Genomic DNA, 55,537 nt, shown 5'->3' on the forward strand with positions numbered 1-55,537 from the left:
GGCGTTTGACGACGCGACACGAGGTGCGTCCGCGCCGGGTGCGTCCGCGCCGGCCACCCGCGGACGATTCGTTCGCGGTGCCGGCTCCTGCGCTTCGTGGGACAACGCGCGCCCCGACAAGGCGGTGCTCGATGCGCTCACCCGGATGCGTATCTCGAGACGACCGCAGGTCGTCGCGGCCGAGGGACGACAGCCGTTCATCGCGGCGTTGCCGGTCGGAACGGGCTCGCGTTTGGTGGGCGCGCTGGTCATGGCGGGCGATGTGCGCAATCCGTTCACGGCGCTCGATGACGACTTCCTGCTCACGCTCGGCCAGCAGGTGGGCGCGGCGCTCGAGCAGTCGGCGCTCGACCGGCAGCTTGCCACGCGCACCAAGGCGCTCGAGCAGCTCTCCGCCCGCATGGTGCGCCAGCACGAGGATGAGCGCCGCCGTCTCGCGCGAGAATTGCACGATGAAACGGCCCAGGTGTTCTCCGCGGTGAAAATGCAGCTCGAGGCATTGCGCCCGCTGTTGGCCGACGGAACCGCGCCACGCCTTGATCGCCTGCTGTCGCTGGTGGATACCGGCATTGCGAGCATTCGACAGGTCACCAGCGATCTGCGTCCGACGTTGCTCGATGACCTGGGGCTGCGACCGGCGCTGCATTCGCTGGCCACCGATTTCACCGAGCGTAGCGGGATTCGCGCCACATTCGATGCGCCAATAACATTCCCGCCGCTGCATCCCGACGCCGATCTGGCGCTCTTCCGTGCGCTGCAGGAGGCGCTGTCGAATGTGGTACGGCACGCGCAGGCGACCCAGGTCGACGTGCTGGTGAGCGAGGATGGAAACGGGCTCATGTTGAGCGTGCGCGACGACGGCAAAGGATTTCCAATTGGACGTAACGGTCGGATTCGCGATGCCGAGAATCGCATGGGCCTCACCGGCATGCGCGAGCGGATCTTCGCGATCGGTGGCGAGGTTGTGATTGCCAATCATAGCAACGGCGCCGAGGTGCGGATCAGCGCGCCGCGCGTTGACGTCGACGAACCACCCCCTTCGACTCCTTCGTGACTCTTTCGTGAGCAGCTCGTGAAGCCACCCACCGAAGTCGAGCAAGAGTCCGCGCGCATTCGCGCTCGTATTCGCGTGCTCATTGCCGATGACCACGCGCTCGTTCGGGAGGGGCTGCGCTACGTGCTCGATGCCGATCCGGGCATCGAGGTCGTGGCCGAAGCGGCCAACGGACGTATCGCCGTGGAGCTCGCCCAAAAGTTCGAACCGGATGTCGTCGTGCTCGATATCACGATGCCCGAAGAGACGGGATTGCATGCGGCGGCTCGCATTCGCGTCGCGTTGCCATCGGCGCGTATTCTCATGCTGAGCATGCACGACCAGAGCGAGTACGTACGCGAAGGCATGCGCATCGGTACGCATGGCTATCTGCTGAAGGATTCTGCTGGCGAAGAGTTGCGAGCGGCTATTCACGCCGTCTATGCTGGCGGCACGTTCTTCAGTCCCGCGGTGGTGAAGCGGCTCACCGCCAGTGAGGCGGCGCCGGTGTCGGCGCCGCAGCTTCAGCTCGAGCAACTGACCCCTCGTGAGCGCGACGTGCTTGGTGGCGTCGCTCGAGGCCTCACCAACAAGGCCATCGCTGCCGAGCTGGGCATCAGTCGTCGCACCGTGGAAGCGCATCGCGAGAGTCTGATGCGAAAGCTCGAGATTCATAGTGTGGCTGGACTCACCCGATTGGCGCTCGAAGCCGGTCTGGTGTCGGACGCCTGACGCGTGGGATCGTGAGACGGCGGCGCGCACGGGTGCTCGTCGTGGTGCGAGGCGTTACGTCCCCGTGTCATAGTGGTGATGGTCTCGTCGGCGCTCCGTCACGCGCGATGACGACTCTGTTTGATCATGAGCCACTGGCTGACCGATCTCGATGCGCGTGATCGCGCCTTGTTCGCCCGTCTTGCCCTCACCTCCAGCGCGGCCCTCTCACTCCGTCGATTCTGGGTCATGCTCACGCACCTTGGCGGTGCGCGTGCTAGTCTCGGTCTCGCCATCGTGCAGGTCGTGATCCCCGGCGGGTCGCTGGCGATGGCGTGGCGCACGCTGTGTTTGCTGGGGCTGTCTCACCTCGTGGTTCAGCTCATCAAGCGATCGGTTGGGAGGCCGAGGCCATCGGCCGGCGAATCGTCGGCGGCACTGGTGCTGATCCCCGATCGCTTCTCGTTCCCGTCGGGACACGCCTGCGCGGCCATGGCGCTGGCGGTGGGCCTCGCTAGTGCGATTCCTGTGTTGACCATGCCACTGTTGTTCCTAGCGCTGCTGGTGGGATTCTCTCGCGTGATGTTGGGCGTGCACTATCCCGGCGACGTGCTCATGGGGCAAGCGATCGCCCTGATCTCGGCCTATCCGATCCTCGGCTAGCGGGCATCGGCAAACGATGGGTCCCAAGTGCGAGGTAGGTCACAGGACGCCGTGACAGCGGTTGCCGTGAGTCGTCACCCCTGTGACAACCCCCCATCCGCCCCGACCACTAGACATGTTCCTCCCCGAGCTGCTCGCCGGCAGCCTCACGACGTCGCCACCGAGCATCAGCGCGACCGCCCAACGCCTAAGGCTGTTGAGTTGCCGTCTTGAGCGTGGGCCGATTGCGACGTCGCGCGTGTCCGTGGAGGTCGAGGGACCCGGTGAGTCTCAACGGATCGTGTGTCGCCAAGAGGGCTCGGCCTGTCCCGGCGGCGATCTCCGTCTCGCGGCGCTCGCGACGCTGCACGCCATCACGCAGGCCACCGGTGGCGTGCTGACGTTTGAGTTGATCGGCGTGAAGCCCGTGCGCGCGTTTGATACCACCGTGATGATGGTGGCCGTTTTTGCGCAGCATGCCGGCAATGTGACGCGTATCGTTGGAGCAGCGATCGTCGAGGACGATCAATTGGTAGCGACGGCGCGCGCCGCGCTGCATGCCGCCAACCGGTTAGCTTCGCCTCTGCTCGAACAGTTGCCGTCCATCGCCTGAAGGTCACGGGCTGAAGGAACGTCACGAAGGGCGAGGGGTCCGACCGGCCACCCATTCGTTCCGGCTCTCGTCAGGTTGCCCGCGTGAAACTCGCTCTTCATTCCGCCCCGGTCCTGCTGTTGCTCGCGACCGCAGCGTGCGGCCGTGCAAGATCGGTCGCCCCGGTCACCGCGCCGACGCCCGTATCCGCGAAGGCTATGCCGGTTGCGGCGGCGGTCTCGGTGACGACGAGACCGGCCGACCGCGCCACACCTGATGAGGTAGTAAGCACCGTGGTCGCTGTGTTTGGTGACAGCGCGGTGCTTGATCGTGTCAACGCCGCTCGTGCGGCCGACGCTCCGATTTGGGACATCGACGTGCGGTCGTACGAAACGCACGATCGGGTTGAACACTACGTCGGGCTCTTCTCGATCAGCGCCAAGGAACGCTTCCTCGCTCGTCTCTCGAGAGGCACGCGCTACGAACCGATGATTCGGGCCAAGCTTCGGGCCAGCGGGATGCCGGAAGACCTCACGTATCTCGCGCTCATTGAAAGCGGCTACGATCCACACGCCTACTCACGAGCCGCGGCGGTGGGCATGTGGCAGTTCATGAGTAGTACAGCCCGCGATGTCGGAATGCGCGTGGACTGGTGGATGGACGAGCGCCGCGACCCAGCCCGATCGACCGACGGCGCCATCCGATTCCTGGGTTACCTCCAAAAGCAGTTTGGCTCGCTCTATCTGGCGGCAGCGGCGTACAATGGCGGCCCGGGTCGCGTGGCGCGAGGGCTCACGCGCTTCGCGAGTGAAATGGACGGTGCGGAAGGCGAAGACCGTTTCTTCGCGCTGGCTGAGCAGGACTATCTGCGCGCCGAAACCAAGAACTACGTGCCGCAAATCATCGCGGCGGCGCTCGTGGCCAAGATGCCGGCGCGTTATGGCCTGGTGATCGATTCGCTGCCGCTGTATGGCTACGATTCGGTGCTGGTGACCCCCGGCACCAGCCTCGCGCATATTGCCGCCGCCAGCGGCGCCACGAAGTCGGAGGTGCGCGATCTCAATCCGGCGGTGCTTCGTGGCATCACGCCGCCCGACGCCAGCATCTGGGCGCGCGTACCGGTGGGGTTGGCCGACCGCACGCGCATCGCTCTCGACAGTATCCCGGAAGCCAACCGACGCGGCTATCACACGGCAGCCGTCAGTGGGAACAGCGCTACGCTAGCCGGCTTCGCCGACAAGCAGGGCGTGACACTGAAACAGCTTCGCTGGTTCAACCCGACCATCAAGACGACCAAGAAGGGTCGGTTGGTGGCCGGCCAGTCGCTGAGAATTCCGAGCGACCTGGCCATCGACTTCGCCCGCGAGATCCCCGATCCCGGCCTTGAGCGATACGGGGGCTCGTCGCCCTCCACGCTGAGCTCTCGCGGCATCCACGTGGTGAAACGTGGTGAGTCGCTTGGCGCGATCGCCAAGCGTTACGGCACGACCGTGACACGTCTCAAGTCGTTGAACGGCATGAAGGGGTCACGCCTGATTGCCGGACAGACGCTGCGGCTCCGCAGCGGGAGTACGACGACGTCCAGCAAATCGTCGAGCGCGAAAAAGTCCACGGCCAAGAAGTCCACGGCCAAGAAGTCCACCGCCAAGAAGTCGCCCGTCGTCAAAAAGAAAACGGCGTCTCCGAACAAGAAGACGCCGCCCAGGACGTAGCTGGTTGTTGTCCGTACGCCTTACACCACACCAAGTACGGCGCAGCTATTCAAGATATCCCCGCCCGCGGTACCCCTTCGTGACGATGCTCTCGTAACCGTTCGCCGGGCTCATGCCCATGCTGAGCGACCGCTGCACCGCCACCGGACCGCGGTTGTAGACGAGGAGCGCCAGTTTGAGGTCGCCCTTGTAATCGCGAATGAGGCCGCGCAGATACTTGAAGCCGATCCGGAGATTGACGTCGGGATCGAGCAGCTGCTCCCGGGTGACGTTGGGCTCGTACTCGCGGGCGGTGCCGAGCATAAGCTGGGTGAGGCCTAACGCTCCAGCAGAACTCACGGCGCGCGTGTCAAAAACGCTTTCCACGCGTACTAAACGGAAGCCAAGCTCCGGCTCGATCCCCGCCGTCGTGGCCGCATCATAGATACGGCGGGAAAGTTCAGGCTTGATGCGATATTTCGAGCTGTATGTGTAGATGCGATGCCAGCGACTGAGCGACTCACGACGCTCGCGCTCCTTCGGATCGAGACCAAAGGGGAGCGTCGGGGCCGCAACCACCTTGGAGCGCTTGAGCACCGCACCGGCCGGCCGCCAGAGCGGCTGAATCGGCAGACTCGCGGCGTTAGACGCTGCCGCCACGGTCGGCGTCATTCCCGGGCTGGGCGTCGCCGGCACCACCGCTCGCGTGGAGGCCTCGGGGGTCACCATTACGGCGAGCGTAAACACGACAGCGGCCGCGACGAACACGTTCGTCAAACGACGCTTTGCATGACGACGATGCATCCGTCGTCTGCGAGCCACGGCGTCGCGGCTCGGTACTTTATCGGTCGAATCGGTCATGACACCTCTCGATCAGCAGGATACTCACGGACCTCTGGTGAAATCCCCCTTCGTGCCGCCGCGCTTTTCGCGCAGCACGATGTCGGAGATCACCATCGTCCGGTCGATTGCCTTCGCCATGTCGTAAATCGTCAACAACGACACGGAGACTGCAGTCAACGCTTCCATCTCCACCCCAGTCTGAGCGGTGGTTCTGACGAATCCTTCAACCCTAAGACCAGGTAGGGACTCATCAACGTTAACCCGGATATCGATTCCCGACAAAGGGAGCGGGTGGCACAACGGGATGAGCTCGGCAGTACGCTTCGCGGCTTGGATTCCAGCCAGTCGTGCAACTGGAATCACATCGCCTTTCTTTAATGTGTTGTCCCGTATGGCTTTAAGTGTCTCCACCTCCATTCGAATCGAGCCACTGGCCAGCGCCGAACGCACCGTAATCGGCTTCTCGGCGACATCCACCATGGTGAAATTTCCTGCCGCATCCAGGTGCGAAAACTCGCGCGCGGGCACGTCCGGCTTGTCTGGCGTCACGGGCGGAGTGTCCGATGAAGGGAGGAGAGGAGCGAAGCGCCAAGCAGTTGCGGGCTCACATTACCCTGCGCTTTGGCCTTCGCGAATTCAACCAACACCACCGCCGATGCCGTGCGTCGTGCGTCTGCATCACGTCCGACATCGACCATCTGCTTGGCGCGCGCGTGCAACAGATGCGTCAACGCCTCAAGAGTATCGGTAAAAGAACCGCGTGCCCCGGCAACACCTTGACGGGCGGCGGCCTTGATCCGTTCAGCGACACCGTCCGGCGTCGACGGCTGCAGTGCGGCGTCGAGAATGCGCTTGGCCGCGGTGAACGCCGCCGCCATCGATTCGCCAGCGAACAGCTCACCCGGCGCGCCGTTCATCCGCGCCACGGCTTCGTCGCGCGGCACGCGGGCGAGTTTGCGCGCTAGCACCGCGTCATCGAGGAATGCATCGATGTCGGCGCGGCCGAGTGTCGGGACGCGAATGGCGACCACACGCGACGTGATGGTAGGCAGGAGGTTGCCAGGTTCGCTGGTGGTCAAAATGATCGTCGTGCCCGGCGGTGGCTCCTCGAGGAGCTTGAGGAACGCATTGGCGGCCTGCTCGGCGCCCTCCTGCGAAACCATCCGTTCAGCGTCGCCCACCACAAACACGGCCCGTCGCGCCATCGCCGGCCTCAGCGACGCCTGATGCACCAGCGCGCGAACGGTGGACACGTACAGGCCCTCGGTGCCCAGCGACGGCGGCCAGAGGCCCTCGGCCTCCATGCGTTCCGCGATGGCCTCGCCGTAGTCGGCTTTCACGTCCTCGGCAGACGCGTCGCCATCCTTCAGGCGGGGGCGCGGAAAGAACCAGTGCAAGTCGGGGTGCATGCCCCGCACGGAATATCGGCAGTGCTGGCAATTGCCGCACGGCTCGTGTAGTCGCTCCGGCAGCGCCCGCTCACAAAGCAGGAACTGTCCAAGCCAAAGACCGAGGCGCTGCTTGCCGACACCGCGGCGGCCTTGCAGCATGATGCTGGCTGGCAGCCGGTCATCGGCGGCCGCCGTCGTGAGCCGATGCCGCAGGGCGGCATGTCCGTAGAGCGGGCGAAGCGACATGCGCGCAATATGCAGGGATCACGGTCGTCCCCGTCAGTCCGCCTCCATGACTCCGATGAAACAGCCTTCTGGTTTGTACGCTCGTATGCGCGGTCGTTGCATGACGCTTGGTCTAGCCACGCTGGCCGTGACCGTACCCGTCGGCGCGCAGGCGCTGCCACCGCTACGGGCCCGCGCCATGGGGTTGGCCCCGGGTATCTTCACACCGGGCGCGAACAACGCCATCACCGATGTGCCCGGCGTGCGTGTGGGGCACGAAACGGTCACGCTCGGCGACTCGGTCCGTACCGGGGTTACCGCGATCATCCCACACGGGGGCGACCTGTATCGCGATCGCGTACCGGCCGCGCTTCACGTGGGCAACGGCTTCGGCAAGCTGCTGGGCGTAACGCAGCTCCGAGAACTCGGCGAACTCGAAACGCCGGTGCTGCTTACCTGTACACTGTGCATCTGGCAGGCAGGCGACGCGCTCGCCCAGTACATGCTGGCGAAGCCGGAGAACGCGAACGTGCGGTCGATCAACCCGGTGGTGGGCGAAACCAATGATGGGCAGTTGAACGCGACCCGCTCGCGGCCGGGCATCGCCGCTGCCGTGAACCGCGCGCTGGCCACCGCCGACACGGGACCGGTGATCGAAGGTAGTGTGGGGGCGGGACACGGCACCGTGATGTTTGGCTGGAAGGGCGGCATCGGGACGTCGTCGCGGAAACTGCCGGCGTCGCTTGGCGGATACACCGTGGGCGTGATCGCGCAGGGTAATTACGGCGGGGTGCTGCAGATGGCCGGCGTGCCGATCGGACAGCTGTTGGGGCGTTACGCCTTTCAGCGCGACGTGGAGCGCGCGGCGGGCGGTTCGCCCGGCGACCTGGGCGCCGAGCGAGGCGACGGCTCGTGCATGATCGTGATCGCCACTGATGCGCCGATTCTGTCGCGCAACCTCGAGCGCCTGAGCGCCCGTGCGGTCATGGGACTCGCCCGCACGGGATCGAGCGCCTCGAACGGCTCCGGAGACTACGTGATTAGCTTCTCCACGTCGCCGCGCGTGCGCCGTTCGCCCGATGCGGCACTGTCGACGAACGATGAGATCGGGAACGATGCCATGTCGGCGCTGTTTCAAGCGGTAACGGAAGCGACGGAAGAAGCTTTGTACGACGCCTTGCTGATGGCCACACCGGTCTCCACTCGAGCCGGCCGGGTGAACCCACTGCCGCGTGATTCCGTGCGCGAGTTGCTGCAAGCGCGCGGTGTTCGCTCCCCTCGATAATGGATACGAACATGGATTCGGCTTCTCTCCTTATCTCGACGGACGATCACGTGAAGATCACCTCGCACGCGACGGCGTCCGCGATGCCATGGCAGCTGCCATGGCAGTTGGCGGCGGTGGTGTTCGCGGCGACCAGTGTCATCGTGGGTTTGATCTGGGACATCTCATGGCACATGACGATTGGCCGTGACACGTTTTGGACGCCGGCGCACCTGGCGATCTATACCGGCGGCGCGGTGGCCGGACTGGCCTGCGGGTTCGAGGTGTTACGCCGATCATTTTTCTCAAAGGCCACGCCTACCGACGGCGTAACCGTGTGGCGCCTGTTCAATGGTCCGCTGGGCGGATGGCTGTGCATCTGGGGGGCGGTCGCCATGCTGACTTCCGCGCCGTTCGATGACTGGTGGCATGCGGCGTACGGCCTCGATGTCAAGATCATCAGTCCGCCGCATGCGTTGCTGGCGCTCGGTTTCATCACGATTCTTGGTGGCGCGCTGGTCATGGCGGTGGCGGAGCAGGGGCGTGAAGCCGATCGCGCTGAAACGTCGGCCGCTGCCGACGCCGGGAGTGCGGGCGTGGCGCCGTACCTCGTGGCCTACGTCGGCGGCTTGGTGCTCGCCATGCTGTCGATCTTCACGACGGAATATCATGATCGTGAAACGATGCACCTTGGCAGCTTCTATCTGGTGTCCTCGCTCGTGTTCCCATTTGCGTTGGTCGCGGCGGCCAGAAGCACGCGCCTCCGCTATGGTGCCACCGCCACCGCGCTCGTGTACACGCTGGTGATGGGCGTGCAGGTGTGGGTGCTGCCGCTGTTCGAAGGATCGCCCAAGCTCGGACCGATCCGTACGGCGGTCACGCACATGGTGTCACTGGACTTCCCGTTGCTGCTGCTGATGCCCGCGATCTGTCTCGATCTGCTCATGCCGCGTATTCGGCAGCGCAATGCCTGGTTGCAGGCTGCGATGCTCGGTGTGCTGTTTCTTGCCGTCCATGCGGCAACGCAATGGCCGTTCGCCAACTTTCTGGTGAGCGACGCGTCGCGCAACTGGTTCTTCAACACGGACAACATTCCGTACATGATGCCGCCCGACTGGCTGCGCTCCATGCGCCAGTTTGCGGAAGAGCCAGCGGCGCAGACGGTGCGCGCCTTCGGTATTGCCGCGGTGCTGGCCGTATTCTCGGCGCGCACCGGGCTGGCCTGGGGCAACTGGCTGCGCTCGGTGCGTCGGTGATCGCCGCTCGGATGCCGCGAATCGGTGCGCTACTGTCGCGAATCGGTACGCGCCTTACGGTACTTGGCGGTGCCGTGCTGGCCTGCGTGCTGCTGTCGGCGCACATCGGGACTAGCCAAGTGGTGTTCGAAGGGCAGGCGGGGGGCTATCCGGTGCGGGTGTTGATCAATCCCCCCGGCGTCGTGCCGGCGCAGGTGCCGATCACGGTGCGCGTGCTGAGCGGAACAGCAACCCGGGTCACGGTACGTGCCGCACAGTGGAACGTGGGCACCAAGGGCGCGCCGCCAGCCGAAGATGCCGCGCTGGTTCCGGGCGACCCTGGAGTGTGGGCGCACGACCTGTGGATCATGACTGCCAGTGTCTACTCGGTTTACGTCACGGTGAACGGACCGTCGGGCGGTGGTACGGTGGTGGTGCCGATGCAAACGAGCGCGACCCGAACATTCGGGATGGCGCGCGGTATGGGCGCGGCGCTCGTGGCGCTCGGTACGCTACTGGTAGCGGGACTGCTCACGATTATTGGCGCTGCGGTGCGCGAAGGACCGGTGGCGCCCGGCCAATCGCCGACCCCGGCTCGCGTGCGCGGCGCACGTATTGCGACGGCATCTGGGGCGGCACTACTGGCCTTAGCGTTGTTCGGTGGATCGAAGTGGTGGGACGTAGAGGAACGCGCCTACCAGCGTCGTTTACTGAAACCGATTGCTATGCAGGCCGCGGTCCGATTGGTGGACGCCGAGCGCGTACTCACCATGGCGATCACGGATTCCCTGTGGCTGACGAATCGTTTCGCGCCACTGATGCCTGATCACGGCAAGTTGATGCATCTGTTCCTGATCCGTGCCGACGGCGCGGAGAGCTCGAGTACGCTCGCGCACCTGCATCCGCTGCGCGTGCATGCCGACACGTTCGTGACGCGTGTGCCGGCGGTACCCGCGGGGAGATACTACCTATTCGGTGACCTGCTATTTCAGAACGGCGCGCAGCGCACGCTGGTGGACACGGTCGACATTCCTGTGGCGCCCGTGGTGCCTGGTGAGGATGGCTCCGTGCCCGCCGCGGTCAGCTCGGCCGTCGTGCCGACTCTCGACACCGACGACGCTTGGAGCGTCGTGGCACCGGTCTCGCTCGGCGCGGCGTACCCATTGGCGAGCGGCGGGCAGATGGTGCTCACGGCCGATGCGCGAGCGGACGTCGGACGTGATCTTCGACTGATCGCGACCGTCACGAACGCCGACGGTTCACCATCGACGTTGGCGCCGTACATGGGGATGGGTGGACACGCGATGGTGATACGTCGCGACGCCGGCGTGTTCATGCATCTGCATCCCATGGGCACCGTGAGTATGACCGCGCAGGCGCAGCTGATGCGGCGCGAGCGCGGCGACACGGCACTGCTCGACAGTGCGCAGATCGCCCGCGCGATGGCGACCGCCGAAGCGGGATCACCGGCGATGGCAGCGAGTAGTGCGCACGCGATGCACGCCACGCAGAAAAGCAGGTTGTCGTTTCCCTTCGCGTTTCCCAGCATGGGCGCCTACCGCGTATTCGTGCAGGTACGACGCAACGGCGCGGTGGAGACGGCCGCTTTTGATGTGACGGTGGGGGAGCGAAGTCGTTGATCTGATCGAGAGAAGGGCGCTAGCGAGACACGATATCCGCCAAGACCGCGCCCGCCGTCGCGCGTTCACCGGCACCCGATCCCTGAAACACCAGTGAAAGCAGCGCGCTTCCTGCGCGCCGTGTGCCGGATCATCGGTGGCATCGAGATCGAGCACGGCTACGAGCGAAGCATGTGATGCGAAGCCGCCGCCATCCATTCCCCTCGTGCGAAATCGGTTCTACAGCCGCGCAAGTACAACCGTCACAAGAGCGGGAGCAAACTCACACGATTGTGCCAGTCGAACACGACGACTACGGTAGCCTTCCGACGTGACGAGCACGGTCATCTCAGCACGTCCCTTCAGCTCAGATCGATCCAAGAGCTGGAGGTCTTTCAGCGGCACCGCTGCAGAGATCGTTCCATCTGGATATTCGATCGCACCTTTGCCACTGAGTGATCTTCCCGCCGAGTTAGTAGCGGCGATCCGCACAACAGGGACGTCGGGAAAAAGAGCACCGTCGCACGGCCCCGTCGGACCACAAGCCGACAGTCCACACAACGATATCAGCGTAACGCACTTGGTTCACCACATGAGGTGCGTCTCGGTTGCGGAACCTGTCAAGGAAAATGAGACGGACGAGTGGAGAGTTGAGTGAGCAGTGCTAGCCGATGTCCGTCGGCCGCGCCACCACGCTGCGTCGGGCACTCCGTGCGGGGGTTCGCCGGGGGCGTGCTCGGGGCATCGAGCAAATGCATATAGGGCAGTGATAACGAACGCCTCGGCGTTTTCAGCCGCGCGATGGGCCGTCGGCACGGGCGCCATCGTGGCCGTGGTGAACTACATCATGTTCGAATTGGTAGTGGCCGCGTGTTTCCTGTTGGCCGGGTTGTTGGTGGGCCATGCGTGGGATGCGTTTCGACCGGTGCGGCAACGGGCGGCGGCGATCCCGGCCGCGGTGAAACTGTCCCTTGCATCAACTGCTTGACACCATGCGATAACTTCCTTACCCTTGGTAAGGATACATCTGTGAGGTAAGGATGAACAGCAAAATCACAAGCAAGGGGCAAATTACCATACCGAAAGCCGTGCGGGAGGCGCTTGCAGTCTACGCAGGCGACCGGGTTCGGTTTGTCATTCACGAGGACTCCACCATTACGGTCGAAGCGGACACGGTGGACTTGGCATCACTGCGGGAAAGTATCAGCAGTGGCGGACGACACGTCACCATTGAACAGATGGACGAGGCGATCGCAGGCGGCGCGGTTGGTTTGTGATCGCGCTCGACACCAACGTCCTTGTGCGCTATTTGGTCAAAGACGACGCCGCACAGACGGCCTTGGCGGCCGCGCTGATCGATCGCGTCATCGCCGCCGATGAGTCGCTGTTCGTCTCGGACATCGTGGTCTGCGAAACGGTGTGGGTGTTGCGTGGCAGCTACCGCGTAACACGGACAGCAGTTGCGGCGCTCCTGCGACAACTCTTTCGCGCGCGACATCTGCGCTTTCGAGCGGTCGATCAGCTCTCACGCGCCCTTGACGCGTACGCGGCGGGGAGGGGCGACTTCGCCGACTATCTCATCCGGGAGCACGCGCGCGCGGCCGACTGCGAGTCGGTGGCAACATTCGACACGGTGCTGGTGAAAGAGCGCGGGTTCGTCTCGGTGCGTTAGGAACTGTCTCGAAAGTCGAGCGGGAACGAGTGCGTGCGCGACGATGCGGCGACGGCGCGCATTGAGGACGACGCCACTGTGTCCGCTGGCGCGCCATCGCCAAGTCGCTGGACGAACCGGGAAAGCGGTTTGTGGCAGGTGCGCGTCGTTCGCCGAGCTTTATAACGCTTTGCCTTTTGCTGCCGCGCGCTCATAGAATTGCGCGCGCAGCGCGCATTCCAACAGGCGCTGTCAACAACACCGCTTCGGTAGCGAGCGGAGTGCAGCTGGCACTCCCAGAGTCTCCCGGTCGAAGTCGCGCTCGGGCTGCCACCCCTCGCACGGCAAGTTGACCTTCGGGAAGCTGTTCACCGCGCGACGGGCATGGTGGGCACCCCCGTCCGCGATTAGAGCGGCACCAGCGTCAGTTGCAGCCGCTGCGTCGTGACCGCGTCACATGCGCAGTCGCCGCCCGCCCGCACGGCCGTCACGGCCACACCGCGTTGCAGCGTCTGATACCCCGGAGCGCCGAAGCGCAGCGTATAGCTTCCCGCATTCCCGTTGACGACGCAGCGACCTGCGTTGGGATCGCACGGGATACGAACGGTGGGCGTTCCCACCTCGACGAACAGCCCGGTGAGCGGACTCCCGGTCGCACTCGTCACCACCGCGTCAATCGCGATCGAGAGGGGACACGGGATTTGGACACAATCCCCATTGCAACCCACCGTCGCGACGAGGAGACCGAGCAGGGCGCGCCGACGATATGGCGTGCGGCGGCAATCAGACGAGAACATCTCCATCGGTGCTCCAAGTATGACGTGGTGGCGTAATGGGGTTGGCCTCGAACTCGCTGCGAAGCCTAGCATGGGCGCGACGTTCGCAGCGGGCGTACCGACACTGTACGTCACGGGCCGGAGCGGAGAGAGAACTCACACGGCCGACCTTCCACCATTGCTCGTCCGCTCTCTAGCGCCTTACGTTAGATGACTTCGTTGCTGTACGAGCCGCTCACGGTCGGCGATCCAGCGGATTTGTGCAGCCACTCGGCTTCACAACGCCCAAGGGCGCGCCGGTGGAATCACCCGAGGCGACGGGCATGCGCAAGATGGTTTCTGGCGCACGTCGGGCCACTGGCATCGGACATTCGAGCGCCGACGGCGTGATCGAGTCCAACCGCAGTACGACTGGCACCGGCTGATCCGTCCGCTGTGAATCTTGAAGCCACCCGCGCAACGTGCCCACCGCTCGCCCTCGCGGCCCTACGCCAAGGGAGACGAGACGTGCCGACGAGGGGATGACGAAGCGGAGTGTATCGCCGACGACTACGCGAGGTACCTCCAGCGGTATCGCCTGCGCCGCGACCACGGACGGCAGGCCCCCGACCAGCACGAAGGACAACCATGAAAATGCTCGAAGTCGATTCATTGCTCCTCCCAAGTGTATCGGTGCTTTACAGATGCGACACACGTCGCCAAGCTCATCCAACGCCATTTCAATCGACCGACCTAGTGCCGGCAAAGCAATCTCTTCCCAGCACGCCCTGATGTTCCTACTCGGTTCGCCACTACGCATGTCGTCCGAAATGTGCAATCATTGCGCCTCATCCCCGCCCAACGAACGTATTGCGAGGTTCGCTTGACCGATCGAACGCGCGGCGCCGAGATCCTGCCACGACGAAGAATGGCGCCGCGAATCTCGAGCCGTCTCGTGCAGCCGTTTCCCTCGGGTTTCTTCGTGCACGAGTGGGAGGGCATGACGCGGTACTGCTCAAACGAAGTCGGCGCCTCCAACCTGCGCTCGGGCATCGCACGGTCCCTCCCGAGTCCGTCTCGCGCTCTCAGCGGCGCGATATGACAAGAGCGACGGACGTGCTGATCAGGTGGGCTTCAGTCACAAGGTGGATTGCTTCCGGGGCCCACCTGGTTGTACGGTGCCCGATTCGCCGACGGATGGTTGGACATCGTCTTCCACTGTTCCGCGTCGTCGCCCTTGGGTACGCCATGAGCGGTGGAGCGCCGTCGCTAGGCCGTGAAGCAAGTGCGGGAGCAACGTGAGATGGGCGGCCGATCCGTGAGCGGTGGTGAGAGAAGGCTCGAGGCCGGCCGATCCGTGCTCACGTATCACGTACTCCGGGCTCGGGCGCCCAAGGGCGACTCAGTCGCGCCAATATTCCGGGGAGCAGGAAAATGCACGACTGGTTCAGAGTCTGCCTAGCGCGCCACGATATCCGCCAGCACCGCGCCTGCCGTGGCACGTCCGCCTGCACCCGGTCCCTGAAATACGAGCGACCCCGCGGTTTCACTCTCCACCACGATGCGATTGAGGGGACCCGAGACCCGGGCCCACGGGTCGTCGCTCGTGACGCGCGTGGGGAGAATACGCGCCACGAACTCATCGCGTTCTTTCGTGCAACTGGCGATGAGTTTGACACGATCGCCTTCGATGGCCACACGGGTGGCCCACGCCGCCGTCTCCGCATCGATCCCTCGGCGCGTCACCTTGAGCGTGGCCGGATCCACGCCGAAACACATCCACGCCAGAATGCGCAGCTTGTCTTCGGCGTCCTGCCCAGAGAGATCGCGCGTAGGATCCGCCTCCGCGTAGCCCAGCCGCTGTGCGGTGGCGACGGCCTCAGCCAGCGAGGCGCCTTCGGCCACCTTCTCGAGCACGTAGTTACTCGTGCCGTTCAGAATACCGCTCACCTTCGTGATGCCAACGCCCGCCGCGCCGCTGCGTATGCAGCGGACGATCGGGATTGCACCGCACACCGCACCTTCAAAATCGAGCCGCGTGTCGGTGATTCGCGCGAGTGCCGCCAGCGCCGAGCCGCGCTCACCAAGTAAGGCCTTATTCGCGGTCACCACGCGGATACCACGTCGCAGCGCCGTTTCCACCAGGGTGCGCGCCGTGGTCGTGCCCCCGATCGCTTCCACCAGCACGTCGATGTCATCACTCAGCAGCAGCGTCGGGTCGGTGATACAAGCGTCAGGTGCCGCGATGCCACGCGCGATCGCCTGCGCGAGAGCGGGGCGCGCACGCGCGGCGTCACGCACCAACACGCGGTCCACGCGAATCGGTTGCGCATCGCCAGGCTGCTGTTCGCCAATTCCCTGTGCTCCACACTGCAGTTCGCGCTCACCGAATAGTTCGAGCAGACTGCCGCCCACGTGTCCGCAACCGGCGAGTGCGATGCGCAGTGGCCGCACGCGCGGTGCGACCGACCTCACGCCCGGCTTCGCGGTAATGACGGCGATCGGCGCCACCGACGCGGCGCGCAACTCCGACTCGTTGATCGCCTGTTCGATCACCGCCGACACGCGGTCTATTTCCAACAAGAAAGCATCGTGGCCATGCACCGACGGTAGCTCCACAAACGTAGCTTTCGCCGCCGTTGTCCATTCGCGCACACTTTCGGCGGGATACAGCAAGTCACCGGGAATGCCGACGCCGATCAGTCGGTCTCCGACGACCGCGAGCGCGGCTGACAGTCCGCCGCGATCGCGTCCGACATCATGCTCGTCCATCGCATCGATGAGCGCGCCGTAGCTCGTGGCATCGAAGCGCGCAACCAGCTTGTCTCCGTGCACATCGAGCCAGTCGCGTATCTGAAATGTGTCATGCTCGCTGCGCGCCCGTCCGAAGCGACGCTCGAGGCTTTCGGGCGTGCGGTAGCTGAGCATGCCGACCATGCGCGCCAACGCCAGTCCTTCGCGCACGCCGCCGAGCGCGATTGCGCGCCGCATGATCGCATTCCAGGCGATACCCTGGGCGGTTTGCGCGGCGGGAGCTGCCAGCACCACCGCCGACCGCACGCGCGCGGGGAAGCTCGCCGCGAACTCGAGCGTCACCATGCCGCCCAGCGATCCGCCACACACCAGTAATGGCGCGCCAACGCCAAGCGCATCGAGCAGTCTCGCCAGCAGCGCCGCCTGATCGCGGGTGCTGAATGGCGGGAGCGCGTCGGGGGTGTCGTCGCTCGGTCCCGTCGTGCCGTCGCAACCGCCGAGCAGGTTGGCGCAGAGGACGGCATGCCGCGTGGGGTCGATCGCCGCATTGGCGCCGACGACGCCATGCCACCACTCGCTGGCGTGCGTCGTGCCCGTGAGCGCATGAACAACGAGCACCACGTTGTCGCGCGCCGCGTTGAGCGTGCCCTCGAGTCGGTAGCGCACATCGACGCGCTCGAGACGGTCGCCGCGCTCCAGCACGACGTCGTGGAAGGTGATCGTTTCGTCGCGAACCGGCCACGTTGCGGTGGAGCCGCTGTTGGCGACACCGTTCGCGGCGCGGGCGGGAATGGACGACCGCGGAACGCGCACCGATGCACGTCCGACCCGAAGACTCGAGGGCAGGGTGCTCATGCTGCGTGTTCGCTTTGCGGCGTGCCGGCGGCGGGGGTACGACCGGAGTCGGTAGCGACCGCGGCGGCCAGCGCACGATCGAGATCGGCAATCAAATCGTCGGCATCTTCGAGGCCGATGGACAGGCGCACGAGGTCGGGCGTGACGCCGGCCGCGCGCCGTTCGGTCTCGCCGAGTTGCTCATGGGTGGTTGTCCACGGATGAATCACCAAGCTCTTGGCGTCACCCACGTTGGCGAGCAATGAGAAGAGTTTCGCTTCCACGATGAAGCGTCGTGCCGCCGCTTCGCCGCCGTGCACACCAAAGGTGAGCACACCGCCGAAACCGCCCTTGAGATGCGCGACGGCCTGGCGGTGTGTCGGATGCGAGGCGAGGCCGGGGTAGCGCACCCACGACACCGACGGGTGCGACTGCAGGAACTGCGCGACCTTGAGCGCATTGGCGCTGTGCTGACGGATCCGCAACGGCAACGTTTCGAGTCCCTGCAGGAACAGAAACGCGTTGAACGGCGACAGTGCGGCGCCGATGTCGCGGAGCAGCAGCACACGCAAGCGTACCGCGAACGCGATATTCACGCCGTTCACGTTGCCGAACGCGTCCGAGAACCGGAGACCGTGATACGCGGGCTCCGGGTCGTTGAAGAACTTCTGGAAGCGCGCGGTGGCTCCCCAGTCGAAGCGTCCGCTGTCGATGATCACACCACCGATTGACGTGCCGTGGCCGCCGATCCACTTGGTCGCGCTGTGCAGCACGATATCGGCCCCGTGGTCGATCGGGCGCGTGATGATAGGCGCGAAGGTGTTGTCCACCACCAGGGGCACGTTGAAGGCGTGCACCAACGTGGCCAGGGCGGTGAGGTCCGGCACGTCGAGCGCCGGGTTTCCGACGGTCTCCACGTACACGGCCTTCGTGTTTTCATCGATAGCGGCGGCAACAGCCTTGTGATCGTGGATATCCACGAAGCGCGTGCGGATACCGAGACGGGGCAGGGTGTGCGAGAGCAGACTCACGGTGCCGCCGTATAGCGACCGCGACGCCACGATGTTGTCGCCGGCCTCGGCCAAGTTCAACAGCGCGAGCGTGAGTGCAGCCTGTCCGCTGGCCACGGCCACCGCCGCAACGCCCCCCTCGAGCGCGGCAATGCGCTGCTCGAACACGTCGGTGGTCGGGTTGTTGATGCGAGTGTAGATGTTGCCGAAGGCGCGCAGGCCGAACAGATCGGCGGCGTGCTCGGGACTGTCGAACACGAAGGAGCTCGTCTGGTAGATCGGTACGGCGCGAGCGCCGGTGGCACCGTCCGGCTTCTCCTGCCCCACGTGCAGGGCGAGGGTGTCGACGGCGAGGGGACGAGCTGCAGCAGTGGCAAAATCTGACATCGTGGCACTCTCCAAGAAGGGTGAGTGCCGCCCAACAACACGAACGCGCCCGGGCGGATAGATGGCCGCCGGGCGCTATCGCAGTTTAGCTCATTATTTTACGTGGCGGCAATCGGCGGCAAATCACCACGGAAGAGTCACCGGCGGACGCCGATGGCACTTCACCTTCAGTTTTTCTGTTCGATATAGGCAGACCATCAGCCACGAATGACTGACGTGAAACGACTAACAGCCCGCGCCGATTTCTCGTCGCAGGCCGTTAGGACCTCGACTTAGACGGATAGTCAGTGCCACCGGCACTGAGTGCGCGGCCCGTCAAATCGGGGAAACCGCCGCGCACACGTGAGTATCGTCTGGTTCGACGAAATCTGCAACCCCACGTGGATGGGAAGCGCTCAAGTCGGCTCCACTCCAGCGATCACGCGGAACGTATCGCGGGCAATCAGCAGCTCCTCATCCGTGGGCACCACCCAGGCGGCCAGCGTCGAGCTGTCGGTTGAGAAGCGGCCTTCTTTGCCGCCGACGAGCGACGCGTTGACGCTCGAGTCCACGGACAGGCCAGCCCACTGCAGATCCTCGCAAATCCGCCGGCGAATCTCGGCTGAATTTTCGCCGATACCGCCGGCGAAGACGATCGCGTCGGCGCCACCGAGTGCGGCGAGATAGGAACCTACGTATTTGCGCGTACGGTAGCAGAAGATGTCGATGGCTAGTTTGGCGCGACGATCCTGATGTTCATCCGCCTCCGCCAGCAGATCGCGCATGTCGTTCGTGAGTCCGGAAATGCCGAGCAGTCCCGACTGGTTGTTCAAGAGTGCCTCGACTTGGGGCAACGTCAAACCTTCCTTTGCCCCGATATAGTCCAGCAGCGCGGCGTCGATGTCGCCTGACCGCGTACCCATCACGAGTCCTTCGAGCGGCGTGAAGCCCATGCTGGTGTCGATTGACTCACCGCCCTTGATCGCGCATGCCGAGCAGCCGTTGCCGAGATGCAGCGTCACGATGCGCACGTCGGCGCGGTCGAGACCGGTCAGCATGCGCCAACGGTACGCGATAGAGCGATGCGACGTACCATGAAAGCCGTAGCGACGCACTTTGTGTCGGCGGTACAACGGATACGGAATCGCGTACAGATACGCGTGCTCCGGCAGCGTGTGATGGAACGCGGTGTCGAACACCGCCACCTGCGGCACGCCGGTGCCGAGCGCCGCCCGCGCCGCTTCGATCCCCCGCAGGTTGTGCGGATTGTGCAACGGCGCGAGTTCGACGTTGTCTTCGATGCCGCGGAGCACGATGTCGTCGATCGCCATGCTGCTTCGGAACTGCTCGCCGCCATGCACCACGCGATGTCCTACCGCATGCAACTCGCCGCGTGAGTTGAGACCGGTGCCGCTCTCGGGCGAGGTCACGAACTCCACCAGCCAGTCCACCGCCGCTCGCAGATCGCGCAGCGGTGCCGTGCGCGTGCGTGACACGCCATCGGAGCCGCGGAGAGTGATGATGGATTCTCCACCAATCCGCTCGATCTGTCCACGGATGAGCCGCTCGTCGCGGTCCTCGGCAATGCGTTCGGCGTCGGTTACCACGACCTGAAACTTGAGCGTCGCCGAACCCACGTTGAGCACGAGAATGTTCACGGATGCACGCGCCTGGTCAACGAAGGAAACACGACGTCGGGGCGAATCAGAATGGCTTGTAGAGTGCCATGTATACAGCGACGCCAGCGAGCAACGGCAGCAGGAGCAGGAACGGTTTGGCGAGCCCTGGGCGACGATATGGCATGAGCACGATGGCACTGAGGATCACCCATACGATGATCTTGACCCACAGCCAGCCAGGGAAGTTGCCGCCATGCATGAAGCCGAGTCGTGCCAGCATGCCAAATCCGCCCACGAGGATCAGCAGCGAACCGAGGCCATGAATGGAACCGATCACCGGGCGCGTGGTACTGGTCGCTTTGTTGCCGCCGTTGGCGGCATGCGTGGCGACGCCGCCGATGGTCAGGAACAACATGGCGATGCCGATGATGTGTAGAATTTCGTAGAAGTCGCGTGGAAACATTCGTGTGGTCAGTTAGTGGAACGAGCGAGTACGGGCTCGTGCACATCGAAGCTCGCGATCGTTTCCGGCGAGAGACGCCGGTAGCTCTCGAGCACCCGCCCGAGCGCCTGCTGCGCACTCTCGCCCACGGCTGAGAGGTGTCCCATCTTGCGGCCGCCACGCGCACCGGCCTTGCCGTACAAATGCAAGCGCGTTCCCGGCACTTCGAGTGCATGGGTCGTGTGCGGGGGATCGTGTTGCAGCCAGACCTCACCAAGCAGATTCACGATCGCCGACGGCGCGTGCACGTCGGTGCTACCCAGCGGCAGATCGCACACGGCGCGCACCAACTGCTCGAACTGGCTGGTGACAAGTCCGCGTTCACTGTGGTGATACGTGTTGTGCGGACGCGGCGCGAGTTCGTTTACCAGCAGCTCGCCATCGGTGGTCACGAAGCATTCGACAGCCAGCAGTCCCACGATGCCGATACGCTCGGCGATCGATGCCGCGAGGGCCTGTGCCTTCGCGGTCATGGCGTCGCTGATCATGGCGGGGATCACGGCCCAGGTGAGAATGCCGCTCGTGTGATGATTGCGCGACGGTGGATACACGGCCATCTCGCCACCGGGACGACGCGCCACCAGCACCGAGATCTCGTAGTCGATCGACACCAGCTTTTCGACGAGACAAGTGCGGCTGCCGAGCGCGTCCCACGCATCGGCCGCTTGCTCCGGCTCGCGCAAACGCACCTGACCGCGTCCGTCGTAGCCCCCGTGGGTGGACTTCGCGATGCACGCACCGTGAGCGCGGACCGCCGCTTCTACGCTGGCGGCAGACGTGGCCGCTACGAACGCCCCGAGCGGAAACCCCTGCGCCAAAAGCCACTGTTTCTGCCGGATGCGGTCCTGAATGATGTACACCGGCGCACGTCCCGGCCGGAGCTCGGTGTGCGCCGCGACCGCATCGAGCACGTCCGGGTGGATCTGCTCGATTTCCAGCGTGACCACGTCGCATCCTTTCGCGAGTTCAACCGCGGCGGCGATGTCGTCGAACGGCGCGGTTATCGTGCGCGACGCCACCGCGCGCGACGCGCAGGTGGCATCGGGATCGAGCACCTGAATGTCGTAGCCCATGGACCGCGCCGCGAAGGCGGTCATGCGCCCCAACTGTCCCCCACCGAGAAATCCGATGGTGGCTCCCGGAAGAATCGGCGTCACGTGGCAGACGGAATGAAGTCAGTCGGCGCAATCGTATTCGGAACAATGGCGTTCGGTGCGGCCAGCGGTCGGGAGAGTGCTTCGCTGGCCTTGGTCGTGCGACGGGCGGCCAGCTTCTCGCGCAACGATGTGTCGCTGGCGGCGAGCAGCTGGGCCGCGAACAGGGCGGCATTCGCGGCGCCCGGCTTGCCGATGGCGAAGGTGGCAACCGGCACGCCGGCGGGCATCTGTACGATGCTGAGCAGCGCGTCCATGCCGTTGAGCGGCGTGGCGACCACAGGTACGCCGAGCACGGGGACGAGTGTCTTGGCAGCCAGCATGCCAGGCAGGTGGGCCGCACCACCGGCACCGGCGATGATGGCCCGCAGCCCGCGCGGAAACGCCGTTTCGGCGTACTCGAACAACCAGTCGGGGGTGCGATGCGCCGACACCACGCGCGCTTCGTAGGGGATCCCGAGCTCGGCGAGAATCTCGCAGGCCGGGGCGAGCGTGTCGAAATCGCTCGCGCTACCCATGACCACACCGATCAGTGGCGTGGTCGCGGCAGCGATCGTGCTGTCGGCAGCAGCGGTCACGTGCACTCCGTAAAAGGGATCGGCAGCCCCACTCGTTGGTTCCAGGGCCACTCGGACGCCCAAAGTTACGCGAGCGCGTGACCGCTTCCAACCCGGCGGCCTCTAAGCGAGCTCGCCGTTAACGAGTTCGCCGCTTAGGCACGGCCTGTGTTCGTGGCGCATCGGACTTCTCCAACACCGCCAGCCGCTCCTTTGCCTCCTCTACCATGGCGCGGTGCGCCGGCGGTGGCTGATCGTAGAGCTCCACGAACCGCCGGTATTGTATAATGGCGGCCTCGCGATTACCTGCGGCATCGAACGCGGAGCCACGCTCGAACTGCACGATCGGCAGCACGGTGCGCAAGGTAGTCCACTCTGCCGGCGTGTTCATGCCACCGTCCGTCCACATCAGGTAACGCTCCACCGCGGCGGCGTCACCACGCTTCCTGAGCGCCCGCGTTATGACGAACCGGCCGACTGCCTCGGCCGCCATGATGTACGCGCCACGCTGCATGACATCTTCGGTCACAGCGCGCAGGCTGTCTGCCGCAACGTCCGGGGCAATGCGCGCCAGCCAGAGTCCCGAGAGTGTTCGCCCAGTATGCTGACTCAAAAGGGCACTGTCCGCGAACAACAGGCGGATCGCGCTGCGTACGCGCGGCTCATCGCCGAATATCGTTCCCACGAGACCGTCGAGAAAGCGCAACTCCACGCGACTTCGCGTGTCCGTGCCGGCCAATCCCCCTGCCATTGCCCTTCGCACCACGGTGTCCGCCACCGCCGGCTCGATAGCCTCCAGCCAGGCGCCGAGCGTCGCCACGCGCGCTGCCGAGAGCCGCAGGGCGGCGGGCAGCGTCGACGCTTCCATCCGACGCGCCGCGGTGAGCGCGCCTGCCCAGTCACCGCGAGCAATTCGAAAGTCGCTTTCGGCAACGTTGGTGGCCTTCTCGATATCTCCGGATAGAAATCCGGCCTCACGCGCGCGCGACAGCATCTCGAGCTGCCGTTCTGGTGCGACGGGCTTGAACGTGGAATAGCCGGTGATCAGAAGCCACGCCGGTTCACTTGCCGCTTCCTTCGAGGACAGGCGCGCCAAGTCCACCGCGCGATCAGCCGTGGGCATCGGCGACCCGATCTCTCGAGCACGCATCATGTCGGCCGATAGGCTGAGCAACTCTCCCCAGGCGCCGGTGCTCATGGCCCCCGCCTTGGCCATGGCGTCGGCGGCCTGCAGTGGCGTTCCACCACTCAACCGTTCGACGGCCTGATGCATCTTGGTGTCGGCGTGATCGGGCACCAACTGATCGAGCCGGTCCAGCAGCGGACGCGCCTCGCTTATCGGGATGCCGTACACCGGACCGAAGTGGATAATCGGATCGGCCGCCTCCATCAGGAACGGTGGATAGTCCGAATACTGTTGCGCGAGGGCCTTCCACTCGGCCACAGCCTGCGGGACGGGCAGGCGGTGTTCGCGTGTTTCCACCCACAGTCGCTCGCGCTCAGGCAATCGCGACTTGAGCGCCAGCAGGCGCTGATGTACCAGCGCATCCGCGCCACGGAGGTTCCACTCATTGACGTAGTCGAATCGCAGGTACGCCTGCACAAAATTCGAATCCAGCTCGAAGGCGCGACGATACTCCAGTAGCGCCCCATCGACATTGAGCCGTTGGAACTTCCGTTCGCCATCGAGGAAGGCGCGGAGTGCATCGAATGACGCCGTGGTGAGCCCGGCGAGCACCGGTGATGGTGGCGTGCCGCGGCGCCACACTTGGCGTAATACCGCCCATGTGAGCGAGTCGGTCAGCGCTGCAATGTTGTTGGACGGTGCGAGCACCGACGCCTTGGCCAACACGGAGTCGGTGCCAACGCGATACAGCACGACCGACGCGCGCACCTGATTGTTCTCGCGGATCAGCGTCCCCGTCATCACGCTGCCCGCGCCGAGTTCGCGGGCCAGCGACTGCGCGTCGGCCAGTGGCATCGGCGACGCGCTGTGGCGCGACTTCATGAGCAGCGTGGCGGCGTCGATGGAGCGCACAGAGCCCACGCCGTCGATGTTGGCGCTGAGCGTCACCACCAGGTCCTGCCCCAGTCGTGTGAGCGACGTGTCCGAGACTGCGCCAAGTGGCGTTACGGCAATCAGCTCCGCCCCGGCCGCGACACGCGGCGCCGCGGATCGTCCTCGCAGCGCGAACACCGCGCCCGCCACGATGACAACGCCGGCGAGCGCCGCTACCAACGGCCAGCGTCGTCGCCCCGTCGCGAGTCCGGCGCCGGCCACAGCTGTTGCTGCCGCCGTGCGGGTACCCGACGGCGTGAGGACGGTGTCGAGCGCGGTCAACATCTCGCGCGCGCTCTGTGGTCTCGCCGAGGGCTCCTTGGTCAGTGCCCGGGCGATGAGCTGCGCCAACGCGTCGGGGACATCGTCGCGCCGCAGCTGCACCGATGGCGCGGGCTTCGTGATGTGCGCGGTGATCACTTGCTGCGTGCTGCCGACGAACGGTGGTGTGCCGACCAGCAGCTCGTACGCCAACACGCCCACAGCGTAGAGATCCGCGCGGTGATCAACCGTCGGGTCGGCGGTTGCCTGTTCCGGCGCCATATACGCCGGCGTCCCAATGGCAATGCCCACCGAGGTCATGTTTCCCGACTCCCGCAGCGCTTTCGCGATGCCGAAATCTGCGACGACCACATGGCCGGCCTCGAGCAGCACGTTCTCCGGCTTGATATCGCGATGCACCACCCCGTGATCGTGCGCAAACGCGAGGGCATCGAGCAGTTCCCGCAGCAGCTTCACCGTATCCGGCACCGTCAACGACCCTTCGCGCGACAAGCGGGCGCGCAACGTCTCGCCGCGCACGTATGGCATCACGTAGTACAGCGCGCCGTCCGCACCACCGGCCGAGAGAATCGATACGATGTGCGGATGCTGCAAGCGGGCAATGACCTGGATTTCGCGACGGAAGCGGTCACTGCTGAGGCCACCGGTGTGCTCATCCGAGAGCACCTTCACGACCACGTCACGATCGAGGGCCATGTCATGCGCGACGAACACCCGTGACATGCCACCGCCACCGAGCTCGCGGTCGATGCGATAGGCGGTGCCGAGGGATTGCTGGAGTGTGTCGCGAAGCGCGTCGGTCATGCTACCGTGGTTGGAAAGTCCGAAATCGGTGCAGTCCGCGGGGAATTCACGGCGCCTTCCTTGCGGTCAACTCGGTGAGCCAGTTCTCCACCACGACAACGTGACCGTTCGTGGCGCCGTTGGCGCGCTGTACCATCAGAAACCGCTGGCCGTCTGGCGTGACATCATAATTGCGACGCGACACGGAGATCTGCACGAAATCTGAGGCGTTGAAGAGCGTGCGAGTCCCCTGCAAGGCGAAGCTGGGCGCCGTGGTCACCTGAACCGCAACCATGCGCGACTGCAAATCGAGATAAAACAGTTCGTCACCGCGAGGCGACCAGCGCGGCGCGCTACCACCGGCACTCGAAATGGGCCAGCGCGCCTGCTGCGGATTCGGAAAGGGGACCACGTATACCTCCAGCCGGCCCGACATATTCGATACGTACGCCATCCATCGACCATCCGGTGAGAGAGTGGGCGAGTACTCCAGGTTTGGCGTCGCGATGACCGGTTGTGTTGCACCGCCCCTGAGTGGTTGCGCGGCGAGAATATCCCCAGAGCCTAGAGACGGGGTGGTGGTGCGCACCACCAGCCAATTGTCCGCGTGAGACCAGAACTGTTCGGAGATCGGACGATCGGCGTGCAAGAGCAGCGTGCCCAAGGCACTGCCGTCAGCGGGCTGGCGCCATACATCCCCCACGGCGGCCGTTCCTGACGACCCGGAGATGTACGTTATGAAGCGGCCGTCGGGGGTCCAGGCGGGCGCATCGTTGCTTTTGTTCTGCTGCGAGAGGCGGATTGGAGCGCCTGAGGTAGCTCCCTTCACCCAGATATCCGCGTCGGTGCCACGGCGAATGGCCACGGCGAGTCGCCTTCCATCCGGCGACAGTGCTGGACTGGCAAATTCGCCTCGCCAAGTGGAATCGAAGGGTGTGCGAACGCCGGTACGCGACACCCAGACCAGTTCGCGTTGGGTACTGGCATCACCAACGGCGTACACGAGTGTGCCGTCGTTGGAAACCGCAAAATCCACCGGCCCCACCATGGTGGAGGGAATTCGGTCGGCAACCGGACTCGCGGTGCCCGAGAGGGTGAGGGCGCTCACGTTGAAGGGGACGACCCAGAGTTTGCCGTCCGGCGTTGTGTACAGGAGATGGCCGTTGGACACGTACCGGACCCGCACGCCGGGCATCAGGATGCGATGGCGTCCGGTCTTCACATCCGCGACCGCGATGGCACGCCGGCCGTCGCGGAACGCAACCTGAAAGAGCAACGACTTCTTGTCCGGCAACAACTCAGGCAAGAGATGCGAGGTCTCGCCGGCGGCGGTATCCACCGTCGTGACGCGCTCGAGCGGAGCGTCGGGTCGCGCTTCCATTCGGGCCAACGCAAACAGTCCGGTATGCCTGATGAACCGATAGATGTAGCCATCACTGCCCCATGACATCGCTTCAGGACTGGTCACGGAGTCGTCGAGTACGATGGGCGGACCGCCGGCCGTGGGGGTGGCCTGCAGCCGTCCTGCTGAGAAATACCCGATGCTCGCACCGTCGGGCGAAAAGAATGGCCCAGCCGCTCCCTCCGTGCCGGGTATCGGCGAGAACTGCAACGCATTGCGCCGACGTCCGAGGAGCGTACTGCCTTCGCCGCCGCTGTGCACGATCAACGAGCCATCCGGCGAGATAGCCACCTCGCCAGCCCAGTCGCGCGCGGCCGGCACGGAGTCGAGTGTGATGGCGTAACGCACCACGCTTGCCGTTGGTATCTTGCGGAACCAGCCCCAGAGCGCGGCGACCATGGCGGCTGCGGCAATACCGCTCGCGATCAGGCTCCCACGAGGAGTACGCCGCGACACGGGCATGGCACGGCTACTGCGCGTGGCGCCGGTGGAGCTCTCAGCCAACGCCGCGGCAAATTCGGTTGCCGTACCGAAGCGATCGGCCGGCAACTTTTCCAGCGCCCGCAGCACCGCGTTTTCTACGTGCGGCGCAATGGCCTTCCGCTGCTTGGTCAGTCCGCGCGGTTCCTCGTTCATCACGCGGGCTACGATCGCCTGAACACTCGGTCCGGTGAACGGCGGCTCACCGACGAGCATCTCGTACGTCACCGCACCTAGCGCATAGATGTCGCTGCGCGCGTCTATGGTGCGCTCTCCCATGGCCTGCTCTGGACTCATGTACTGCGGGGTGCCGAGCGAGAGTCCGGTCTGTGTCATACGCTGTCCGCCGGCGCTTTGCACGGCGAGCGCGATACCGAAATCGGCGACCACCGCGTGCCCGTTCTGCAGCAGGATGTTTTCGGGCTTGATGTCGCGGTGGATGATTCCCAACCCGTGCGCGTACGCCAGCGCATCGGCCACCTCCCGCGCGATCAGCAGCGCATCATCGACCGGTAACTGCTTTTCTCGCTCCAGCCGCGCGCGCAAGGTTTCCCCAGTGACCAGCGGCATCACGTAGTACAGTTGTCCGCCCGCTTCGCCACTGTCGAGCAACGGGAGAATGTGCGGATGCTGCAACCGCGCCGTGGTCCGGATCTCACTCAGGAAGCGCTCGCCGCCGAGCGCCGCGCCAAGATCCGGGTGCAGGACCTTGATGGCCACGTCGCGACCATGTTTGAGATCGTGCGCCAGATGCACCGTGGCCATACCGCCGGCGCCGAGCTCACGTTCCATGCGATAGCGGTCGGCGAGCGCGGTGCGGAGTGACCCGAGGGGTTCGTTCATGCATCAAAGCTACGGCCTGCGCGGCGATCACTCCATACAAACGGCCGACAATGTCGTTCCGGCCACGCTCCCGCGACGCTGACGCTACGGGAGGAAGATTCCATACTGACGAAGCGACGTCGGCTCCGGCGCAGCAGGGGTCGTGGAAAATCGGTCAGCGCACCTGCACGCTATCGCGCGAGCACTGTGTACCGAGTTCGCGGGGACCACTGCGCTGAGGCCAGCGGACTTGAGGTAGAGGCCACAGCGGGACCCCGCACCGAGTAGCGGTGCATCCGCATGCAACATAGAATCACCGCATGAGTTTGCCCGATTCGCCCGAGCGTTGGCGTCGCATTGAGGCGATCTTTTCCGCCGCCTTGAATCGAGATCCAGAGGCGCGCGCGTCGTTCGTTGCGATGGCGTGCGACGGTGATCAGTCGCTCGCGGAAGAAATTCATTCGCTGCTGGATGCACATGAACGGTCGGGGCTCTTCGATCGACTGGCGGCCGGCTTGGCACCGATCGTCGCCGATTGGCGCGCCGGTGGGCCGGTGCTCGAGGGGCGCACCATTGGACGGTACGAGGTGCGAGGGCGAGTTGGAGGTGGCGGCATGGGTGTGGTGCACGAAGCCTACGATATCGGCCTCGAACGTACCGTGGCGCTCAAGTTCCTGCAGGCGCAGTTTGGTGCCGATGCGGTGGCGGCCGAGCGTTTCCGCCAAGAAGCGCGCACGGTCGCCGCGTTGGAGCATCCGAACATCTGTACCGTGCATGAGATCGGGGAGACCGACGACGGGCTGCTGTACCTCGTTATGCCACTGTACGACGGGGACACCGTGCAGCAGCGCATCGCGCGCGGTCCGCTGCCGATCGAACTGGCACTCTCGATCACGGTGTACGTCCTGCGCGCGCTTGCCAAAGCCCACGCCCGCGGGATTATTCATCGCGATATCAAGCCGTCAAACGTGCTTTTCACGGCGGATGGCGTGGTCAAGTTGCTCGACTTTGGCATTGCCAAGCTGGCCGACGTGACGCTCACCGGTACGGCGGCCGGCCCGATCGGGACCCTAGCCTACATGAGCCCCGAGCAGGCATTGGGGAGTCCGCTGGACCATCGGACCGATCTCTGGTCGGTTGGCGTGATGCTGTATGAAATGCTTACCGGCCAGCGCCCGTATGCGAATGGGGTGGCGGCTGCGATGACCGGTCCGCTTCGACAGCCGCTGCCGGTGACAGCGCGGAGCGCACGTCCCGAGGTGACGCCGGAACTCGACGCGGTGGTCACGATGGCGCTGGCCCGTCAGGCGGGAGCACGCTATCAGTCGGCGTCGGCGTTCGAGACGGCCATCACGGGGCTGGGGTTGGCGTCGGTGCGGAGTGCCGGCGGCACCGAGCCTTCGGTACCGTCGGCGACCACCGGCTCAGGCCGAAAGGCAGGGCGCTGGAGACGATTGGCGCTCGTCGCGATGGTCGTTGCAATGAGCGCGGCCACTGTGTGGAGGATGGTCATTCGCCCGGTCGCCAGTGCCGAGATGGCAACGGTGCGTCCATCCATCGCCGTGCTCCCGTTCGCCGACCGGAGCGACACGCGCGATCAGGAGTATTTCGCGGACGGCATTACGGAGGAACTCATCTCCACGCTGTCGCATGTTGACGGGCTCGATGTCGCATCGAGCACGTCCGTGTTTGCGCTCAAGCGCAATACCGACGATGTCCGTACGATCGGTCGAAAGCTTGGCGTGTCCCAGGTGGTCGAGGGAAGCCTTCGACGCTCGGGGGATCAGTTGCGCGTGACGGCCACGCTCGTCAACGTGGCCGACGGAATTCGGATTTGGTCGCAGCAGTACGATCGGGCGGCCGGCGACGCGTTTCTGATTCAACAGCAGATTGCCCACGAGGTGGCGCGCACGCTGCAGATGCGGCTTGTCAGTGGTGAAAACGGCGCGACCGCCAGGAGGCCGGCCGGCGACGCGTACGAGTGGTATTTGAAAGGTCGCATGGCATGGGGGGCGCGGACCGAAGAGGGCATGAAGACGGCATTGCAATTCTTCGAGCAAGCCGCTCAGGCAGATTCCACGTACGCCCCGACTTTCTCCGGAATGGCGGATGCGTATGCCGTGCTCGGGTTCTATGACTATCTCCGGCCGACGGAGGCCTTTCCAAAGGCGGAAGCCGCGGCACGACGGGCGGTCGCCCTGAACCCGACGCTGGCGGCCCCGCACGCCACACTGGCGTACGCCGCGTTCTACTTTCGCTGGGACTTCGCTCGTGGTGAGCAGGAGTTCAAGCGCGCGATCGAACTCGACGACAAGTATGTCACCGGGCACCAATGGTACGGTAATCTGCTGGTGGCCAGCGGGCGGTACTCCGAAGCCGTGCTGCAGATGCGTCGGGCGGAACAGCTCGATCCATTGTCCCTGATAGCCAAGGCGGCGCACGGGTGGGCCCTCTACTATGCCGGCGAGTATGGCCGCGCGCTCGACCGACTTCAGCAGACGCTGGTCCTCAGCCCCGAGTATCAGATCGCCCTACAGTGGGCGGGTCAAACGCTGATCGAGATGGATTCGCTCCCACAAGCGGTCGCAGTCCACCGGCGCCTAGTGACCCTGGCCGACAGCAGTAGTCTCAGCGTTGCAACCCTAGCCTACACGCTGGCTACTGCGGGCCAGCGTGACGAGGCTGAGCGATGCGTGAACATTCTGCTGTCGCGGGAGGCGTCAGGTACGTATGTGCCGTCCTTCGAAGTGGCCAAAGTGTACGCGGCTCTCGGACGCCCATCCGACGCGTTCTCGTGGCTGGAGAAAGCGAGGCAGCAGCGCTCGCACTCGATGGTCTTCCTGCGAGTCGATCCCCAGCTACGGCGCCTGCGAACCGATGCACGGTTCGCCGAGTTCGTGCGGATGGTGCTCTCCAACTGATCGCGGGGCGTCTTGTCGTATGCGGCGTGCGCTCACCCGTCGCCAGAAATACCACTCACGCTGCCTCGTCCATCCTTCCGCGGCCGCGCGATCATCTCCGTACGCGCACGTCAGCGATTCGGCGGTCACCGCGCGGAACGCATCATCGAATTCATGTAGCAAGTCCCGTGTTTCCGCGCTCGCCGGTCGGATGCGTAACCGCTGGGCGATCTCGTGCCGCACGGCCACGCGCTCCCGCATGTCAGCTCCGTCGGGATCAATCCGGTCGATCTCGCGCGCCAGATCATCCACCTGGCGCGCCCACAGCGCCACCAGCGCCGGCAAATTCACCCGCGCGAAGCTCACCGCACATCCATCAGGCGCATGATCTACTTGGACGGCGGACCGACCACGGGCAGGCGCGCCGTGCCGCTCCACTCCTGGAACGAGCCGTCGAACATGCGCGCGTCGTGCCCCAGCATCGTCGCGACAAACCACAGCAGCGTTGCCTGCTGCCCGATGTGACAGTACGTGATGACGGGTCTACTCTGGTCCACCCCGGCGTCGGCGAACAACGTCTTGAGTTCGCTGATCGGTTTGAGGTACCCGTTGCTACTCACGCTCGATAGCGGGACATTCACCGCCGTCGGAATGTGTCCAGGGCGCGGATAGCCGCCGCCATCGCCATTGTAGAAACGCGTCAGTCGCGCATCCACAATGTGTCGTGTGCTGTCCGTCGTGGCCGCCTCCACCTGGGCGATGGTGGCGATGATGTCCAGGCGCAGCTTCGGCGTGAATATCACCACCGGAGCCGCCGTCGGCGCACTTTTGCTCACCGCGCGCGACTCGCTCTTCCACGCCTGGTAACTGCCGTTCAATAGCGAAATCCTCTCCATCGCTCCGAGATATGCCAGCGTGATGAACACGCGCGTGGCCGATTGCAGCGCCCCATCGTGCGGTACCACGATCACGCGCGTACGGTTACCGATCCCGTTGCGCACGGCCCACGCGGTAAGCTGCTCCACGCCGGCCATCTGCAAGCTCAACCCGCCCGGTACCATGGGGAGGGAGACTTCGTCGAGCGCTGTGTGCCGGCTGCCGGCGATATGCCCGCTATCGTACTGCGCCCTGCTGCCTACATGCAGCACGACGAGATCGCGATCGTTCTGGTGCGCGGCCAACCAGGCCGTGGTCACGAGCATGTTCGCCGCATTCGGCGCCGGCATGGCGCGTGGTGGCGCACGATGGCAGGCACCGGCCGCGAGTACACTCGCGGCCAAGAGCGTGGAGGTCATGAGACGGTGTATCATGGAGTGATTACCGGACGGCCACGTGAGTCGCGCACTTCAACCGGCGCGATGCCGGTGGCCTTGAGCGCGGGTTCGATTGTGGCGCGGTCGCCAGCAATTACAATCGTGAGCTTCGACGGATCGAGATACTTGTTGGCCGCGCGCTGCGCGGATTGCACGGTGACCGCGCCGATGCCGGCGTTGAACGCGCCGAGTGTGGTGAGCGGGAGGCCGTAGGGAATCAGCTGCGACAGCTGCGCCGCGATGTCGCCGGTGGACTCGAAGTTCTCGGCGTATCCGAGCTGCAGATAGCGCTTCGCCTTGGCCAATTCATCGGCGGGCAAAGGCTCACGAATCGCCTTCAGCTCGCGCACGAACTCGATGAGCGCCGAGTCCGACTTGGCCGAAACCACTTCGGCATTGGCGCGGAACGGACCAGCGTCTTTCCGCATGGTAAAGCTTGAGCCGGCACCGTAGGTGTAGCCCTTCTTCTCGCGCAGTGTGTTGTTGAGACGCGAGGTGAACGACCCGCCCAGCGCCGTATTCACAACCATGAGCGGGTAGTAATCCGGTGTGCTGCGCGCCACACCGAGTCCCCCCAGACGGAAGCTGGACTGCGCGGCGTTGGGCTTGTCCACGATGTAGATCGTGGTGGCCTTGCCGCCGGCGCTCGCCGGCGCGGGCTTGGCGGCGAGCGCCGGCAAGGCCCCCCGCGTCCACGCACCGAAGGCGCGGCGGGCTAGTGCTTCCGCGTCGGCCACCGAGAGATCTCCGACGATCACCAGCGTTGCATTATTGGGGCGATACCATGTGTTCCAGAATGCCAGCACGTCGGTGCGCGTGAGGCTCGCCGTGCTTTCTTTCGTGCCGATGGGGCTCCGGCCGTACGGATGCGCTTCGCCGTATACCAGCGCCGCAAACGCGCGGTCGGCCATCGCGGGTCCACGATCCTGCTCCTGCAGCAGTCCGGTGGTGCGCTCACTTTTGAGACGCAGGAACTCCTTCTCGGCGAACGTAGGCCGGAGCACAACGTCGGCCATCAGCCCCATGGCGCCATCAAGCGTAGCCTTCGTGGAGTGCGTCGCGATCGTACTCTGCTCGAATCCGGCGCCCGTGCGCAGGCCGATCGCCAAGAATCCGATCTGCTCAGCGAGACCGAGCGCATCACGAGTGCCGGCGCCTTCATCGAGCAGGTTAGCTGTAATCGTCGCCAGTCCAGCCTTCCCCGCGGGATCTGCTTCCGCGCCAGTTCGAATCACCAGCGACGCGTCCACGAGCGGAAGTTCGTGCTGCTCCACGATCACGAGCTTGAGCCCGTTGGGCAGCACGCGCTCGGTGATCTTGGGCAGTATAAGGGGCTTCGGCGCGGTCAGCGCAGGCGGCGTGTTGGACGCCGGTTGCGCCCCCGCGGCTTGCGCACGAAGGAGCGTTGGCGCGGAGGCCAGCGACGCGAGTACCATTAGTGTGTGGCGCATCAGCGGATGTCTCCTGCGGTCAACGCGAGGTCCGTCTTGCCTTCCGGCACAACGGTCAGCACGATCTTGGGCTGGCCTGCCAGGTACCGCTTCGCCACCCGCTGAATGTCGGCGAGTGTGAGCGATTCGTACCGTTCGAGATCCTTCGCCATGTAGTCGGGCGTGCCCGTGAAATAATTGTAGTAACTCAGTTGTGTGGCCTTGCCGAGTACACTCGACAGGCGATCAATCGTGCTGGCGCGCATTCCGTTTTTCACGCGCGTCAACTCGCGTTCGGTCACGCCACGGTCGGCCACATCGGCGATCACCTTGGCGATCTCGGCGTTCAGCTGGCGCGGATGGACGCCCGGTTTGGCCGTCGCGGTGAGCATGAGCATGCCATCGAGCTTGCTCGAGCTGTTGCCCATGCTCACATCCTGGGCGATCTGCTTCTCGTACACGAGCGTGCGATACAGACGCGAACTCTTGCCGCCGGCAATGATGTCCGTGAGCGCATCGAGTGCCGCGTCGTCGGGGCTGAAGGTCGCTACGCTGTGCCACACGTAGTACGTGCGCGGTAGCTGCACGCGGTCTTCCATCAGGAGCACGGTGTCTTTCGTAAGCGCCACCGCGGGCACGGTGGGACGTGCGATCTCGGCGTTGCGCGGGATGTTGCCGAAGTACTTGCGCACCCACATCTTCGCCGAGTCGGCATTGAAGTCGCCGGCAATGGTGATGGTGGCGTTGTTCGGCGCGTAGTACTGACGGAAGAAGTCGCTCACGTCGGGTACCGACGCCGCGCTCAGGTCAGCCAGCGACCCGATCACCGGCCACGAATAGGGGTGATTCGACGGGAACAGTACCGGCAGAATCGTCTCGTAGGCGCGACCGTACGGGACGTTGTCGTAGCTCTGCCGGCGCTCGTTCTTCACCACGTCGCGCTGCAGGTCGAGCTTTTCCTTGTCCATCGTTGGCAGCAGCCAACCCATGCGATCGGCGTCGAGCCAGAGCATGAGCGGCAGGGCGTTCGAGGGGCCGGTTTCGTAGTAGTTGGTACGGTCGAAGTTGGTGGAGCCGTTATTGTTGGCGCCGGCCGCTTCGAGCCATTGGTCGAACTTCCCCACGGGGACGCTCTGCGACCCCATGAACATCACGTGTTCGAACAGGTGCGCGAAGCCAGTGCGGCCACGCTTCTCGTCGCCCGAGCCGACCTTGTAGAAGTTCTCCACGGCAACGATCGGTACCGAACGATCCACGTGCAGGATCACCTCGAGACCGTTAGGGAGTGTGAACTTCTCGTAGGGAATCGTCGGCGCCTTTTGTCCGGAAGCAAGGCCAACGGAAGTCCCGAGTGCCAGCAGACAGGCTGCCGAGAGGGAACCGACGCGATACCGCAGAGTCATGGTTCGGAAAGTCGAAGAGAGGTCACAGGTAGCGCTGGAAATGTACACAGGCCACTTTGGCGCCATGGATATCCATGCGCCTCAGCCGGTCGGTTACGCGGCCCGCCTCGGCCTCTTCTCCGGCACCATGTTGGTCGTTGGCGGCATCATCGGCTCGGGCATCTTCCTGTCCCCATCGGTGGTCGCACAGCGGGTCGGGACCGCGCCGCTTACCCTCGCTGCCTGGAGTATCGGTGCCGTCGTGGCGATCATCGGTGGCTTCGTATACGCCGAGCTGGGCGCCCGGCGTCCGCAGGCGGGGGGCACCTACGTGTATCTGCGCGAGGCATTCGGCACGTTGCCCGCCTTCCTCTACGGCTGGGCGCTGTTCCTGATCATGGCAACCGGGGCCATCGCCGCCGTGGCCATGACCGGCGCCAGTTATCTCGCCACCCTGCTCGGATGGGCGCCAGAGAGCGCGCGGGCCCTTGCCGTCGCGCTCATTGTGATCCTGACGCTGCTGAACGTGCTTGGTGTCAACATCGGTGCGACCACTGGCAACGTGCTGACGGTGCTCAAGCTTTCAGCCATCACGATTCTGGTGGTGGCGGCCCTCGTCATGTCGCCGGCGAACGCGTTGCCCGTGCCGGCGGTTGCCGCGGCACCACTGGTCCCGCCGCAGGGAATGGCGGCCACGGTCGTCGCCATGGGCGCGGCGTTGGTGCCCGTGCTCTTCTCGTTCGGCGGATGGCAACAGACCAACGCGGTAGCCGAAGAGTTACGTGATCCTGCCCGCACGCTGCCGCGGGCGCTCATATTCGGTGTGCTGCTCGTGGCGGCGACCTATCTACTGGTAAACCTCGCCTACCTGCGCGCCCTCGGTGTGGAGGGACTCGCCGCCAGCAGCGCGCCAGCCGCCGACACGATGTTCGTGTTTTTGGGCCCCGCCGGTCGGACGCTGATCACCTGCGGCATCGTGGCGTCCACCGTCGGCTTTCTCGGCATGGTGATTCTCATGTCCGCGCGCGTGTATCAGGCCATGGCCGCCGATGGGTTGTTCTTCCAGAGCATGGCCGCACTGCATCCAAGAACGCGAACGCCGGTGGTGGCACTGGTGGCGCAAGGTGCTGTCGCGCTCGTGCTGCTGCTCACGGGTACCTACGGCCAGTTACTCGATTACGTCGTGTTCGCCGACTGGATATTTTTTGGCTCCACGGCCGCCACGTTGTTCGTGCTGCGACGGCGCGATGTGCAACGTGTATCGCAGAGCGATGCGCCGTCGATGGTGAAGACACCGGGCCATCCGTTTACGACGCTGATCTTCATGGCGGCGGCCATCTACGTCGTGATTGGGTCGATTATCTCGAACCCGGGCAATGCCGCACGCGGAGCAGGGCTGATCGCGCTCGGGGTGCCGGTGTATCTGTACTGGAACGCCCGCCGTCGATCGTCGCCACCACCGAGTACGAATTGATCAAGACCATGACCGTGGCCGCAACAGGTACCGCGTGCGTCGCCGCCTTGTACGTGCATCCGCTCAAGTCCGCGGCCGGCATTGGCGTATCGGAGATTACGCTCGACGAGCGCGGTGCCGTGGGCGACCGTCGATGGGTGCTCGCCGATGCGCACGGCGAGATGATCACCGCGCGCGAAACGCACCGCCTCGTGTTGCTTCGCCCGTCGTTCCTGTCGGATGATCGGAACGGCGGTATTCGGCTTACGGCCCCCGGACGCTCACCACTGGATGTGCCGATCGAGGCAGTCGATCGTGCCGCGCCGACGCACCTCGTACGCGTATGGGACGATGCGGTGGTCGCGCACGACGCGGGTGATATCGCCGCAGCATGGTGTACCGCCGCTGTCGGACGCGCCTGCCGTCTTCTGCGCCTCGCCGACGCGGACCGCCGACCGCTTGCCTCGCGCTTCGCCGGCTCAATCGATCCACGATCGCGCTATGTCGCGATGTCCGACGGCGCCCCTCTTCTGCTACTCGGCATGGCGAGCATCGACGCGCTCAATGCTCGCCTGCTGGATAGCGGCCACGCCGAGGTGATGGACCCGCGGCGGTTTCGCGCGAACGTGCTGGTGACCAGTTCGTCCGCGCACGATGAGGACACGTGGCGCGATATCCGGATCGGCCGCGTGGCATTCAGCGTGGGCTCGGCGTGCACACGGTGCGTGCTGACCACCGTCGATCCTGACTCCGCCGAACGTGGACACGAGCCACTGCGCACGTTCGCGCAGTACCGACGCGCGGATGGCGGCGTGATCTTCGGCATGAACACCACGCATCGGGACGTGGGTGTAATACGCGTGGGTGACGAGGTACAGGTCGTCAGCTTTCGCTAGCGCCCTGTCTCGTGACCGGCCGAGAGAAAATCGGCGATGGCCGTAATCGTGACCGGGTCGCGCAAGATCCGTCGATGGCCGACGTCCTCCACCGGCAGCAGTACGGCGCCCGGCCAGAAGCCCGCGATCCGCTCCGCATCGGCAAAGGGCACTTCTTGGTCGTCGAGCGCATGGACCACCAGCGCCGGGACCTGCACCGAGCGCAGCGCGCCCTCGAGGTCGTCGGTACGATAGCCGCGCGCTTCGATACGACGTCGCGCGTCGCGGACGAAATGATCGGCCGCCTTGGGCGGCAGGTGCATCGCGGCCGAGAATCGGTGCAACACGTCGTGCAACGACGATGGGCTGGCAATGAGGGCCGCACGCCCGAGGGGAAGTCCCGACGACAGGGCCAGCGCGATACTCCCGCCACCCATGGAGTGCCCAACCGCCGCGTAGAGCGGACCAACTTGTGTGCTGGTTTCGATCAACGCTTCGGCGAAGCGGTAGGGATCGGATTGCTTCCCACGCGAATGGCCGTGCCCCGGCGCATCGATGGCAACCACACTGAAGCCGCGAGCGAGTAGGGCAGGGGCAAGGGTGGCAAATTGCGTCGCTCGTCCTTCCCAGCCGTGTATGAGGGCCACCAGTGGGCCGTCTCCCGCGCAGAGCACGGACAGGCCGCTCGCCAACCGCTGGCGTGTGGCCATCGCTTCGAATGACAGCTCCCACTCCCGCGGCGTGAACTTGCGCGGCGTTGAGAAAATCCGGCGGCTGAGTCGTGACGCGAGCGACGGCGCGACACGACCGAGGGTGCGGTTTGCCCCGCGAATGATGCGGATGCTGGCGGGGATGTCATTGGCCATGAGGAAATATCGCTGACAGGCGCGACGGGCGGCCACCTCTCGGCGACCGCCCGTCGCGTTCTGCTCCCCCTCCTGAGGGCCCTGCAATCACCTCAATACAACTGCACCCAGCTGCGTTCCTTCGTTCGCGTCAAAATCGCCGAGCCGCGCAGGGCGGACTCGACGGCACATTTCGACCAGTTGAACGACGAGTTACCTACGATCGAGTTGTCGTCGGTTACGTCGGCATTTCGCGACATGATGCTCCCCCACATGTCGAACGTCCCGTTGCCCTTGGTGATGTCATCACGGGCAATGATGAGTCCGAACCACTGGAAATTGCCGGCCAGTCGAATGTCGCCATTTACCAGCAGAATTCCCTGACCGCGACCCTTGGTGAGCTGAAGCGATCCACTTACGTAGATGATCGGGAAGTAGTCCGTGCAGCCGCCCACGTAGCCGGTGCCGCTGCGGAGCGGCTCACCCCAGTTCGACGTGCTCGAGATGTCGCATGTCGTTGCTGTGCCGACCGGCTCAGGTCCAAGATTGCCGGCCGGGAGCGTGATGTCGGCGTTGGCCACGAGCGTGTTCCAGCTCTCCGTGCCGTAGCGGACGTATGTATTCGAGTCGGCCGCCGCAGCGCTCTGATTGATGCCGCCGATGACCATCTCGGGCTTCTGAATCGTGGCCGTCTTTCCCGTCGCGTAGTTGATGGCAAACGTGTCGCGTCCCGCAATGTTGGCGCACTGCGTCCAGCCCGCCGGGTTGGTGTTCATGCCGGTGATCTGCGCCGAACCCTTTACGCTGATGTTGCCTGCGGTCACAATCGCGCCACCCGGATTGATCGTGGGATAGGCGATACGCACCACCATGTGCGTCTGGCGCTGCGACTCCAGGGCCCCGTTGCCGATGTTGGCACGCCCCACCGAGACGACCCAGAAGGTGGTCTCCGTCAATCGCTGCACCCGCACGCGGGCGGTATCGCCCTGCGCCACGAACACATTGGTCGAATCGATCGCGCCGATGGCCATGCCCTTCGGCGCCGGCAGATTCCGCGCGCGATCCCACCGGGAGATCTCCTGATTCAACCCGAACTCGGCCACCGCAAAGGCGCGCTGCTCGACCAGCGTGTTGCGTCCGGCACGAAAGTCCTGCATCGCGCCCAACACGGCCCCGGTCGAGAGAATGGCCAGCACCACTACCACCACCAGCGTAATCAGCAACGCCGTCCCGCGACGGGCCCGCGATGGGCGCATCGTCTCGGTCGCCTGCTCCTCGTGCGAACTTGCAGAATTGGTCATTGACGGTTCCTCAGGGCGATGCGAAAGGCGAGTGAATCAGTGTTGCGGGTGCTACTGCTGCCCACGCCACCGGAACTGTTTGCTCCTTTGGCGCGCAGGATCATATCAATACGGGCCACGTTGCGTCCCAGCGCGGGGTTGGTGACGGCGAGACCGAGACTGTCGAAATACGTGAAGCGGATGCCTCCGTTCGGGCCGCTCGGCGCCTCATACGGACCGCTCACCGGCGTGTTCCCCTGCCAGGCGCCTCCCAGGTATTCGGATCGCGTGAGGTAGTAGCGTCCGCTGCTCTGGGCCGTGAGCTGATAGCGCGCACTGCGTGTGAAGCGCAACGCCGAGCCCACCTTGATCGAATCGGGAAGGCTCGACGACAGCGTGACGCGGAAACGCGGTTTCGCGAGATCGAGGACCGCATCGGTGAACGGCGAGAGCGGGCAGAGACCTACGCTTTGCGACACGCCGGTGATGCGCAGCGGCACCCACACGTCGTCTTCCGCACCGCGCGACAAGCTGTCGTTGAAGGCCCACACCGTGTCGCCGGCCTGCGGCGTCGCGTACCAACTGGTGACCGTATTGCGCGCCATGTTCAGCGGCGGCAGGTCGAGCGTCGTGTTGCTTGGACGGGCGCACGCGATCGACGCGCCGAGCACCGCGCGGAACGTGAGTGATGACGCATCGAAGTTGGTGAGGTCGCCGCCCGATGAGGAGATCGAGCGCAGGTCGGCCGGCACCAGACTCATCGCCGATCGGAGCTCGCGACGCATGCCCATCTGCTCGTTCGTACGCTGGTAGAAGCGCTGTTGCCCCAGCATGAGGCGTGACACGATAATGCCGATCACCGAGAGAATGGTCATCGTGACGAGCATCTCGATAATGGTGAAGCCTCGGCGGCGCACGGGGGTCAATCGCGGCATGGAATCACCATCGAGTAAACGAGCGTCTTGGTGCGGCGGGGAATGTTGATCAGCACGGCGATCGTCTTGATGTTGCGGCCGTCGGTAACCGTCCACGATTCCCTCACGCCGCGCGTGGTGCTGTTTCCGGTCGCGGCGCCGGCCGCGAGCTGGGCGCAGGAGAGGCTGGTGAGCGAGTCGAGACGTGCTTGGGCGACACCGGCCGCGACGGTCTGTCGCACGCCGCCGCCCATCTGGTTGGCCACCGCCGCCGAGCTGCCGAGCAGGCCGCCCACGGCGACGGTCAGCATGACCACGGCGACTAGAATCTCGACGAGTGAGATACCATCACGTCGGCGCAGCCCGTTGGCGGCGTCGGTGCGGTTATTCATGGATTGCTGCTTCATAGCTGACACCCCTTGGGCATGATGATGCCGGCCGGACTGATGCACAGCGTGTCCGAAGCGGACGCGATGCTGAGCTTGTACTTGTAGACGAGCGCTGCCGCGGGTGTTGGCGTGAGCTGGCCGCGCGCATCGAAGTTGAGCGTGACGGGGGAGCTGGAGAGCGCCGTCAGCGTGACGCCGAACTCGGTATCGAGCTTGATCGGCCCGAAGACACTCACCACGGTGCCATTGAGTCCGCTGAGCACGGTGACGCGGGCCGAGGAGCCGCTAATCGTGAGCGTGGAGGTCTTGCCCTTTTGCAGAGCGGCGGCGCGGGCCGCGGCAAAGGCCGCCGATAGCTGCTGGCGGGCGGCGCGCAACGAGGACGAGGTTGTGAGCGTCGTCATGCGGGGGACAACCATCGCGAACATGATGGCGGCCACTCCCACCACCAGCAGGACCTCGATCATGGTGAAGCCCAGCCGATGGCGTGGCAGCCGTTGGCGGAGCATTGCGCGAAGGGTCATGACGGCACGGAGGACGAAGGGCGATGTCTCATCAGGGGTCAGCCGCCGATTGCGGGCAACCCCCTGATCTGATGCGACATAGACAACGTCACGGTAGCCGGCGTCACAGAACATTCCTGTCTGGGCACTCGCCCTCACACGGCGCGTCACTTTCGGGCCAACGTGAAGGAAACCACATTAAACCAATCGCTTTTAACACAAAAAAGGCCACCGCTGTGGGCGGTAGCCTTTCTCGTTTCACTACTCGAATTCAGCTCCCGGGGAGGGACTCGAACCCCCGACAGGGTGATTAACAGTCACCTGCTCTACCTGGCTGAGCTACCCGGGAATATCGACGGCCGTCGCCGCCGTCTCACACAACCGCGAACGGCGATGCAAGAGCCCAATAGTATCGTCATCCCACCCGACTGAGTCAAGCGGGCAGCACCGTCTTGAGCCATCGCCCGGTGTGCGACGCCGCCTGCTTCACGATCTCCTCCGGCCGGCCCATCGCGACCAGGTGGCCGCCGCCGTCGCCGCCGTCAGGGCCCATATCCACGATCCAGTCGGCGAGCTTGATCACCTCCAGGTTGTGTTCGATCAGCAGCAAAGTGTGACCCTGGTCCAGTAGCCGCTCGAACACCTGCGCGAGTTTCCGGATATCCTCGAGGTGCAGGCCGGTGGTCGGCTCATCGAGCACGTACAGCTTCCGGGCACCGCCGCGGGCCGTCAACGCCAGTTCGCGGGCAATCTTCAAGCGCTGCGCCTCGCCGCCGGATAACGTGGTCGCCGGCTGCCCCAAGCGCAGGTATCCCAACCCGACCTGCTGCACGTGCCAGAGTGCCTGGGCCAGCTTGTCTTCGCGCGGGAAAAACTTGATGGCTTCGTCTACCGTGAGCTCGAGAACGTCGGCGATATTGCGACCGCGCACCCGCACCTCCAGCACGTCCGGCTTGAAGCGCTTCCCGCCGCAGGCGTCACAGGGTACGAACACGTCGGCCATGAAGACCATCTCAACTTCGATCGCCCCCGCGCCTTCGCACTGATCGCAGCGACCGCCGGCGACATTGAACGAGAAGTGTCCCGGCCCATAGCCACGCGTCTTCGACAGTGGCATCTCGGCGAACAGCTTTCGCACTTCGTCGTAGGCTTTCACATAAGTCACCGGGTTCGAGCGCGGCGACTTGCCGATCGGGCTCTGATCCACGAGCACCACGTCGTCGAGAAACTCTTCGCCCGAGAGCGACGTGAACGTGCCCACGGTTTCTCCCAGATGTTCCTTGGCCGAATGCTCGCCGTGTAGCCGTGCCTCGACAGCGTGGAACAGAATGTCGTGCACCAGCGTGCTCTTCCCGGACCCTGACACGCCGGTTACCACGGTCATGGCACCGATTGGAAATCGCACGTCCACCATGTTCACATTGTTCGCGCTGGCCCCCTTCAGGTCGAGCCAGCGCGGCCCGACCGCCCGTCGCTTGGTCGGCAACGGAATGGTGCGTGCCCCCGTGAGGTACTGGCCGGTGAGCGGACTGTTCGCGATGTCGGCGATCGGTCCGGCGAACACCACCTCGCCACCACGTTCACCAGCGTGCGGGCCCAGCTCCACCATGTAGTCGGCGATCCGCATCGCCTCGAGATCGTGTTCCACCATGATCACCGTGTTGCCGTGATCGCGCAGGCGTACCAGGAGCGCCAGCAGCTTGTCGAGGTCACGCGGGTGCAACCCGATGCTGGGTTCGTCCAACACATACGTGGCATCCACCAACGCCGCGCCCAGCGCATTCGATAGCGTGATACGCTGCGCTTCTCCTCCCGACAGCGTGCGCGTGGCGCGATCGAGCGTGAGATACGTCAGTCCGACATCGGCCAGAAAGCGCGTTCGGCTGCGCGCCTCGCGAAGGACCGCCTCGGCGATGTGCGTTTCGCTTGGCGAGAGTGCGAGCGTATCCAGCCACGTGCGCAGATCGCGCACCGGCATCTGCGTGACGTCGGCAATCGTACGATCCTGAATGCGCACCGCCATGGCATCGGGCTGCAACTTGGCGCCGCCGCAGTCGCGACAGGCGCGCGCACTCTGATACTTGCGAAGAAATATGCGGATGTACTGCTTGTAACGCTTCTCTTCGAGCGCTTCGAGAAACGGGAACATGCCGGTGTACGTACGTGACTTCGAGCGCAGCAGCTGTTCACGCGTCTTCGCGGGCAGCGTCTTCCACGCGGCATCCGGTGACACGCCGAGCGACCGCGCGAACTCTACAACGGTGCGCCGCTGCTTTTCGTAGCGTGGTGCCGTCCACGGATCGATCGCGCCGTCACGCACCGAGCGATCGTGGTTCGGGACGATCAACGCCTCGTCGTAGTCGAGCGTGGCGCCGAATCCGTTGCAGGTGGGGCAGGCGCCGCGCGGATTGTTGAACGAGAACAGCTGTGGCGATGGCGTCGGCGCGCGGGTGCCGTCGTTGGGACACTCGAACCGCTCCGTGAAGGCCAAGCGCGACACCGGTTTGTTGCCCGTGCTCGCCCGTAGTGACTCGGGAGGCAGCACCGGATCTGGGAAGAGCAGCACCGTATCCCCGTCGCCTTCAGTGAACGACGTCTGCACGGCGTCGGCAATGCGACCGCGGGCCGATGCCTCCACCCGCAGTCGGTCGATCACGATCTGGACGTCGCCGGCCGCCGCAAGGTCGATGCCTTCCGCGTCGACATCGTCGAGATGCACAATGCGCTCTCCGAGTGCGACGCGCACGAGTCCGCGAGCCCGCAGGTTTTCCGCGATGACGGCGTGCGTGACTTCGTTGGAGCGGATCAACGGACAGGCCACCATGAAGCGCGTACCCTCGGGGAGCGACATTACCGCATCGGTCACCGACTGCACGGTGTCAGGACGCAGCTCGCGGCCGCACACGCGACAGAACGTCCGCCCCACACGTGCCCAGAGCAAGCGCAGGTAGTCGTAGATCTCGGTGGCGGTGCCCACGGTGGACCGCGACGTCCGCGTGGAATTCCTCTGCTCGATCGCGACGGCAGGGGAAAGCCCCTCGATCGAATCGACCGCCGGTTTCTCCATCCGCTCCAGAAATTGCCGCGCGTAGGCCGATAGCGATTCCACGTAGCGCCGCTGGCCCTCGGCGTAAATCGTGTCGAAGGCGAGCGACGATTTGCCCGAACCCGACACTCCGGTCACGACCGTAATGGCCCGGCGTGGGATGTCGAGGTCGAAGCCCTTGAGGTTGTGCTGACGGGCGCCACGGATACGAATGCGATCCTTCATGTAGTGAAAACTATCTGAGCGGCCCGCTAGATTCCGCATCTCATGGCGGCTTCAACGAACACGACGAGATCCACCGACGGCGACGCCCTCGGCAAAGCCTACGATGCGCGCCTGATGCGGCGACTACTGGCGTACGTGCGCCCGTATCGCGCGCTGGTCGTCGTGGCCTTGGCGTGCATCGTTGTCCAGTCCGGAATGCAGCTCGCCGGACCGCTGCTCACCCGCTGGGTCATTGACCGCGCCCTCCCGGCTCGCGACACCGGACTCGTGGTTCAGGTCGCACTCATGTACGCCGCACTGCTCGTGGCGCAATTCGGTGCGGCTTTCGGTGAGACCCTGTTTACGTCGCTGTTGGGGCAGCGCGTAATGCGCGACCTCCGACGCGAGCTGTTCGAACGGCTGCAGCGCCTCCCGGTGGCGTACTTCGATCGCAATCCGGTGGGCCGCTTGGTTACACGCGTGACCAGCGACGTCGAGGCGCTCAACGAGCTCTTTACCTCCGGCGTCGTGGCCGGGGTGGGCGACCTGTTCACGCTGCTCGCGATCGGCGTGGTGATGCTCTCCGTGGACTGGCAGCTGGCGATGGCCGCCTTCGTGGTCATTCCCTTGGTGCTGATCGCCTCGCGGCTGTTTCAGAATTCGGTGCGGACCGCGTACCGCGACATCCGCACACGCCTGGCGCGCCTGAACGCCTTCATCGGGGAGCGGATCGGTGGCATGCGCATCGTGCAGCTGTTCGGTCGGGAGGCGCACGAGGTCGGTCGATTCGACACGCTTAACCAGTCGCACCTCGACGCCCATCTGAAGTCGATCACGGTCTACGCACTGTATTTCCCGGTGATCGAGTTCCTCACCACCTTCGCGTTGGCCAGCCTGCTGGTCACTGCCGGCTTCCGGGTGGGCAGCGACGCCATCACGGTGGGGACGGTGGCCGCCTTTCTGCAACTCGTGCGACGCTTCTTCCAGCCGCTACAGGATCTTTCGGAGAAGTACAACATTCTGCAGGCGGCCATGGCCGCGTCGGAACGTATCTTCGGCCTGCTCGACACGCCGGTCGCCGCCGGCGCTGTCGCCACGTCCGATCGGGATGCCCGCGTCCGTGCCCTTCGGTCGACTGGCGTGACCGTTGTGTTCGAGGACGTCTGGTTTGCGTACGATCGGGAGCAAGGAGTGTCCGAGGATCACGCCCCGGCCTTTCAACGGGCCGCTGATAAGCTCGACCGGGCGGCGTCCGGGGACCCGCCCGGCGGCGTCCGCTGGGTGCTCAAGGGTGTGAGCTTCCAAGTCGCGCCGGGTCAGGAAATCGCGCTGGTGGGCCACACGGGCGCCGGCAAGACGACCATCGTGAACCTGCTGCTTCGCTTTTATGAACCGCAGCGTGGCCGCATTCTGGTGAACGGCGTCGACATCCGCGACCTGCCTGTGGACGTGCTCCGCTCGGTCATCGGATACGTGCAGCAGGACATTTTTCTCTTTGCGGGCGACGTGGCCGGCAATCTGCGCCTCGATGCCGCCGTCGATGACGAGACCCTCGCTGCCGCCGCGGCGCGGGTCGGCGCCGACCGGGTCATCGAGCGATTGCCCGGCGGCTGGCACCACGAACTGTCAGAACGTGGGGGGGGCGTCAGCGTGGGCGAGCGACAGCTGCTGGCGTTCGCGCGTGCCGTGGCCGCCGATCCCGCGTTGTTGATCCTCGACGAAGCCACCAGCGCCGTCGACTCGCATATCGAGGCCGAGATCCAGCGGGGCGTGTCGGAGCTCATGCGCGGCCGGACCACGATCGCCATTGCCCATCGTCTCAGCACGATCGTCGATGCCAACGAGATCCTCGTACTGCACCACGGCGAGGTCGTCGAACGGGGCGGCCATCGGGAGCTGCGAGCCCGCCAGGGGCTGTACGATCGGCTTTTCCGCCTGCAGGTCGGCGAGCCTGAACGCGCCGGATCGGGGGAAAGCCGGGCGGCGTCGGCCGCGGGCGAACCCCCCGACGCGGACGCCGATCTGTCGGCGAGCTCGGCGTCGCGCTTGCCAACCGACGCAACTCTCGGGTAGCTTCGCTTCTCCGCTTCACGTCCCATTCGTCATTCTCGGTCAGACCCCTTCCTATCCACGTGCAGCTATCCGTCGCCGCCGGCACAGATGTCGGGCGCATTCGGGCAGGCAACGAAGACAGCCTTTATGCGGACGCCGATCAGGAGCGAGGGCTCTTTATCGTTGCGGATGGCATGGGCGGTCACGCCGCAGGCGAAGTGGCCAGTGAGATGGCCGTGCAGATCGTTGCGCGCGACCTCACTGACGTCCGCGACCTGACCGGCAACCCGCCGCTCTCTCGTATGGCTGAAGCGCTCAAGGCCGCTAATCGGGCGATCTATGAGCGCACGATCCAGGAAGCCGACAAGCAGGGCATGGGCACGACCGCCTCCTGCATCATGATCGGGCAGGGACGTTGGATCATCGGCCACATCGGTGATTCACGCATCTACCTCCTGCGGGATGGCGCCCTTCGCCAGCTCACCAAGGACCACTCCTATGTTCAGGAGCAGGTCGACGCCGGCTTCCTCACCCCCGAGCAAGCGCGTTACCACCCCTACAGCAACGTGATTACCCGTTGCGTGGGCGCCAACGCCGCCGTCGAAGCCGACGTGCTCAACGGCGAAATCCAGAATGGCGATCTGTATCTGGTCGCCTCTGACGGCTTGACCGGCATGGTCGAGGATCCGCAGCTCAAGAAGATTCTCGAGTCGCGCCAGTCTCCGGGCCGCATGGTCGACGCGATGATCACCGAGGCGAATCGCCGCGGTGGACTCGATAACATCACGGCCGTCGTCGTCCAGGTCCTCCAGGTGCATGGCACCGGCAGCACAGGCACGACGGGCGAGCAGGCTGCCGTTTCGCATGCCTGAGGAGTCGGTCGGGGAGATTGCCGAGCTCTACCTCGGCAATCTCCTCTACGCGATCGAGCGGTGCGCGCTGTCGCTTGAGTCCGACGAGAAGCCGCTCGATGCAGCCTTTTACCGTGGCATCGGCCGCAAGCTGGCCGACGCGCACGGGCGAACGAAGCCCCGCTCACCGGACCGACCCTGATGTCCCATATGCGTCTTCGCGCCGGCCTCGTCGCCGGCCTCTCGGCGGCCTTGGTGGCCTTCGCTGCCACGCCCGCGCGGGCGGCGATGAAGGCAGCGGTCGCCAGTACGCCGGACTGCGTGATCGGGCAGGACAGCACCTTGTTGGCGCTGTTCGCCAGCGGTCAGAGCTTCCCGGACTTCCTGGCGGCCGCCAAGGCGCGACGTGAGGGCTGGATCAGCATCGCCGATGGTGCGCGGGTAAACGACGCGCTGGTGGCTCGCGCCAAGGCCGTGGGTGGTACCTGGCATTTGTTGGTGGTCGCCATTGATGCCTGCGGCGACTCCATGAACAACGTCCCGTATCTCGCCAAATTGTCGGAACTGGTACCGGGGCTCGATCTCCGCATCGTACTGCCGCTGAACGGCCGGGCGGTGCAGGATTCGCATCGCTCACTCGACGGCCGCACGGCCACGCCGACCTTCGTGCTCCTCGATGACAAGGGCAACGACGTGGGGTGCATTGTGGAGTTGCCACGCGACATCCGCGATTGGGCGCATGGCGTGCGCAGTACGGTCAGCAGCGATTCGCTACACGCCGGCATTCGCACCTTCTACGCCGCCAACCGCGGCGTGGCCATCACCACCGAAGCGGTGGAGCTGCTGGAGGCCGCGAAGGCCGGATCACCCCGTTGTGCGAGCGGTACCCGGCCGTAAGCGCTTCCGAACCGCTCACGCGAGCAGCGACGTGCCCGCGTCGAGTCGCGCCCGCACGACATCCGCGTCTTCGCGCAGCACGGCCAGCACCCGCTGTTCCGGAACGGGGGCCCGGTCAATCGTGAACACGCGCAAACGACGGGCGCTGCGATAGAGTTCGTCGCTCAGTCGGGGCAGGTTGATCGCGCCTTCCCATCCGGCCGCTGTCAGCTGCTCCACCCGACCGTCGCGACGCTGCATCGGAATGTCGAGCCCCAGCATCTGCGTTTTGGCCGGAAAGTCGAGCAGCACGGCGCCGGCCGGCAACGCCAGCTCACGCGCGAACGCATCCTCGACGCGTCGCGTGAGATGGAAGTCGCTGGCGATCCACTCGCCCACGTCGTCGCCGAGCGTGGCCGCCGGACACTCGTAGGCGCGCTTGTGCAGCCGTCGGTAGCGGAGGCCGTCCAACATCACGCGCGCCTCGGTGGGCAACGTGGGCACATCGAGATGTACCAGCAGGCCTTCGTCGGTGAAGTGTGCGACCCGATCGGAGGCCACATGTCCCGAGTCGAGTGCGACGGCGACCAATCGCTTGTACATCGCCGTCGCGCTGCGCACGGCATGATGCCAGTACACGTTGCGATACATCTGGTATTTCGCGAACAGCAATGATTCGAGCGCCGACAACCCTTTCTCATGCACGCCGACCGTACGCGAGGTGCGATCGGGGGTCTGCACGAGCACGAGAGAGTTCAGCAGGCGATCGACATCGATTTCGCCATACGGCACCCCGCACATGGTCGCATCGCGCTTGAGATACTCGATTTTGTCGAGATCGAGTGAGCCCGAGATCAGCCCCTGCAATGCGTCGGTGCTGCGACCGGTGATCAGCGCGAACACGTCGTCGGGAGCGGACGGCCCAAGCGCCTGGCGAAGCACGAGGGCGACGGGTCCCGACGTGATCAGCGGATGCGCGACCTGCTCGTGATGGGTGACGCCGATTTCCTCGAGCGCGTGCGAGAACGGGTAGTGCCCCACGTCATGCAGCAGCGCCGCCGCGCGCACGATCTGCTGTGAGCGGGCATCAATGCCCTCGAGCGCACCACGCTCTTCAAGGAGACGCAACGCGACGCCGGCAAGGTGCCAGGCCCCCAATGCATGCTCGAAGCGGGAATGCGTCGCTCCCGGATACACCAGGAAGGCGAGGCCGAGTTGGCGCACGTAGCGCAGTCGCTGCACGACCGGCGTTTCCAGCAGCGCCAGTGCGAGCGGATCGAGACGGATGTTGTTCCAGAGCGGATCGCGAAGAATCTCCATGCTGAAAGATATGAAGCGGAGTCGTCAGCGGGGCATCAGCGGGGCATCAGCGGGGCATTGGCGGGACCGCGACCGGCGTCGGGACGGACCTCGCGCGATCAGGGACAAAGCGCCACGGTCGTGTCCCCAAGGGCGAATCGGCACTGATGGTGACCGCGATGTGTTGTTCATCGGGGTCGTGAAGACTCGCCGAAGGCGTCAACGAAATCACGGCGCTCCGTGTAATTGGCTCAAGCCATCCGGCGTCGCATTTCCCTCTGAAAAGACGTCAAAATCCGCGCTTAACGCGGGTGCCGTTTCCCCGTCTATCTAGTCGTGACCCATACCTCTCTCTTTCTCAGACGGCTCCTCGGCGCCATCGGATTGCTCCTCGTGTGCAGTCTGCCATTGGCCGCGCAGGCCGTCGACATCATCCGTGGCCGTGTCATCGGCACGGATGCACAGGCGATTCCCAATGTGCTCGTCACGGCGACGACGCTGAGCGGCAACGTCAGTCGCTCGTCACGCACCGACAAGAACGGCCGCTATACGATTTCCTTCCCCGGTGGGGAAGGCGACTATTGGGTCACCTTTTCGGCCGTCGGCCTGGGCCCGCGTCGCTATCAGGTGAAGCGGACAGCGGACCAGGAAATTCTGATTGCCGACGCGCGCATGGCGCCGGCGACGATCACGCTTGATGCCGTGCAGGTCACGGAGCGGGCTGGCGCGTCGCGTACCGATACCGTGTCTGATGTGTCGGGGTCCGAAAAGTCGGTTGACGATGCCACCGCCGGATTTTTGAATGCCGATCAATTGGGTGACCTCGCCGCGATGGCGTCGGCGATTCCCGGCGTGCAGTTGCTGCTTGGTGCCGACGGTGCCGCCGACGCATTCTCGGTGTTCGGCCTGGGCGGCGACCAGAACAACACGCAGCTCAACGGGCTCAACTTCGGCGATGCCGCAGTGCCGCGTGATGCGAATGTGATGACGTCGCTGTCCACGTCGCCGTACGACGTGTCGCGCGGTGGCTTCTCCGGTGGGCAGCTGCAGGTGCGGACGCGCTCAGGCTCGAACTTTATCCGGCGCAGTCTCAGCGGCAACCTGATTACGCCCCAGATGCAGTGGCTCGACCAGACCGGTCTCGCCACGGGTCAGCAGTACACGAACATCTCGCTGGGCGGCTCGGCGTCGGGACCGATCAAGGCCGATCGTGCCTTCTTCAACTCGTCGTTCCAGTACGATCGTCGCTTGCAGGATCTGCAGACGCTCCTGAGCGAAAGCTCGCTGGGCTTCGAAACGGCCGGTGTGGCGGCCGACTCGGTGGCGCGCCTGCTCAGCATTCTCGGGACCAGCAACGTGCCGATCACGGTGGGCGGGTACTCGCCGCAGCGTATCGTGAATCGTGCCACGCTGCTCAATAGCTTCGACTACGTGCAGCCCAATTCGAATCGCGGCAACACGTTCGCGATCACGCTGTCGGGCAACTATTCGGGCACGGCGCCGGTAGGTGGTGGCGGTGGTGGCGGTGGTGGCGGTGGTGGCGGTGGTTTCGGCGGTTTCGGTGGCGGTTCGGCGAGCCTGTTCACGCCCACCCGGGACGGTACGCGCGACAGCTACGGCGGGGCCCTGCAGGCGCGTCACAGCGGCTTGCTTGGCGTCAAGGGCATCTTCACCGAAAGCACGCTCGGCTACAGCATGAGCCGTAACGAATCCGATCCGTTCGCGATACTTCCGGCCGGCACGGTTCGTGTCAATTCGCAGTTGGTCGATGGGTCGGCGGCCGTGAGCAGTCTGCTGTTCGGTGGCTCGCCCAGCCTGAACACGGCATCGAGCAACTCGTCGCTGGCGGCGAACAACACGATGTCGTGGTTCTCCAACGACAACCGTCACCGCGTGAAGCTCACCAGTGAGCTCCGTCGCGATGAGTTCTCGCAGAACGTCACGTTCAATCAGTACGGTTCGTTCAGCTACAACTCGTTGGCCGACTTGCAGGCCAACACGCCGGCGTCGTTCACCCGCACGTTGTCACCGCGCACGCGCACCGGCAGTCAGATCGTCGGCGCGATGTCGCTTGGCGACGCCTGGCGCCCCACCAATGATGTGCAGGTGCAGTTTGGCGTACGCGTTGATGGCAATCACTTCTCGCAGGGGCCGCAGTCGAACCCGGCCGTGCTGGCGGCGTTCGGCTTGGACAATGGGGAGGTGCCCAACAGGCTCTACGTGAGCCCACGCGTGGGCTTCTCGTGGACCGTGGGGCAGGCCGACCAAATGGCCCTACTCCCTGGCATGATCCGCGCGCCGCGTGCTGTGATTCGCGGTGGTGTTGGCGTGTTCCAGAATACGCCGGGCACGCAGCTCATCTCCAACGCGATCGACAACACCGGCCTCCCCTCGGCGCTGCAGCAGCTCACCTGTCTTGGCAGCGCCACACCGATTCCGAACTGGACGGCGTACGCGGTGGACGAAGCCAATATTCCACGTACCTGCGCCGACGGCACCAGCGGCACCGTGTTCGCGAACAGCTCGCCCAACATCACTCTGTTCGTGCCCGACTATCTCGCGCAGCGCTCCATTCGCGGCAACCTGCAGTGGGCGGGTGCGGTGCTCAAGAATCGCTTCATGCTTTCGGTGGACGGCACGTACTCGCGCAATCAGCGACAGCAGGGCGGTGTCGATCTCAACTTCCCCGATGTCCAGCAGTTCACGCTGGCCAACGAACTCAATCGTCCCGTATACGTGTCGCCGCTGGCGATCGTGCCGACCACGGGTGCGGTGGCGTGGCGCAATGCGCGTGTGGTCGACGCCTTCGGTCGCGTGACCGGACAGACCTCCACGCTCGAGGCGGAAAGCAAGCAGATCAACGTGAGCCTGCGTCCGGCCGTGTTCAACTCGCACTACAGCTGGAGCTTGGCCTACGTGTTGGCCGATGTGCGTGAACAGTTTCTTGGCTTCAACAGCACGGTCGGTTCGCCAACCGGTACCGAATGGTCGAGAGGCGCCTTCTTCTCGCGCCACCAGATTCAGTATTCGTTCAGCTACAACGCCTGGGATGCCGTGCGTATTTCCTGGAATGGTGGATTCCGCTCGGGCATCAACTACACGCCCACGATCAATCAGGACGTGAACGGCGACAGCTACGGCAACGATCGCGCCTTCGTCTACGATCCAGCCACCGTTTCCGACCCGGCGCTCAAGGCCGGTCTTGAGAACCTGCTGGCGACGGGTACGCAGGAGGCGGTGTCCTGTCTGCGTAGTCAGTTGGGTCAGCTCGCGGCGCGCAATTCTTGCACCGGACCGTGGAGCCTGAGCGGCAACTTGAATATCTCGTTCAACTCGCTCAAGATCGGATTGCCGCAACGCACCACCTTGCGCCTGCAGATTGCCAATCCGCTGAACGGTCTCGATCGCTTGCTGAACGGCGAATCTGGCCTGAAGGGCTGGGGCGCGACTCCGGCTCCAAGCGGTCAGCTGCTGTACGTGCGCGGTTTCGATGCCGCCTCGAACAGCTTCAAGTATGAAGTAAACGAGCGCTTCGGTTCCACGCGTCCGGCGCAAACCACGCTGCGCTCTACGCCGATGTCCATCACGATGTCGATGAGCGTCGACGTCGGTCCCACGCGCGAACAGCAACAGCTGCTGCAGCAGCTCGATCGTGGCCGTTCGCGCGCCGGCAACAAGCCGACGTTGCAGCAGCTTCGTGGTACGGCGACCTCCGGCATCATCAATCCGATGCAGCAGCTGCTCCAGCAGGCCGATACGCTCAAGCTCACACGCAAGCAGGCCGACAGTCTGGCCACGCTCAACCGCTATTTTGTGCTCCGCTCCGACAGCATTTGGAATCCGGTGACCAAGTTCCTGTCCGAGCTGCCCGATAAGTACAATCACGATGCTGCGTACGGCCGCTACAAGGACGCTCGCGAGCAGACCGTCGACATGCTCATCCTGATCGTGCCGGGCATCAAGAGCATGCTGTCGCCCGCGCAGTACCGCGTGCTTCCCACGTCACTCGCCAGTTTCCTCGACAAGCGCACGTTGCAAGGTGTGCGCTCGGGTACCGCTGGTGGTAACCAGTTCGGCGGCGGCATGGGTGGTGGTTTTGGTGGCGGCGGCGGCCGAGGAGGCAACTGATCATGTCTGAACCGATGCATCGAAATTTCTCTCGACTACCGAGCACTACTCGCATGAGCATCAGTACGAGCAAGTCGCGTACGAAGTCGGCGGCGTGGACGATGGTTGGCGTGTCGATCCTGGCCGCCACCGCATCGACCGCGTCCTCCCAGGTTTCGCCGGAGACGCCGTCCACCGCGACGGTCCCTGTCCGTGACGTCACCGCGCCGCTGGCCAAGGCTACGCGCCCGATCAATGGCGCGAACATGCTGCGCGCGCTGCCCGACGGGTCGATCTTCATCAACGACGTGCAGCGGCGTCAGCTGCTGCGCTTCGACCCCACGTTGCAGAACGTGGTCGTGGTGGCCGACACCGCGCCCGGCGCGCTGATGCCATATGGCCAGCGTCCCATCGGATTGTTGCCGTACCTCGGCGACTCATCGATCGTGGTCGATCCGGCCACACTGTCACTGGTGGTGCTCAACAAGGACGGCAAGACAGTGCGCGTGATGGCGTCGCCGCGTACGAACGACGTGAATACGCTGTCCAACATGAACCTCGGGTCGCACGCCTTCGACCAGAAGGGTCGCTTGTATTACCGGCAGGGCAACGCCGGCGGAGGTCCTGGTGGCGGTGGTATGGCGATGATGTTCGGCAGCGGTAACGATCGCGGTGGTGGTGGTCGTGGCGGTCAGCCGGGCGGGCAGGGCGGTAACAACCAGCAGCAGGGTCGGCCCGGCGCACAAGCCACGCGTCCTGCTGGTGACGATCCCGCGTTCAATACTCGTGGTGGCGGCCAGGGCGGCGGTCAGCCGTTCGGTGGTCCAGGCGGTCGCGGCTTTAATCCCCAGAGCCAGCCCGATTCGGTGCCCATCGTTCGCGTCGATTTCGATACGCGCAAGGCAGACACGGTCACGTTTGTGAAGGTGCCCAAGAACGAAACGCAGATGACGCGTGGCGAAGACGGCAGCACCAAGATCACCATCAAGATCAACCCGCTGCCACAGGCCGATGACTGGGCGCTGTTGAACGACGGTACGGTGGCCGTGATGCGTGTGCTCGACTTCCATGTCGACTACTACCGTCCCGATGGATCGCATGTGGCGTCGGACAAGCTGCCGTTCGACTGGAAGCGTATCACCGACGACGACAAGACCAAGCTGGTGGATTCGCTGCAGACGCTGGCCAAGGCGGCCACCGAGCGTGCCGCCGGCAACGCGGGCGGTGGCGGTGGATTCCGCATGTCCTTCGAGCCCGTGGCCGCAGAGAAGCTGCCCGACTACTACCCGCCCATCCGCGCCGGCACCACGCTGGCCGACTTCGATGGCAACCTGTGGGTGCTTCCGGCCACGTCGAACCTCTCGGCGCAGCTCGCGACGCAGTTCATGGGGGGCATGGGCGGCCGCGGTGGGCCCCCTGGAGCTGCCGGTGGTGCTCCGGGTGCTCCCGGTGCGGCTGGTGGTGCTCGCGGTGCTGGTGCAGGGGCCGCTGGCGCCCCGGGCGCTCCCGGCGCTCCGCGCGCCGCTGGTGACACCACGCGTG

The 55,537-nt window shown here is 64.8% G+C and carries 44 protein-coding genes, 1 tRNA gene, 1 pseudogene and 1 riboswitch; of the genes and pseudogenes, 20 read left to right on the forward strand and 26 right to left on the reverse strand.

Annotated features, from left to right (window positions below; genetic code table 11):
- From ACLL97_RS05000 to ACLL97_RS05020, 5 genes are all read left to right on the forward strand, one after another.
- A partial coding sequence (locus tag ACLL97_RS05000) for a sensor histidine kinase (protein ID WP_411279382.1) occupies positions 1–1,054 on the forward strand: 1,054 nt, incomplete at its 5' end.
- 18 nt (positions 1,055–1,072) lie between these two features.
- Entirely contained in the window at positions 1,073–1,765 is a 693-nt protein-coding gene (locus tag ACLL97_RS05005) for a response regulator (protein WP_411279383.1), read from the forward strand.
- 126 nt (positions 1,766–1,891) lie between these two features.
- Entirely contained in the window at positions 1,892–2,407 is a 516-nt protein-coding gene (locus tag ACLL97_RS05010; RefSeq protein ID WP_411279384.1) for a phosphatase PAP2 family protein, read from the forward strand.
- Between the two features lie 115 nt (positions 2,408–2,522).
- Entirely contained in the window at positions 2,523–2,999 is a 477-nt protein-coding gene (locus tag ACLL97_RS05015) for a hypothetical protein (RefSeq protein WP_411279385.1), read from the forward strand.
- A gap of 272 nt (positions 3,000–3,271) precedes the next feature.
- Positions 3,272–4,690: a transglycosylase SLT domain-containing protein gene (locus tag ACLL97_RS05020; RefSeq protein ID WP_411279386.1), complete on the forward strand. Its 1,419-nt coding sequence runs from the start codon at positions 3,272–3,274 to the stop codon at positions 4,688–4,690.
- 45 nt (positions 4,691–4,735) lie between these two features.
- Here the strand turns inward: ACLL97_RS05020 and ACLL97_RS05025 are convergent, their stop codons facing one another.
- The 3 genes from ACLL97_RS05025 to ACLL97_RS05035 form a co-directional block, all read right to left on the reverse strand.
- A complete protein-coding gene (locus ACLL97_RS05025; RefSeq protein WP_411279387.1) occupies positions 4,736–5,473 on the reverse strand; it encodes a transglycosylase SLT domain-containing protein in 738 nt (245 codons plus the stop codon).
- 81 nt (positions 5,474–5,554) lie between these two features.
- On the reverse strand, positions 5,555–6,040 hold the full coding sequence (moaC, locus tag ACLL97_RS05030; protein ID WP_411279423.1) for a cyclic pyranopterin monophosphate synthase MoaC: 486 nt from the start codon (positions 6,038–6,040) through the stop codon (positions 5,555–5,557).
- A 17-nt stretch (positions 6,041–6,057) separates the two neighbouring features.
- Entirely contained in the window at positions 6,058–7,149 is a 1,092-nt protein-coding gene (locus tag ACLL97_RS05035; RefSeq protein ID WP_411279388.1) for a hypothetical protein, read from the reverse strand.
- Positions 7,150–7,249: 100 nt separating this feature from the next.
- On the opposite strand from ACLL97_RS05035, the gene ACLL97_RS05040 reads away from it, so the two are divergent.
- From ACLL97_RS05040 to ACLL97_RS05050, 3 genes are read left to right on the forward strand one after another with little or no spacing between them, the layout of a single operon-like run.
- Complete coding sequence (locus tag ACLL97_RS05040) at positions 7,250–8,413, forward strand: P1 family peptidase (protein ID WP_411279389.1); 1,164 nt, start codon at positions 7,250–7,252, stop codon at positions 8,411–8,413.
- An 11-nt stretch (positions 8,414–8,424) separates the two neighbouring features.
- Positions 8,425–9,648, forward strand: a complete 1,224-nt coding sequence (locus ACLL97_RS05045) for a hypothetical protein (RefSeq protein WP_411279390.1) — start codon at positions 8,425–8,427, stop codon at positions 9,646–9,648.
- Positions 9,645–11,267 carry a hypothetical protein gene (locus tag ACLL97_RS05050; RefSeq protein WP_411279391.1) on the forward strand — a complete coding sequence of 541 codons (1,623 nt, stop codon included), beginning with the start codon at positions 9,645–9,647 and terminating at the stop codon, positions 11,265–11,267. The genes ACLL97_RS05045 and ACLL97_RS05050 overlap by 4 nt, the downstream gene beginning before the upstream one ends.
- A 19-nt stretch (positions 11,268–11,286) precedes the next feature.
- On the opposite strand, the gene ACLL97_RS05055 is transcribed toward ACLL97_RS05050, so the two are convergent.
- Entirely contained in the window at positions 11,287–11,370 is an 84-nt protein-coding gene (locus ACLL97_RS05055; protein WP_411279424.1) for a hypothetical protein, read from the reverse strand.
- A 642-nt stretch (positions 11,371–12,012) separates the two neighbouring features.
- Between ACLL97_RS05055 and ACLL97_RS05060 the strand changes: the two genes are divergently transcribed.
- From ACLL97_RS05060 to ACLL97_RS05070, 3 genes are read left to right on the forward strand one after another with little or no spacing between them, the layout of a single operon-like run.
- The gene (locus ACLL97_RS05060; RefSeq protein WP_411279392.1) at positions 12,013–12,234 is read left to right on the forward strand and encodes a hypothetical protein; all 222 of its coding nucleotides are present in this window, start codon (positions 12,013–12,015) and stop codon (positions 12,232–12,234) included.
- A 52-nt stretch (positions 12,235–12,286) separates the two neighbouring features.
- Positions 12,287–12,523: an AbrB/MazE/SpoVT family DNA-binding domain-containing protein gene (locus ACLL97_RS05065; RefSeq protein WP_411279393.1), complete on the forward strand. Its 237-nt coding sequence runs from the start codon at positions 12,287–12,289 to the stop codon at positions 12,521–12,523.
- Complete coding sequence (locus ACLL97_RS05070) at positions 12,520–12,918, forward strand: PIN domain-containing protein (RefSeq protein ID WP_411279394.1); 399 nt, start codon at positions 12,520–12,522, stop codon at positions 12,916–12,918. Before ACLL97_RS05065 ends, ACLL97_RS05070 begins: the two co-directional genes overlap by 4 nt.
- A gap of 386 nt (positions 12,919–13,304) precedes the next feature.
- Here the strand turns inward: ACLL97_RS05070 and ACLL97_RS05075 are convergent, their stop codons facing one another.
- From ACLL97_RS05075 to ACLL97_RS05120, 10 genes are all read right to left on the reverse strand, one after another.
- Positions 13,305–13,562, reverse strand: a complete 258-nt coding sequence (locus tag ACLL97_RS05075; RefSeq protein ID WP_411279395.1) for a hypothetical protein — start codon at positions 13,560–13,562, stop codon at positions 13,305–13,307.
- A gap of 346 nt (positions 13,563–13,908) precedes the next feature.
- Positions 13,909–14,325 (reverse strand): hypothetical protein, encoded by a 417-nt coding sequence (locus ACLL97_RS05080; RefSeq protein WP_411279396.1) that lies wholly within the window; start codon positions 14,323–14,325, stop codon positions 13,909–13,911.
- Between the two features lie 785 nt (positions 14,326–15,110).
- Entirely contained in the window at positions 15,111–17,261 is a 2,151-nt protein-coding gene (locus ACLL97_RS05085; RefSeq protein WP_411279397.1) for a homoserine dehydrogenase, read from the reverse strand.
- Positions 17,258–18,637, reverse strand: a complete 1,380-nt coding sequence (locus ACLL97_RS05090) for an O-acetylhomoserine aminocarboxypropyltransferase/cysteine synthase family protein (protein ID WP_411279398.1) — start codon at positions 18,635–18,637, stop codon at positions 17,258–17,260. The genes ACLL97_RS05085 and ACLL97_RS05090 overlap by 4 nt, the downstream gene beginning before the upstream one ends.
- A 65-nt stretch (positions 18,638–18,702) precedes the next feature.
- A riboswitch (SAM riboswitch) is annotated at positions 18,703–18,777 on the reverse strand.
- 255 nt (positions 18,778–19,032) lie between these two features.
- Positions 19,033–20,274, reverse strand: coding sequence for an acetate/propionate family kinase (locus ACLL97_RS05095; protein WP_411279399.1), 1,242 nt, complete (start codon positions 20,272–20,274; stop codon positions 19,033–19,035).
- Positions 20,275–20,320: 46 nt separating this feature from the next.
- Positions 20,321–20,698, reverse strand: coding sequence for a hypothetical protein (locus ACLL97_RS05100; protein WP_411279400.1), 378 nt, complete (start codon positions 20,696–20,698; stop codon positions 20,321–20,323).
- Positions 20,699–20,706: 8 nt separating this feature from the next.
- Positions 20,707–21,894 carry a 5-(carboxyamino)imidazole ribonucleotide synthase gene (gene purK / locus ACLL97_RS05105; protein WP_411279401.1) on the reverse strand — a complete coding sequence of 396 codons (1,188 nt, stop codon included), beginning with the start codon at positions 21,892–21,894 and terminating at the stop codon, positions 20,707–20,709.
- Positions 21,891–22,409 (reverse strand): 5-(carboxyamino)imidazole ribonucleotide mutase, encoded by a 519-nt coding sequence (purE, locus tag ACLL97_RS05110; RefSeq protein WP_411279425.1) that lies wholly within the window; start codon positions 22,407–22,409, stop codon positions 21,891–21,893. Before purE ends, purK begins: the two co-directional genes overlap by 4 nt.
- A 178-nt stretch (positions 22,410–22,587) precedes the next feature.
- Positions 22,588–25,593 carry a serine/threonine-protein kinase gene (locus ACLL97_RS05115; protein WP_411279402.1) on the reverse strand — a complete coding sequence of 1,002 codons (3,006 nt, stop codon included), beginning with the start codon at positions 25,591–25,593 and terminating at the stop codon, positions 22,588–22,590.
- Positions 25,594–25,639: 46 nt separating this feature from the next.
- Positions 25,640–28,297, reverse strand: a complete 2,658-nt coding sequence (locus ACLL97_RS05120; RefSeq protein WP_411279403.1) for a protein kinase domain-containing protein — start codon at positions 28,295–28,297, stop codon at positions 25,640–25,642.
- Between the two features lie 299 nt (positions 28,298–28,596).
- Here ACLL97_RS05120 and ACLL97_RS05125 point away from each other — a divergent pair, with 299 nt between their 5' ends.
- On the forward strand, positions 28,597–31,197 hold the full coding sequence (locus ACLL97_RS05125; RefSeq protein ID WP_411279404.1) for a protein kinase domain-containing protein: 2,601 nt from the start codon (positions 28,597–28,599) through the stop codon (positions 31,195–31,197).
- Here the strand turns inward: ACLL97_RS05125 and ACLL97_RS05130 are convergent.
- The 4 genes from ACLL97_RS05130 to ACLL97_RS05145 are packed head-to-tail and all read right to left on the reverse strand — an operon-like array spanning position 31,135 to position 35,322.
- Positions 31,135–31,542: a hypothetical protein gene (locus tag ACLL97_RS05130; protein WP_411279405.1), complete on the reverse strand. Its 408-nt coding sequence runs from the start codon at positions 31,540–31,542 to the stop codon at positions 31,135–31,137. The two genes, ACLL97_RS05125 and ACLL97_RS05130, sit on opposite strands and share 63 nt — an antisense overlap.
- Positions 31,543–31,565: 23 nt before the next feature.
- The gene (locus ACLL97_RS05135; RefSeq protein WP_411279406.1) at positions 31,566–32,471 is read right to left on the reverse strand and encodes a sulfurtransferase; all 906 of its coding nucleotides are present in this window, start codon (positions 32,469–32,471) and stop codon (positions 31,566–31,568) included.
- An 11-nt stretch (positions 32,472–32,482) separates the two neighbouring features.
- A complete protein-coding gene (locus ACLL97_RS05140) occupies positions 32,483–33,940 on the reverse strand; it encodes a M16 family metallopeptidase (protein WP_411279407.1) in 1,458 nt (485 codons plus the stop codon).
- The gene (locus ACLL97_RS05145; RefSeq protein WP_411279408.1) at positions 33,940–35,322 is read right to left on the reverse strand and encodes a M16 family metallopeptidase; all 1,383 of its coding nucleotides are present in this window, start codon (positions 35,320–35,322) and stop codon (positions 33,940–33,942) included. Before ACLL97_RS05145 ends, ACLL97_RS05140 begins: the two co-directional genes overlap by 1 nt.
- A gap of 40 nt (positions 35,323–35,362) precedes the next feature.
- Between ACLL97_RS05145 and ACLL97_RS05150 the strand changes: the two genes are divergently transcribed.
- Both ACLL97_RS05150 and ACLL97_RS05155 read left to right on the forward strand, forming a co-directional pair.
- Positions 35,363–36,775 (forward strand): APC family permease, encoded by a 1,413-nt coding sequence (locus ACLL97_RS05150; protein WP_411279409.1) that lies wholly within the window; start codon positions 35,363–35,365, stop codon positions 36,773–36,775.
- Complete coding sequence (locus tag ACLL97_RS05155) at positions 36,772–37,650, forward strand: MOSC domain-containing protein (protein ID WP_411279410.1); 879 nt, start codon at positions 36,772–36,774, stop codon at positions 37,648–37,650. The genes ACLL97_RS05150 and ACLL97_RS05155 overlap by 4 nt, the downstream gene beginning before the upstream one ends.
- Here the strand turns inward: ACLL97_RS05155 and ACLL97_RS05160 are convergent.
- From ACLL97_RS05160 to uvrA, 7 genes are all read right to left on the reverse strand, one after another.
- Positions 37,647–38,495 carry an alpha/beta fold hydrolase gene (locus tag ACLL97_RS05160; RefSeq protein WP_411279411.1) on the reverse strand — a complete coding sequence of 283 codons (849 nt, stop codon included), beginning with the start codon at positions 38,493–38,495 and terminating at the stop codon, positions 37,647–37,649. The genes ACLL97_RS05155 and ACLL97_RS05160 overlap by 4 nt on opposite strands.
- A gap of 92 nt (positions 38,496–38,587) precedes the next feature.
- Entirely contained in the window at positions 38,588–39,775 is a 1,188-nt protein-coding gene (locus ACLL97_RS05165) for a hypothetical protein (RefSeq protein ID WP_411279412.1), read from the reverse strand.
- Positions 39,772–40,689, reverse strand: a complete 918-nt coding sequence (locus ACLL97_RS05170; RefSeq protein WP_411279413.1) for a type II secretion system protein J — start codon at positions 40,687–40,689, stop codon at positions 39,772–39,774. Before ACLL97_RS05170 ends, ACLL97_RS05165 begins: the two co-directional genes overlap by 4 nt.
- Positions 40,677–41,075 (reverse strand): hypothetical protein, encoded by a 399-nt coding sequence (locus tag ACLL97_RS05175; RefSeq protein ID WP_411279414.1) that lies wholly within the window; start codon positions 41,073–41,075, stop codon positions 40,677–40,679. The genes ACLL97_RS05170 and ACLL97_RS05175 overlap by 13 nt, the downstream gene beginning before the upstream one ends.
- Complete coding sequence (locus ACLL97_RS05180) at positions 41,072–41,581, reverse strand: Tfp pilus assembly protein FimT/FimU (protein ID WP_411279415.1); 510 nt, start codon at positions 41,579–41,581, stop codon at positions 41,072–41,074. The genes ACLL97_RS05175 and ACLL97_RS05180 overlap by 4 nt, the downstream gene beginning before the upstream one ends.
- A 254-nt stretch (positions 41,582–41,835) precedes the next feature.
- Positions 41,836–41,909: transfer RNA gene (locus tag ACLL97_RS05185), tRNA-Asn, on the reverse strand.
- Positions 41,910–41,993: 84 nt separating this feature from the next.
- The gene (gene uvrA / locus ACLL97_RS05190; protein ID WP_411279416.1) at positions 41,994–44,831 is read right to left on the reverse strand and encodes an excinuclease ABC subunit UvrA; all 2,838 of its coding nucleotides are present in this window, start codon (positions 44,829–44,831) and stop codon (positions 41,994–41,996) included.
- A gap of 42 nt (positions 44,832–44,873) precedes the next feature.
- On the opposite strand from uvrA, the gene ACLL97_RS05195 reads away from it, so the two are divergent.
- From ACLL97_RS05195 to ACLL97_RS05210, 4 genes are read left to right on the forward strand one after another with little or no spacing between them, the layout of a single operon-like run.
- Positions 44,874–46,883 carry an ABC transporter ATP-binding protein gene (locus ACLL97_RS05195; protein ID WP_411279417.1) on the forward strand — a complete coding sequence of 670 codons (2,010 nt, stop codon included), beginning with the start codon at positions 44,874–44,876 and terminating at the stop codon, positions 46,881–46,883.
- 59 nt (positions 46,884–46,942) lie between these two features.
- Positions 46,943–47,734, forward strand: a complete 792-nt coding sequence (locus tag ACLL97_RS05200) for a Stp1/IreP family PP2C-type Ser/Thr phosphatase (RefSeq protein WP_411279418.1) — start codon at positions 46,943–46,945, stop codon at positions 47,732–47,734.
- On the forward strand, positions 47,727–47,915 hold the full coding sequence (locus ACLL97_RS05205; RefSeq protein WP_411279419.1) for a hypothetical protein: 189 nt from the start codon (positions 47,727–47,729) through the stop codon (positions 47,913–47,915). The genes ACLL97_RS05200 and ACLL97_RS05205 overlap by 8 nt, the downstream gene beginning before the upstream one ends.
- Complete coding sequence (locus ACLL97_RS05210; RefSeq protein ID WP_411279420.1) at positions 47,915–48,610, forward strand: thioredoxin family protein; 696 nt, start codon at positions 47,915–47,917, stop codon at positions 48,608–48,610. The genes ACLL97_RS05205 and ACLL97_RS05210 overlap by 1 nt, the downstream gene beginning before the upstream one ends.
- A gap of 15 nt (positions 48,611–48,625) precedes the next feature.
- Here the strand turns inward: ACLL97_RS05210 and ACLL97_RS05215 are convergent, their stop codons facing one another.
- A complete protein-coding gene (locus ACLL97_RS05215) occupies positions 48,626–49,909 on the reverse strand; it encodes an HD domain-containing protein (RefSeq protein ID WP_411279421.1) in 1,284 nt (427 codons plus the stop codon).
- A 315-nt stretch (positions 49,910–50,224) separates the two neighbouring features.
- Here ACLL97_RS05215 and ACLL97_RS05220 point away from each other — a divergent pair, with 315 nt between their 5' ends.
- Together ACLL97_RS05220 and ACLL97_RS05225 are read left to right on the forward strand one after the other, a co-directional pair.
- Positions 50,225–54,016, forward strand: coding sequence for a carboxypeptidase regulatory-like domain-containing protein (locus tag ACLL97_RS05220; protein WP_411279422.1), 3,792 nt, complete (start codon positions 50,225–50,227; stop codon positions 54,014–54,016).
- Between the two features lie 53 nt (positions 54,017–54,069).
- A pseudogene (locus ACLL97_RS05225) lies at positions 54,070–55,537 on the forward strand (hypothetical protein); the annotation flags it as partial.

It is taken from the genome of Gemmatimonas sp., assembly GCF_046594945.1.
In the GTDB taxonomy this organism is placed as follows: Bacteria; Gemmatimonadota; Gemmatimonadetes; order Gemmatimonadales; family Gemmatimonadaceae; genus Gemmatimonas.

Bases quoted from the DNA above. Each gene is read 5' to 3' on its own strand.
- ACLL97_RS05140 (WP_411279407.1), bottom strand. From the start codon at position 33,940: ATGCGCCACACACTAATGGTACTCGCGTCGCTGGCCTCCGCGCCAACG.
- ACLL97_RS05035 (WP_411279388.1), bottom strand. From the start codon at position 7,149: ATGTCGCTTCGCCCGCTCTACGGACATGCCGCCCTGCGGCATCGGCTC.
- ACLL97_RS05025 (WP_411279387.1), bottom strand. From the start codon at position 5,473: ATGCATCGTCGTCATGCAAAGCGTCGTTTGACGAACGTGTTCGTCGCG.
- ACLL97_RS05120 (WP_411279403.1), bottom strand. From the start codon at position 28,297: ATGAACGAACCCCTCGGGTCACTCCGCACCGCGCTCGCCGACCGCTAT.
- ACLL97_RS05205 (WP_411279419.1), top strand. From the start codon at position 47,727: ATGCCTGAGGAGTCGGTCGGGGAGATTGCCGAGCTCTACCTCGGCAAT.
- ACLL97_RS05160 (WP_411279411.1), bottom strand. From the start codon at position 38,495: ATGGCCAATGACATCCCCGCCAGCATCCGCATCATTCGCGGGGCAAAC.
- uvrA (WP_411279416.1), bottom strand. From the start codon at position 44,831: ATGAAGGATCGCATTCGTATCCGTGGCGCCCGTCAGCACAACCTCAAG.
- ACLL97_RS05125 (WP_411279404.1), top strand. From the start codon at position 28,597: ATGAGTTTGCCCGATTCGCCCGAGCGTTGGCGTCGCATTGAGGCGATC.
- ACLL97_RS05145 (WP_411279408.1), bottom strand. From the start codon at position 35,322: ATGACTCTGCGGTATCGCGTCGGTTCCCTCTCGGCAGCCTGTCTGCTG.
- purE (WP_411279425.1), bottom strand. From the start codon at position 22,409: ATGGGTAGCGCGAGCGATTTCGACACGCTCGCCCCGGCCTGCGAGATT.
- ACLL97_RS05045 (WP_411279390.1), top strand. From the start codon at position 8,425: ATGGATTCGGCTTCTCTCCTTATCTCGACGGACGATCACGTGAAGATC.
- ACLL97_RS05215 (WP_411279421.1), bottom strand. From the start codon at position 49,909: ATGGAGATTCTTCGCGATCCGCTCTGGAACAACATCCGTCTCGATCCG.
- ACLL97_RS05010 (WP_411279384.1), top strand. From the start codon at position 1,892: ATGAGCCACTGGCTGACCGATCTCGATGCGCGTGATCGCGCCTTGTTC.
- ACLL97_RS05090 (WP_411279398.1), bottom strand. From the start codon at position 18,637: ATGTCAGATTTTGCCACTGCTGCAGCTCGTCCCCTCGCCGTCGACACC.
- ACLL97_RS05195 (WP_411279417.1), top strand. From the start codon at position 44,874: ATGGCGGCTTCAACGAACACGACGAGATCCACCGACGGCGACGCCCTC.
- ACLL97_RS05175 (WP_411279414.1), bottom strand. From the start codon at position 41,075: ATGAAGCAGCAATCCATGAATAACCGCACCGACGCCGCCAACGGGCTG.
- ACLL97_RS05135 (WP_411279406.1), bottom strand. From the start codon at position 32,471: ATGACCTCCACGCTCTTGGCCGCGAGTGTACTCGCGGCCGGTGCCTGC.
- ACLL97_RS05115 (WP_411279402.1), bottom strand. From the start codon at position 25,593: ATGACCGACGCGCTTCGCGACACACTCCAGCAATCCCTCGGCACCGCC.
- ACLL97_RS05150 (WP_411279409.1), top strand. From the start codon at position 35,363: ATGTACACAGGCCACTTTGGCGCCATGGATATCCATGCGCCTCAGCCG.
- ACLL97_RS05080 (WP_411279396.1), bottom strand. From the start codon at position 14,325: ATGAATCGACTTCGAGCATTTTCATGGTTGTCCTTCGTGCTGGTCGGG.
- ACLL97_RS05165 (WP_411279412.1), bottom strand. From the start codon at position 39,775: ATGACCAATTCTGCAAGTTCGCACGAGGAGCAGGCGACCGAGACGATG.
- ACLL97_RS05040 (WP_411279389.1), top strand. From the start codon at position 7,250: ATGACGCTTGGTCTAGCCACGCTGGCCGTGACCGTACCCGTCGGCGCG.
- ACLL97_RS05170 (WP_411279413.1), bottom strand. From the start codon at position 40,689: ATGCCGCGATTGACCCCCGTGCGCCGCCGAGGCTTCACCATTATCGAG.
- ACLL97_RS05085 (WP_411279397.1), bottom strand. From the start codon at position 17,261: ATGAGCACCCTGCCCTCGAGTCTTCGGGTCGGACGTGCATCGGTGCGC.
- ACLL97_RS05210 (WP_411279420.1), top strand. From the start codon at position 47,915: ATGTCCCATATGCGTCTTCGCGCCGGCCTCGTCGCCGGCCTCTCGGCG.
- ACLL97_RS05015 (WP_411279385.1), top strand. From the start codon at position 2,523: ATGTTCCTCCCCGAGCTGCTCGCCGGCAGCCTCACGACGTCGCCACCG.
- ACLL97_RS05065 (WP_411279393.1), top strand. From the start codon at position 12,287: ATGAACAGCAAAATCACAAGCAAGGGGCAAATTACCATACCGAAAGCC.
- ACLL97_RS05180 (WP_411279415.1), bottom strand. From the start codon at position 41,581: ATGACCCTTCGCGCAATGCTCCGCCAACGGCTGCCACGCCATCGGCTG.
- ACLL97_RS05100 (WP_411279400.1), bottom strand. From the start codon at position 20,698: ATGTTTCCACGCGACTTCTACGAAATTCTACACATCATCGGCATCGCC.